This window comes from Micromonospora sp. NPDC049274 (assembly GCF_040678875.1).
GTDB lineage: Bacteria > Actinomycetota > Actinomycetes > Mycobacteriales > Micromonosporaceae > Micromonospora.
In genome coordinates, this window is record NZ_JBFAQS010000011.1 from 1 (window position 1) to 55504 (window position 55504).

Annotated in this window: 59 protein-coding genes, 1 tRNA gene and 1 riboswitch (1 of these 61 cut by a window edge); of the genes, 42 read left to right on the forward strand and 18 right to left on the reverse strand. The window is 71.9% G+C overall.

The features are described 5' to 3' along the window. Positions 1-643: 643 nt before the first annotated feature. A complete protein-coding gene (locus AB0K10_RS20840; RefSeq protein ID WP_363685765.1) occupies positions 644-2077 on the reverse strand; it encodes an MFS transporter in 1434 nt (477 codons plus the stop codon). A gap of 85 nt (positions 2078-2162) precedes the next feature. After that, the gene (locus tag AB0K10_RS20845; RefSeq protein WP_358143331.1) at positions 2163-2399 is read right to left on the reverse strand and encodes a hypothetical protein; all 237 of its coding nucleotides are present in this window, start codon (positions 2397-2399) and stop codon (positions 2163-2165) included. Between the two features lie 145 nt (positions 2400-2544). Between AB0K10_RS20845 and AB0K10_RS20850 the strand changes: the two genes are divergently transcribed. Together AB0K10_RS20850 and AB0K10_RS20855 are read left to right on the forward strand one after the other, a co-directional pair. Then, positions 2545-3699, forward strand: a complete 1155-nt coding sequence (locus AB0K10_RS20850) for a geranylgeranyl reductase family protein (RefSeq protein WP_363685767.1) — start codon at positions 2545-2547, stop codon at positions 3697-3699. Between the two features lie 272 nt (positions 3700-3971). Then, positions 3972-4145 carry a hypothetical protein gene (locus tag AB0K10_RS20855; RefSeq protein ID WP_358101717.1) on the forward strand — a complete coding sequence of 58 codons (174 nt, stop codon included), beginning with the start codon at positions 3972-3974 and terminating at the stop codon, positions 4143-4145. Between the two features lie 55 nt (positions 4146-4200). On the opposite strand, the gene AB0K10_RS20860 is transcribed toward AB0K10_RS20855, so the two are convergent. Continuing rightward, positions 4201-5991 (reverse strand): 5'-nucleotidase C-terminal domain-containing protein, encoded by a 1791-nt coding sequence (locus tag AB0K10_RS20860; RefSeq protein ID WP_363685769.1) that lies wholly within the window; start codon positions 5989-5991, stop codon positions 4201-4203. A gap of 166 nt (positions 5992-6157) precedes the next feature. Between AB0K10_RS20860 and AB0K10_RS20865 the strand changes: the two genes are divergently transcribed. Beyond that, positions 6158-7060, forward strand: coding sequence for an SDR family oxidoreductase (locus tag AB0K10_RS20865; protein WP_363685771.1), 903 nt, complete (start codon positions 6158-6160; stop codon positions 7058-7060). 63 nt (positions 7061-7123) lie between these two features. Here the strand turns inward: AB0K10_RS20865 and AB0K10_RS20870 are convergent, their stop codons facing one another. Then, positions 7124-7783, reverse strand: a complete 660-nt coding sequence (locus tag AB0K10_RS20870) for a nucleotidyl transferase AbiEii/AbiGii toxin family protein (RefSeq protein WP_363685773.1) — start codon at positions 7781-7783, stop codon at positions 7124-7126. Then, on the reverse strand, positions 7780-8121 hold the full coding sequence (locus tag AB0K10_RS20875) for a hypothetical protein (RefSeq protein ID WP_363685775.1): 342 nt from the start codon (positions 8119-8121) through the stop codon (positions 7780-7782). The genes AB0K10_RS20870 and AB0K10_RS20875 overlap by 4 nt, the downstream gene beginning before the upstream one ends. 130 nt (positions 8122-8251) lie before the next feature. Here AB0K10_RS20875 and AB0K10_RS20880 point away from each other — a divergent pair, with 130 nt between their 5' ends. The 12 genes from AB0K10_RS20880 (at position 8252) to AB0K10_RS20935 (ending at position 21347) form a co-directional block, all read left to right on the forward strand. Beyond that, the gene (locus tag AB0K10_RS20880) at positions 8252-9250 is read left to right on the forward strand and encodes an RNA polymerase subunit sigma-70 (RefSeq protein ID WP_363685777.1); all 999 of its coding nucleotides are present in this window, start codon (positions 8252-8254) and stop codon (positions 9248-9250) included. Further along, positions 9247-9669, forward strand: a complete 423-nt coding sequence (locus AB0K10_RS20885; protein WP_363685779.1) for a DUF6069 family protein — start codon at positions 9247-9249, stop codon at positions 9667-9669. The genes AB0K10_RS20880 and AB0K10_RS20885 overlap by 4 nt, the downstream gene beginning before the upstream one ends. Positions 9670-9759: 90 nt before the next feature. Beyond that, positions 9760-13032 carry a formate dehydrogenase gene (gene fdh / locus AB0K10_RS20890; protein WP_363685781.1) on the forward strand — a complete coding sequence of 1091 codons (3273 nt, stop codon included), beginning with the start codon at positions 9760-9762 and terminating at the stop codon, positions 13030-13032. Then, positions 13022-14218, forward strand: a complete 1197-nt coding sequence (locus AB0K10_RS20895; RefSeq protein ID WP_363685783.1) for a 4Fe-4S dicluster domain-containing protein — start codon at positions 13022-13024, stop codon at positions 14216-14218. Before fdh ends, AB0K10_RS20895 begins: the two co-directional genes overlap by 11 nt. Then, positions 14215-15441 carry an NrfD/PsrC family molybdoenzyme membrane anchor subunit gene (nrfD, locus tag AB0K10_RS20900; protein WP_363685785.1) on the forward strand — a complete coding sequence of 409 codons (1227 nt, stop codon included), beginning with the start codon at positions 14215-14217 and terminating at the stop codon, positions 15439-15441. Before AB0K10_RS20895 ends, nrfD begins: the two co-directional genes overlap by 4 nt. 34 nt (positions 15442-15475) lie before the next feature. Then, positions 15476-15571, forward strand: a tRNA-Sec gene (locus AB0K10_RS20905). 20 nt (positions 15572-15591) lie between these two features. Continuing rightward, positions 15592-16896 carry an L-seryl-tRNA(Sec) selenium transferase gene (selA, locus tag AB0K10_RS20910; protein WP_363685787.1) on the forward strand — a complete coding sequence of 435 codons (1305 nt, stop codon included), beginning with the start codon at positions 15592-15594 and terminating at the stop codon, positions 16894-16896. A 2-nt stretch (positions 16897-16898) separates the two neighbouring features. Continuing rightward, the gene (selB, locus tag AB0K10_RS20915; RefSeq protein WP_363685789.1) at positions 16899-18653 is read left to right on the forward strand and encodes a selenocysteine-specific translation elongation factor; all 1755 of its coding nucleotides are present in this window, start codon (positions 16899-16901) and stop codon (positions 18651-18653) included. Between the two features lie 78 nt (positions 18654-18731). Beyond that, positions 18732-19475, forward strand: a complete 744-nt coding sequence (locus tag AB0K10_RS20920; protein WP_363685791.1) for a hypothetical protein — start codon at positions 18732-18734, stop codon at positions 19473-19475. Between the two features lie 58 nt (positions 19476-19533). Then, complete coding sequence (locus AB0K10_RS20925) at positions 19534-19731, forward strand: hypothetical protein (protein WP_030327722.1); 198 nt, start codon at positions 19534-19536, stop codon at positions 19729-19731. 79 nt (positions 19732-19810) lie between these two features. After that, entirely contained in the window at positions 19811-21088 is a 1278-nt protein-coding gene (locus AB0K10_RS20930) for a hemolysin family protein (RefSeq protein WP_363685793.1), read from the forward strand. Positions 21089-21161: 73 nt separating this feature from the next. Continuing rightward, a complete protein-coding gene (locus AB0K10_RS20935; RefSeq protein WP_363686189.1) occupies positions 21162-21347 on the forward strand; it encodes a hypothetical protein in 186 nt (61 codons plus the stop codon). Between the two features lie 5 nt (positions 21348-21352). On the opposite strand, the gene AB0K10_RS20940 is transcribed toward AB0K10_RS20935, so the two are convergent. Then, a complete protein-coding gene (locus AB0K10_RS20940) occupies positions 21353-22003 on the reverse strand; it encodes a hypothetical protein (RefSeq protein WP_363685795.1) in 651 nt (216 codons plus the stop codon). A 133-nt stretch (positions 22004-22136) separates the two neighbouring features. Between AB0K10_RS20940 and AB0K10_RS20945 the strand changes: the two genes are divergently transcribed. After that, on the forward strand, positions 22137-22343 hold the full coding sequence (locus AB0K10_RS20945; protein WP_363685797.1) for a hypothetical protein: 207 nt from the start codon (positions 22137-22139) through the stop codon (positions 22341-22343). Here the strand turns inward: AB0K10_RS20945 and AB0K10_RS20950 are convergent. From AB0K10_RS20950 to AB0K10_RS20960, 3 genes are all read right to left on the reverse strand, one after another. Next, positions 22340-22816 (reverse strand): hypothetical protein, encoded by a 477-nt coding sequence (locus AB0K10_RS20950; RefSeq protein ID WP_363685799.1) that lies wholly within the window; start codon positions 22814-22816, stop codon positions 22340-22342. The genes AB0K10_RS20945 and AB0K10_RS20950 overlap by 4 nt on opposite strands. Beyond that, positions 22813-23025, reverse strand: a complete 213-nt coding sequence (locus AB0K10_RS20955; RefSeq protein WP_007460364.1) for a hypothetical protein — start codon at positions 23023-23025, stop codon at positions 22813-22815. Before AB0K10_RS20955 ends, AB0K10_RS20950 begins: the two co-directional genes overlap by 4 nt. Positions 23026-23095: 70 nt before the next feature. Continuing rightward, on the reverse strand, positions 23096-23977 hold the full coding sequence (locus tag AB0K10_RS20960; protein ID WP_363685801.1) for a universal stress protein: 882 nt from the start codon (positions 23975-23977) through the stop codon (positions 23096-23098). Positions 23978-24203: 226 nt separating this feature from the next. Between AB0K10_RS20960 and AB0K10_RS20965 the strand changes: the two genes are divergently transcribed. From AB0K10_RS20965 to AB0K10_RS21030, 14 genes are all read left to right on the forward strand, one after another. Continuing rightward, entirely contained in the window at positions 24204-25382 is a 1179-nt protein-coding gene (locus AB0K10_RS20965; protein WP_363685803.1) for a PP2C family protein-serine/threonine phosphatase, read from the forward strand. A gap of 56 nt (positions 25383-25438) precedes the next feature. Next, the gene (locus AB0K10_RS20970) at positions 25439-25903 is read left to right on the forward strand and encodes a MarR family transcriptional regulator (RefSeq protein WP_363686168.1); all 465 of its coding nucleotides are present in this window, start codon (positions 25439-25441) and stop codon (positions 25901-25903) included. Between the two features lie 291 nt (positions 25904-26194). Beyond that, positions 26195-26827, forward strand: coding sequence for a CDP-alcohol phosphatidyltransferase family protein (locus AB0K10_RS20975; RefSeq protein ID WP_363685805.1), 633 nt, complete (start codon positions 26195-26197; stop codon positions 26825-26827). Further along, a complete protein-coding gene (locus AB0K10_RS20980; protein WP_363685807.1) occupies positions 26824-27762 on the forward strand; it encodes a DUF881 domain-containing protein in 939 nt (312 codons plus the stop codon). Before AB0K10_RS20975 ends, AB0K10_RS20980 begins: the two co-directional genes overlap by 4 nt. After that, positions 27759-28091, forward strand: a complete 333-nt coding sequence (locus AB0K10_RS20985) for a small basic family protein (RefSeq protein ID WP_363685809.1) — start codon at positions 27759-27761, stop codon at positions 28089-28091. The genes AB0K10_RS20980 and AB0K10_RS20985 overlap by 4 nt, the downstream gene beginning before the upstream one ends. 11 nt (positions 28092-28102) lie before the next feature. After that, the gene (locus tag AB0K10_RS20990; protein WP_363685811.1) at positions 28103-29080 is read left to right on the forward strand and encodes a DUF881 domain-containing protein; all 978 of its coding nucleotides are present in this window, start codon (positions 28103-28105) and stop codon (positions 29078-29080) included. An 84-nt stretch (positions 29081-29164) separates the two neighbouring features. Further along, on the forward strand, positions 29165-29545 hold the full coding sequence (gcvH, locus tag AB0K10_RS20995; RefSeq protein ID WP_363686170.1) for a glycine cleavage system protein GcvH: 381 nt from the start codon (positions 29165-29167) through the stop codon (positions 29543-29545). 217 nt (positions 29546-29762) lie between these two features. Continuing rightward, the gene (locus AB0K10_RS21000; protein WP_007071101.1) at positions 29763-30215 is read left to right on the forward strand and encodes an FHA domain-containing protein; all 453 of its coding nucleotides are present in this window, start codon (positions 29763-29765) and stop codon (positions 30213-30215) included. A 50-nt stretch (positions 30216-30265) separates the two neighbouring features. Further along, entirely contained in the window at positions 30266-30967 is a 702-nt protein-coding gene (locus AB0K10_RS21005; protein ID WP_193376631.1) for a MerR family transcriptional regulator, read from the forward strand. Between the two features lie 185 nt (positions 30968-31152). Continuing rightward, positions 31153-31617, forward strand: a complete 465-nt coding sequence (locus tag AB0K10_RS21010) for a bifunctional nuclease family protein (protein ID WP_007460347.1) — start codon at positions 31153-31155, stop codon at positions 31615-31617. Positions 31618-31807: 190 nt separating this feature from the next. Beyond that, complete coding sequence (locus tag AB0K10_RS21015; protein WP_363685813.1) at positions 31808-32404, forward strand: MerR family transcriptional regulator; 597 nt, start codon at positions 31808-31810, stop codon at positions 32402-32404. Between the two features lie 364 nt (positions 32405-32768). Continuing rightward, a complete protein-coding gene (locus tag AB0K10_RS21020; RefSeq protein WP_363685815.1) occupies positions 32769-33167 on the forward strand; it encodes a group 1 truncated hemoglobin in 399 nt (132 codons plus the stop codon). A gap of 2 nt (positions 33168-33169) precedes the next feature. After that, positions 33170-34366, forward strand: a complete 1197-nt coding sequence (locus tag AB0K10_RS21025) for a globin domain-containing protein (RefSeq protein WP_363685817.1) — start codon at positions 33170-33172, stop codon at positions 34364-34366. Continuing rightward, a complete protein-coding gene (locus AB0K10_RS21030) occupies positions 34363-35058 on the forward strand; it encodes a DivIVA domain-containing protein (RefSeq protein ID WP_363685819.1) in 696 nt (231 codons plus the stop codon). Before AB0K10_RS21025 ends, AB0K10_RS21030 begins: the two co-directional genes overlap by 4 nt. 67 nt (positions 35059-35125) lie before the next feature. Here the strand turns inward: AB0K10_RS21030 and AB0K10_RS21035 are convergent, their stop codons facing one another. After that, positions 35126-35782 (reverse strand): NAD(P)H-binding protein, encoded by a 657-nt coding sequence (locus AB0K10_RS21035; RefSeq protein ID WP_363685821.1) that lies wholly within the window; start codon positions 35780-35782, stop codon positions 35126-35128. A gap of 101 nt (positions 35783-35883) precedes the next feature. On the opposite strand from AB0K10_RS21035, the gene AB0K10_RS21040 reads away from it, so the two are divergent. The 3 genes from AB0K10_RS21040 (at position 35884) to gcvP (ending at position 40932) form a co-directional block, all read left to right on the forward strand. Next, positions 35884-36951, forward strand: a complete 1068-nt coding sequence (locus tag AB0K10_RS21040) for a MerR family transcriptional regulator (protein WP_363685823.1) — start codon at positions 35884-35886, stop codon at positions 36949-36951. A gap of 67 nt (positions 36952-37018) precedes the next feature. Beyond that, complete coding sequence (locus AB0K10_RS21045; protein WP_363685825.1) at positions 37019-37879, forward strand: NAD-dependent protein deacetylase; 861 nt, start codon at positions 37019-37021, stop codon at positions 37877-37879. Between the two features lie 60 nt (positions 37880-37939). Then, a riboswitch (glycine riboswitch) is annotated at positions 37940-38038 on the forward strand. Positions 38039-38109: 71 nt separating this feature from the next. Continuing rightward, positions 38110-40932 carry an aminomethyl-transferring glycine dehydrogenase gene (gene gcvP, locus AB0K10_RS21050; protein ID WP_363685827.1) on the forward strand — a complete coding sequence of 941 codons (2823 nt, stop codon included), beginning with the start codon at positions 38110-38112 and terminating at the stop codon, positions 40930-40932. A gap of 123 nt (positions 40933-41055) precedes the next feature. On the opposite strand, the gene AB0K10_RS21055 is transcribed toward gcvP, so the two are convergent. Continuing rightward, the gene (locus AB0K10_RS21055; RefSeq protein WP_007460326.1) at positions 41056-41256 is read right to left on the reverse strand and encodes a DUF5999 family protein; all 201 of its coding nucleotides are present in this window, start codon (positions 41254-41256) and stop codon (positions 41056-41058) included. Positions 41257-41352: 96 nt separating this feature from the next. Here AB0K10_RS21055 and AB0K10_RS21060 point away from each other — a divergent pair, with 96 nt between their 5' ends. Both AB0K10_RS21060 and def read left to right on the forward strand, forming a co-directional pair. Beyond that, positions 41353-42573, forward strand: coding sequence for a chorismate-binding protein (locus AB0K10_RS21060; protein ID WP_363686172.1), 1221 nt, complete (start codon positions 41353-41355; stop codon positions 42571-42573). A 31-nt stretch (positions 42574-42604) separates the two neighbouring features. Next, positions 42605-43114 carry a peptide deformylase gene (gene def / locus AB0K10_RS21065; protein WP_363685829.1) on the forward strand — a complete coding sequence of 170 codons (510 nt, stop codon included), beginning with the start codon at positions 42605-42607 and terminating at the stop codon, positions 43112-43114. Positions 43115-43152: 38 nt separating this feature from the next. On the opposite strand, the gene AB0K10_RS21070 is transcribed toward def, so the two are convergent. Continuing rightward, positions 43153-43926 (reverse strand): TSUP family transporter, encoded by a 774-nt coding sequence (locus tag AB0K10_RS21070; protein WP_363685831.1) that lies wholly within the window; start codon positions 43924-43926, stop codon positions 43153-43155. Between the two features lie 181 nt (positions 43927-44107). Here AB0K10_RS21070 and AB0K10_RS21075 point away from each other — a divergent pair, with 181 nt between their 5' ends. Then, positions 44108-44887: an endonuclease/exonuclease/phosphatase family protein gene (locus tag AB0K10_RS21075; RefSeq protein WP_363685833.1), complete on the forward strand. Its 780-nt coding sequence runs from the start codon at positions 44108-44110 to the stop codon at positions 44885-44887. A 69-nt stretch (positions 44888-44956) separates the two neighbouring features. Here the strand turns inward: AB0K10_RS21075 and AB0K10_RS21080 are convergent, their stop codons facing one another. Next, complete coding sequence (locus AB0K10_RS21080; protein ID WP_363685835.1) at positions 44957-45892, reverse strand: zinc-binding dehydrogenase; 936 nt, start codon at positions 45890-45892, stop codon at positions 44957-44959. A 78-nt stretch (positions 45893-45970) separates the two neighbouring features. Between AB0K10_RS21080 and AB0K10_RS21085 the strand changes: the two genes are divergently transcribed. Next, complete coding sequence (locus AB0K10_RS21085; protein WP_363685837.1) at positions 45971-46423, forward strand: MarR family winged helix-turn-helix transcriptional regulator; 453 nt, start codon at positions 45971-45973, stop codon at positions 46421-46423. Positions 46424-46455: 32 nt separating this feature from the next. Here AB0K10_RS21085 and AB0K10_RS21090 read toward each other — a convergent pair whose 3' ends face one another. Then, entirely contained in the window at positions 46456-47451 is a 996-nt protein-coding gene (locus AB0K10_RS21090; protein ID WP_363685839.1) for a tyrosine-type recombinase/integrase, read from the reverse strand. 56 nt (positions 47452-47507) lie between these two features. Between AB0K10_RS21090 and AB0K10_RS21095 the strand changes: the two genes are divergently transcribed. Further along, positions 47508-48344 carry an AAA family ATPase gene (locus AB0K10_RS21095; RefSeq protein ID WP_363685841.1) on the forward strand — a complete coding sequence of 279 codons (837 nt, stop codon included), beginning with the start codon at positions 47508-47510 and terminating at the stop codon, positions 48342-48344. Here AB0K10_RS21095 and AB0K10_RS21100 read toward each other — a convergent pair. The 3 genes from AB0K10_RS21100 to AB0K10_RS21110 all read right to left on the reverse strand — a co-directional run bounded on the left by AB0K10_RS21100 (position 48278) and on the right by AB0K10_RS21110 (position 50831). Beyond that, positions 48278-49069, reverse strand: coding sequence for an endonuclease/exonuclease/phosphatase family protein (locus AB0K10_RS21100; protein WP_363685843.1), 792 nt, complete (start codon positions 49067-49069; stop codon positions 48278-48280). The genes AB0K10_RS21095 and AB0K10_RS21100 overlap by 67 nt on opposite strands. A 394-nt stretch (positions 49070-49463) precedes the next feature. After that, entirely contained in the window at positions 49464-50054 is a 591-nt protein-coding gene (locus tag AB0K10_RS21105; RefSeq protein ID WP_363685845.1) for a DinB family protein, read from the reverse strand. 54 nt (positions 50055-50108) lie between these two features. Next, positions 50109-50831 carry an alpha/beta hydrolase gene (locus tag AB0K10_RS21110; protein WP_363685847.1) on the reverse strand — a complete coding sequence of 241 codons (723 nt, stop codon included), beginning with the start codon at positions 50829-50831 and terminating at the stop codon, positions 50109-50111. Between the two features lie 339 nt (positions 50832-51170). On the opposite strand from AB0K10_RS21110, the gene zwf reads away from it, so the two are divergent. The 3 genes from zwf to AB0K10_RS21125 all read left to right on the forward strand — a co-directional run bounded on the left by zwf (position 51171) and on the right by AB0K10_RS21125 (position 54197). After that, positions 51171-52550, forward strand: coding sequence for a glucose-6-phosphate dehydrogenase (gene zwf / locus AB0K10_RS21115; protein ID WP_363685849.1), 1380 nt, complete (start codon positions 51171-51173; stop codon positions 52548-52550). Positions 52551-52662: 112 nt separating this feature from the next. After that, entirely contained in the window at positions 52663-54075 is a 1413-nt protein-coding gene (locus AB0K10_RS21120; protein WP_363685851.1) for an OFA family MFS transporter, read from the forward strand. Then, positions 54072-54197 carry a hypothetical protein gene (locus AB0K10_RS21125; RefSeq protein WP_363685853.1) on the forward strand — a complete coding sequence of 42 codons (126 nt, stop codon included), beginning with the start codon at positions 54072-54074 and terminating at the stop codon, positions 54195-54197. The genes AB0K10_RS21120 and AB0K10_RS21125 overlap by 4 nt, the downstream gene beginning before the upstream one ends. 33 nt (positions 54198-54230) lie before the next feature. Here AB0K10_RS21125 and AB0K10_RS21130 read toward each other — a convergent pair whose 3' ends face one another. Further along, complete coding sequence (locus tag AB0K10_RS21130) at positions 54231-54959, reverse strand: SDR family oxidoreductase (RefSeq protein WP_363685855.1); 729 nt, start codon at positions 54957-54959, stop codon at positions 54231-54233. Positions 54960-55037: 78 nt separating this feature from the next. Here AB0K10_RS21130 and AB0K10_RS21135 point away from each other — a divergent pair, with 78 nt between their 5' ends. After that, on the forward strand, positions 55038-55504 hold the 5' portion of the coding sequence (locus AB0K10_RS21135; protein ID WP_363685857.1) for a patatin-like phospholipase family protein. 367 nt of this gene lie beyond the right edge of the window; 467 of the gene's 834 nt are visible here — the first part of the coding sequence; the start codon lies at positions 55038-55040; its stop codon lies off the right edge, out of view.

Here is a 55504-nt window from a genome sequence, read left to right on the forward strand (position 1 = left end):
GCGTTCCTCAAGGGCCTCAAGCAGGTTGATGGTTGGCAGGACATGCCGCTGACCGAGGCCGCGCAGACCGTCCAGGTGTCGGCGTACCCGGACGCCTACGCCCAGTGGGAGCAGCAGGCCACCGACCTCGTCAGCCAGCACTGGAACAGCTGACCCACCGAACGATCCCGACCGACTGGCCGGCACCCGAACCCGGGGTGCCGGCCAGCGGCGCATCCAGCCCCGCCCGCCCCGGCCCGGCTTCGCCCCGGCCCGGCTTCGCCCCGGCCCGGCTTCGCCCCGGGCCTGGTTTCGTCCGGGCCTGACTCTCGCAGGTTGTCTGGCTTCAGATCTTGGAAAGTTTCCGTTCGGGCCGAACGGAAACTGTCCAATGATCTCGTGCCCGCGTGCCCGCGTGCCCGCGTGCCCGCGTGCCCGCGTGCCCGCGTGCCCGCGTGCCCGCGTGCCCGCGAGCACGCCGGCCTGCCGGGGGCGGCCGGGCCAATGGGCGCCGGCCGGTCAGTGGCGGCGCGGGTGTCGGGCCGTTGCGTACCGGCTGGTCGGTGGGCGGCCCGGGTGCCGCGCTGAGGGGGCCGGCGGTCCGTGACGGCGCGTCAGCCCTGGCGGTACGTCGGCACGGCGGTGCGCGTACACCCTGGGATTTTCAGTCGTGGTGACCGCGGAGGATGTCGATCAGGGCGGCGACCAGCGCGAGCGCGATGATCCCCGTCGCGAGCAGGAGCGACTTCTCGAAGGCCGACGTCCAGTTGCCGTGATTGTCGGCGAGCGAGGAGAAGAACATCGAGCCGACCGCGGCGATGCCCGCCGCCGTGCCGATCCGCTGACCGGTCTGGAGCATGCCGGCTCCGCTGCCCGCCTGGGCGACCGGCACCTGGGCGAGGGTGAGTGTCTGGTTGGGGGCGATGACCAGCCCGCTGCCGATGCCGGCGATGAGCAGTGGCGCGGCGGTGACCCAGGGCGCGGGGGCGTCCGGCGCGAGGCGTAGTGCGAGCACTGTCGCGGCCAGACCGATCACCACGCCGAGCAGGCCGATGGCGACCAGGGGACGGCCGAAGCGGTTGACGATGCGTCCACCCAGCGCGGAGGCAGCGGCGGATCCGAGGGCGAACGGGGTGATGGCGAGACCGGCGACGAGCGCGCTGTAGCCGAGGCCGTTCTGCAGGAACAGGGTGAAGATGAAGAAGATGGCGGTAAATCCGCCGAAGTAGATAAGCGCGATGAGCGATCCGAGTGTGTACGACTGGAAGGTGAACAGGCGCAGGTCGAACAGCGGTTCCTGGTGCCGCGCGTACCACCGCTCCCACAGCCCGAAGGCGACAAGCACCGCCAGGCCGGCCGGGATGAGCGCCCACTTCCACGGCGTACGCCATTGTTGTTCCTGTACGAGTGGCAGCAGGACCAGCACCACGCCGACGCCCAGCAGCAGCACACCGACCGGGTCGAGGCGACGGCGACCTGGTTGCCCTTCGGGTCGGCCGGGCAGCAGCCGCCACCCGAGGATCACCGCGACGATTCCGACCGGCACGTTGACGAAGAAGACCCACCGCCAGCCGTGCTCCTCGCCGCCGAGGGCGATGAGCAGCCCGCCGAGCAGCGGCCCGACGGCGGTGGAGATGCCGATGGTCGCGCCGAGCAACCCGAACGGGCGGGCTCGTTCCGGCCCCCGGAACAGCTGTTGGATCAACCCGATCACCTGCGGGTTGATGATGCCGGCGGCGGCGCCCTGAAGCAGTCGGGCGGCGACCAGCCAGGTGGGGGAGGTGGCCAGGCCGGCGAGCGCGCTGGTCAGGGTGAACAGCGCGATGCCGAAGACGAATGCGTTGCGCCGGCCGCGGAAGTCACCGAAGCGACCGGCGGGTACGAGCACCAGCCCGAAGGTGAGCGCGTACCCGGAGAGGACCCACTGCAGGTCGCTGGGGGAGGCGTGCAGCGCGCGGTCGATGGACGGCACCGCGACGTTGACGATGCTCACGTCGAGCAGCGTCATGAACGCGGCGACCAGCCCGACTCCGACGGCCTGCCAGCGCCGGCGGTTCTCGGCCGCGTCGACCTGCTGCGGCTCGTTCGCCGCGCTCATCGTGCCCCCCGTTGACCGTCGATCATGCATCCCTGACCGCTACCCCGGTCAGCGGGGGGCGAACCGTCGCGGGTGGTGCCGTGGGTCACGCCATCTGGCGGGCGCAGAACCGGGGGCCGAAGTCGAGGCCGGCCATCGGCGAGTCCTCGCGGTGCAGCAGGCCCTTCTCGGTGAGTTGGTGCAGTGGCGTGTGCACCTGCTCGTCGGTCAGGCCGGATTCCTCGGCGATCAGGTCCGGATAGGGCACCTGGCCACGTGCTTCGAGGGCGGTGACCGCCTGGTACACCCGCTGCTCGATCTCCGACAGCTGCACCTGCTGCATGATCTCCTCCTTTGCCCGTCCGCTCCGCGCGGACGGTCGCGCCGCGTCGGTTACCCCCTGTCTGACCGAAGATGCCCACTCGATCGGGCGGTTGGTGGCGCGGCGTGCTCGGGCCGCGCGGCGGGGGGTGCCCTAGGCTGCAACCGTGATCGTCTGGGATCTCGTCGTCGTCGGCGCCGGCCCCGCGGGGCTCTCCGCGGCACATGCCGCGGCCCGCGCCGGCGTTCGTACGCTGGTTGTCGAGCGGGCCGCGCACCCGCGGTACAAGACGTGCGGTGGTGGCCTCATCGGCACGTCGCTGGCGGCCGTGCGCGGCCGCATCGAGGTGCCCGCGCACGACCGGGTGGACCGGGTGACGTTCACCCGCGACGGCCGGCGGGAGTTCACCCGCCGTAACGGCAGTCCGGTGGTGACCATGGTGCGCCGCGAGGAGTTCGACGACCGGCTGCGCGCGGCGGCGGTCGCCGCCGGCGCGCAGATGCGCGAGCGGGTCGCGGTCCGCGCGATCGAGCAGGACCCCGAGGGGGTACGCCTGCGACTGGCCGACGGTACGACTATCGCGGCCCGCACGGTGATCGGCGCGGACGGCTCCTCGGGGGTGACCGCCCGACACGTGGGTGTGCGCTACCGGCAGGTGGATCTGGGGCTGGAGTTGGAGGTCCCGGTGCCGCCCGCCGAGCAGGAGCGCTGGCGCGGGCGACTGCTGCTGGACTGGGGTGCGATGCCCGGCTCGTACGCCTGGGTGTTCCCGAAGGGCGACCGGCTGACCGTGGGGGTGATCGCGGGTCGCGGCGCGGGGGAGGGGACGCGCGCCTATCTGCGGCAGTTCGTCGACCGGTTGGGCCTGACCGGGCTGCCGGCGGAGCACGACTCGGGTCACCTGACCCGTTGCCGCGAGGAGGACTCGCCGCTGCGGAACGGCCGCGTGCTGGTGGTGGGGGATGCCGCCGGGTTGCTGGAGCCGTGGAGCCGCGAGGGCATCAGCTTCGCGCTGCGCTCCGGGGAGATGGCCGGCGCGGCGGTCGCCGACGGTGATCTGGCCGGGTACGAGCGGGCCGTCAGCGCGCGCCTGACGCCGGAGATGCGAGCGGGGTACCGGCTGCTGGACCTGTTCACCCGCCGCCCGGAGGTGTTCCACGCGCTGCTGGCGACCCCGCCGGGCTGGCGGATGTTCGTCCGTTTCTGTCAGGGCCGGGCGAGCTTCGACGACATGCTGCGACGACGACCGGTCCGCGCGGCGCTCGCGGTGCTGGACCGCCTGCCCGCACCTCGTCGCCCGGCTACCAGCGTTCACCGCTGAGCAGGCGGCGGTCCGCTCGCCCGGCCGCCTCGCCCGCGCCCGCTCGCTCGCCGGGCCCGTGTGGCTTGCGCCCGATCCGGCCCGCCTGCTGGTCGGCACTCGTCCGCCCATGCCGACGGCGCATGCGCTTCTGGCCATACACCCAGGATCCTAGGATGTTCTACGCGGTGTGTGGCGGCCACCGCACCCGAAGGTCGAGGATGCTGTCAGCTGACAGAGCGGTGCTGGAGAGCGCCCGCCGACGGACAATGGCGGGGTAGGAGGGGGTGCCGATGGCCGAGCAACCGTTCACCGAGGACGAGTACGCGTTTCTGCGCCACATCCGGTTCGGGGAGTTGCCGCCCGCCGTTCGCCCGGACGAGCGCGTCGCGCTGACCGAGACCGATCCCGGGCGGGACCGGCCGGAGAAGGCCGAGGACCCGGTTCGCTGGAACGTGCAGGGCTGAGAGACGAGAAGGCGGGCCGGGGTGTCGCCACCCACGGCCCGCCGACGTGTCGCGATCAGAAGACCGGCACGCCCTCGCGTACGAGCCGCCAGTTGGGCTGGAAGAAGTCGGCCGGGTTGATCGTCCCCTTGGCCTGCGCCCAGTCGATGAGCAGCTGGCGGATCTCCTGCTGCTCGTTGTAGACCTGGGTCTTCACGATGCCGGGGAAGTTGCCGCCGCCGCTGCGCCGGTAGTTGTTCACCGCCACCACGAACTGCGCGTCGTCCGCGACGGGGGTGTCGGTGCCCGGCAGCACCAGTCGGGTGATCCGCTGGCCGACCGGCTTCGCGATGTCGATGTCGTAGTCCAGGCCGGCGATGACGTCGTAGTTGTAGTCCGGCACCGTCGAGTCGTTGATCTGCTCGGTGTCCACGGGGGCGCCCGGGGCGAGGGTCCGGAAGTACTTCGCCGAGTACTCCAGGTACGCGCGCACCTCGGCGCCACTGAGCACGACGGCTTCGAGGGTGTTGTCGTACACGTAGAGCCCGGCCACGTCGCGGATCTTGACGTCACCGGAGGGGAAGACCGCGGTGCGGCTGAACGGCGAGGCCTGCGAGAGCACCGGCAGTCCGGCGTACTGCGTGCCGGCCAGCGCCTTCGTGACGGTCTCGGCCTGGACGTGGTTGATGAAGTCCAGGATGGGGGTGTCCTTGTAGCGGGATTCCACGGCGGACATCTCCACCGTGGCCTGGGCCACCACCTGGTTGACGTACGCGATGGTCTTCTGGTGCTGCGCGCGCACGGCGGCGAGCACCTTCGGGTCCTCCACGACCGTGTTGGTGTTCAGCATGGTGGCGGCCTTCTTGGTGATGGTCCACCGGCCACGCGTGCGGGTGAGGGTGAAGTCCATCCGGGTCAGCCGCTGGCCCCACTTCGACGGCTCGGAGAGCAGCACCTGCGTCCCGGTCCGCGCGTTGGTGACGAACCGCTCGACCACCTCGTTGTGGGCGTGCCCGAAGAGGATCGCGTCGATCCCCGGCACCTGCTCGGCGATGAGCGCCACGGGGTTCTCGTTCGGCAGTTCCGGGCCGTAGCTGGAGGTGCCGCTGTCGCCGCCGTGCGCGGAGATCAGCACGAGGTCCGCGCCGCGGGCCCGCATGATCGGCACCCACTTGGCGGCGGTCGCCACCATGTCGTCGAAGCGGAGCTTGCCCTCGACGTTGCCCCTGTCCCAGATGGCCACGCCGGGGTTGGTCAGGCCGAGGATGCCGACCCGCAGGGTCGGCGCCGCGAAGCCGAGGGAGACCTTCTTGATGACGTACGGCAGGAAGGCGGGCTTGCCGGTCTTCGCGTTGATCGCGTTCGCGGCGAGGGCCGGGAAGCCGAGCTGACGGATCCAGAGGTCCAGCAGCGGCAGGCCGTAGTTGAACTCGTGGTTGCCAAGTGTCACGGCGTCGTAGTCGATGACGTTCATGGCCCGGGCCATCGGGTGCTTCTCGCCGGTGGCGGTGATCGGCTCCTGCTTGGCGTAGTACGTGGCGAGGGGGGTGCCCTGGATGGTGTCGCCGGCGTCGAGAACCAGCGTGGCCTTGCCGCGCCGCTCCCGGCGGATCTGGTTGATCAGGGTCGCCAGCTTCGCGACGCCGATGTCGTTGTGCTTGCTGTCGTCGTACTCGGCGTCGCGGTAGTAGTCCCAGTTGTAGACGTTGCCGTGGGTGTCCGACGTGCCGAGCAGCGTGAGGTCCCAGGTGCGCGACCGGGCCGGGCCCGCCGCCTGCGCGGGGGCGTCGGCGATCAGCGGGGCGGTCGCCGCCGCGGCGGCGGCGACGAGCACCTGGCGACGCGACGGACCGGATCCAGAGGTCATGACGTGCCTTTCCATGGGGGTGGACGCGCCTCGTGAGCGCCTCGCGCACCATAACGAGCAGGAGCCACTCCCGCCACGCCAGCCCCGGTTTCCGCAGCCTGGCGCCGGGTAGGGCGGTGGGAACGGTTGTTGCGGGAGCGAACCCGCGCGGTGCGAGGAGATGTCGGTGAGTGAGGACCAGCACACCCAGCAGGACCCGACCAGCCAGTACGGCCAGCAGTCCGGTTCGCCCGGTCAGCAGCAGGCGCCACCCGGCTCGACGGGGGAGATGACGCCGAAGCCGGACCACGGTGAGGAGTCGTACCGGGGCAGCGGGAAGCTCGACGGCAAGCGGGCGCTGATCACCGGCGGTGACTCGGGGATCGGTCGCGCCGTCGCGATCGCGTTCGCCCGGGAGGGCGCCGACGTGCTCATCTCCTACCTCAGCGAGGAGGAGGACGCCGACGCCCGGGAGACCGTCCGGCTCGTCGAGGACGCCGGGCGGCGGGGGATCGCGGTCCGCGGCGACATCACCGACGAGGCGCACTGCCAGGAGCTGGTCGACCGGGCGGTACGTGACCTCGGGGGCCTCGACATCCTGGTGAACAACGCGGCGTACCAGATGTCGCAGGACAAGGGCATCCTCGGGATCAGCACCGAGCAGTTCGACCGGGTGCTCAAGACCAACCTGTACGCCATGTTCTGGCTCTGCAAGGCGGCCATCCCGCACCTGGCGGAGGGGTCGGCGATCATCAACACGGCCTCGATCCAGGCGTTCGACCCGTCGCCGCAGTTGTTGGACTACGCCACCACCAAGGCGGGGATCGCCAACTTCACCAAGGCCCTCGCGGCCGATCTCGCGGAGCAGGGGATCCGGGTCAACGCGGTGGCCCCCGGCCCGGTCTGGACGCCGTTGATTCCGGCGACCATGCCGAAGGAGAAGGTGGAGCAGTTCGGCACCGACACCCCGGAGGGCCGGCCCGGTCAGCCGGCGGAGCTGGCCCCGGCGTACGTCTTCTTCGCCTCCCAGGAGTCCAGCTACGTCACGGGCGAGATCCTGGGGGTCACCGGCGGTCGACCGACCAAGTGATCGCAGCGCCGGGTGGTCGCCCGTGGGTGACCACCCGGCGGTACGGGTTCGCGGGCGGTGGGGTCAGCGGGGCCAGGTGGCGAAGCGGCGCCGCACCCGCGCGACGTCGTCGGCACCCAGGCCGTAGCGGCCGAAACGCGTGTCGGACAGCCGGTCCAGGTAGCGCCCGGCGGCTCGGACGTCGGCCGGATCCAGCGCGGGGTCGACCTGCCGGGCGAGCACCAGCAGCTGCGTCACGTCGTAGTGTTCCAGCGCCGCGGCCACGTCGATGAAGTCTCGGACCTCCCGCCGGTTGACCAACGCCGCGATCTTGTTGGCGACCAGGTCGCGTACGTCCATCACCGGGCCGAGGTCCATGACCACCGGGCTCTGCTGCCGGTCGAGGCGGGCCAGGCTGAGCCGGATCTGTCGTCCGTCGCGGCTCACCACGAAGTCCTTCATGTCCTGGCCGTAGCCGTCGAACAGGTCGGCGAGCTCGCTGTCGGGGTCGGCGTCGGTGACGGTGAACCCGGCCCGCTCGAGCGCGACGCGCACTCCGGCGGTGGCCGCCGCGGCAGCGCCCTCGACGTCGGCGAAGAGGTCCACGTCCTCGGTGGGCCGGGCGACCAGGCCGTGCGCGGCCCAGGCCACCCCACCGCCGAGCACGAACCGGTGGGGTCCGGCGGCGGTCAGCGCCACCCGGGCCACCTCCCGGTAGAACTCGTGCAGGTGGGGTGCGATCACGCCGCGCGCAGGCCGCGGTGCCGGCTCTCCCAGGCGAGGCGGACGCCCCGGGGCAGGTTGAGCAACCGCCAGACCCGGCGCAGTGTCCGCCCGTTGATCAGCTCGCGGAGGTCGTCGGCGCTGGCGGTTTCGCGCAGCACGTTCTCGTACATCCAGAGCAACTGGTCGGGGTCGCCGAGGTCGAAGGTGCGCTCGGCGTTCCACATCAACCGCACCGGCAGCTCCACGACGCCGCGGGTGGGGCCGGTCAGCTCGGTGAGGGTGCGCGCCACGACGGCCGGACGACCCGGGCGGGCCAGGAAGGCCACGCCGGTCGCGGTGGGCGAGACGGCCTGCATGCTGTCAGGGTAACCCCCGCCGGTCCCGGTGTCGCTCAGCTACGTTCCTCGGCCCGCGCGCCGGAGGTGATGAGTTCTCGCGCCCGTACCCGTCATATCTACGACGGGACACGACGAGAGGGAGCAGGACGTGACGAGTGCGCACACGCGGGAGCCTGTGGACGTGGGTGGTCTGGGTGGGGTCGACGAGTCGGCGTTCGCGGGGCTGACGGCTCGGCACCGGCGGGAGCTGCACGTGCACTGTTATCGGATGCTCGGGTCGTTCGAGGACGCTGAGGACGCCGTGCAGGAGACGTTGCTGCGGGCGTGGCGGCGGCGGGAGACCTTCGCGGGGCGGTCGTCGTTGCGGGCCTGGCTGTACCGGATCGCCACGAACGCCTGCCTGGACCTGCTCGCCAGGTGCCGCCCGGAGCCCGCGACGGGTGGCGAGGTGCGGTGGTTGCAGCCGTACCCGGACCGGCTGCTCGACGAGCTGCCGGCGGGCGACGCGGACGAGCCGGAAACCCTCGCGGTCGCGCGGGAGACGATCGAGCTGGCGTACCTGGTGGCGGTTCAGCACCTCGCGCCGCGCCCACGGGCCGTGCTGATCCTGCGGGACGTGCTGGGCTGGCCGGCGAGGGACGTCGCGGAACTGCTCGGGGACTCCGTGAACTCGGTGAACAGCGCGCTGCAACGGGCCCGCGCCGGCATGCGTGAGCATCTGCCCGCCGAGCGGCAGGACTGGACCGGCGGTGACGGGGACGCGCAGACGCGCGAGCTGGTGCGCCGTTTCACCGACGCGAGCGTGGCCAAGGACATCGACGGGCTGGCCGCGATGCTGCGCGACGATGTGCGCTGCTCGATGCCGCCCACGCCCGGCGTCCACGTCGGCCGCGACGCGGTGGTGCGCGACTGGGTCGAGGACGGCTTCGCCGACCTGGGGCGTCTGCGCGCCGTACCGACGGCGGTGAACCGGCAGCCCGCCGTCGCCTTCTACCTGTGGCGGGAGTCCGAGGGCGCGTACCTGCCGCTGACCATCGACGTCCTGCGGATCACCGGCGGGGCGGTCGCCGAGATGGTCATCTTCCACGACGACCAGTTCCCGCTGCTCGGGCTGCCGCAGCGCCTGCCGGCGGACGGTGCACAGTGACCGTCGCGGGCCGGGCCGGCCGCGTCGGCCGACTGCGCGGGCTCGCCGGCACCGGCGTCCTCGCCACGCTCGCGGCGATGGTGGTCACCACCGTCGCGGCCGCGCTCGCCCGGGCCGCTGGTGTCGACTTCGAGGTCCCCGACGGTGGGGAGGCGATCCCGCTGCCCGGGTTCGCCGTGGTGACCGGATTCTTCTCGGTCGTGGGCGTCGTCATCGCCGTCGCTCTGCGGCGCTGGAGCGCGCGTCCCGCCGAGCGGTTCGTGTGGACGGCGGTGTCGCTGACCGCGATCTCGCTGGTTCCGCCGCTGGTCAGCGGAGCGAACGCCGCCACCGCCGCCGCCCTCGTCGGGCTGCACCTCGTCGCCGCGGCGGTGCTGGTCCCGGCCGTGGCGTGGGGCCTGCGCGCCCGCGTCGACTGACCATTCGCAACCTGGCACCCCCTCGATTCGCGAAGACTCCTCGCCTGACCTATGTTCGTGGGGTCGCTCGCGTGGGAGGGGGTGTCGGGGATGGGTCTGCGGACGTTCATCGAGGGTTGGCCGGTGTATCGGCAGCTCACCGGCACGGACCCGTTGGGCCGGGGCGCGGCCGCCAAGTCGGCGCGCTCGGCCGGTCTGACCGCTCGCACCGAGGCCGCCGAGAGCGTGGCCCGGTCCGTCTGCCCGTACTGCGCCGTGGGGTGTGGTCAGCGGGTGTACGTCGCCGACGGGCAGGTCACGCAGATCGAGGGTGACCCGGACAGTCCGATCTCGCGGGGTCGGTTGTGTCCGAAGGGCGCGGCGAGCAAGAGCCTGGTGACCAGTCCGTTGCGGCAGACGACTGTCCGCTACCGGCGGCCGTACTCGACGCAGTGGGAGGACCTGGAGCTCGACACCGCGCTCGACATGATCGCCGACCGGATGCTCGCCGCCCGCGAGCAGACCTGGGAGGACGCCGACGAGCAGGGCCGGCCGCTCAACCGGACGCTGGGTTTCGCCAGTCTGGGTGGGGCGACGCTGGACAACGAGGAGAACTACCTCATCAAGAAGTTGTTCACCGCGATGGGGGCTCTGCAGATCGAGAACCAGGCGCGTATTTGACACTCCGCCACCGTCCCCGGTCTGGGGGCCAGCTTCGGTCGTGGCGGTGCGACGGATTTCCAGCAGGACATCGCCAACGCTGACGTCATCGTCATTCAGGGTTCGAACATGGCGGAAGCGCATCCGGTGGGTTTCCAGTGGGTGATGGAGGCCAAGCGCCGTGGGGCGAAGGTGTTCCACGTCGATCCGCGGTTCACGCGCACGAGCGCGGTGGCGGACGCGTACCTGCCGATCCGGGCGGGCACAGACATCGCCCTGCTCGGTGGCGTGGTGCGCTACATCCTGGACAACGCGCTGGACTTCCGCGAGTACGTGCTGGCCTACACCAACGCGGCGACGATCGTCAGCGAGCAGTTCAGCGACACCGAGGACGGTGACGGCTTCTTCTCCGGCTTCGACCCGGAGACCGGCGCCTATGTGCAGGACAGCTGGCAGTACGAGGGTCACGAGGGCTCGTCCGGCAGCGGGCACACCGCGCAGGAGCGTGACAGCGCCGCGGGGCTGACGCACGAGTCGCACGGCGCGGCGGTGGGCGGCCAGACCCAGCGCGACGAGACGTTGCAGCACCCGCGTTGCGTCTACCAGATCCTCAAGCGGCACTTCTCCCGCTACACGCCGGAGATGGTGGAGCGGGTCTGCGGCATCCCGCAGGACAAGTTCCTGGAACTGGCCCAGGCGTGGACGGCCAACTCGGGCCGGGACCGCACCGGCATGCTGATCTACTCGGTGGGCTGGACGCAGCACAGCGTGGGCGTGCAGTACATCCGTACCGGGGCGATCATCCAGTTGCTGCTGGGCAACATGGGCCGCCCGGGTGGCGGGGTCATGGCGCTGCGCGGTCACGCGAGCATCCAGGGCTCCACGGACATCCCGACCCTGTTCAACCTCCTGCCCGGCTACCTGCCCATGCCGCACCACGCCGAGCACCCCAGCTTCGACGAGTGGGTCGACAGCATCCGGCACCCCGGGCAGAAGGGGTTCTGGGGCAACGCCCGGTCGTTCGCGGCCAGCCTGCTCAAGGCGTACTGGGGTGACGCGGCGACACCGGAGAACGACTACTGCTACGGCTATCTGCCTCGACTGACCGGCGACCACGGCACCTACCAGCAGGTGCTCAACATGATCGACGGGAAGATCAAGGGATACTTCCTGCTCGGGCAGAACCCGGCGGTCGGCTCGGCGCACGGCCGCGCCCAGCGCCTCGGGATGGCCAACCTGGACTGGCTGGTCGTCCGGGACCTGTTCATGATCGAGAGCGCGACCTTCTGGCAGAACGGTCCCGAGGTGGCCACCGGCGAGATCGTGCCCGAGGAATGCCGGACCGAGGTGTTCTTCCTGCCCGCCGCCTCCCACGTGGAGAAGGAGGGCACGTTCACCCAGACGCAGCGGCTGCTGCAGTGGCGCGAGAAGGCCGTCGAGCCGCCGGGCGATGCCCGCTCCGAGCTGTGGTTCTTCTACCACCTCGGACGCAGGCTGCGCGAGAAGCTGGCCGCCTCGCCGCTACCGCGCGACCGGGCGCTGCTCGACCTCACCTGGGACTACCCCACGCACGGCCCGCACGCGGAGCCGAGCGCCGAGTCGGTCCTTCGCGAGATCAACGGGTACGACGTGACGACCGGACGTCCGCTGTCCAGTTTCGCCGAAGCCCGCGCGGACGGCTCCACCGCGATCGGCTGCTGGATCTACACGGGCGTGTACGCCGACGGCGTCAACCAGGCCGCCCGGCGCAAGTCCCGCCACGAGCAGGACTGGGTGGCAGCCGAGTGGGGCTGGGCGTGGCCGGCGAACCGCCGCATCCTCTACAACCGTGCCTCGGCCGACCCGGACGGCAACCCGTGGAGCGAGCGCAAACGCTACGTGTGGTGGGACGCGGAGAAGGCCGAGTGGACCGGCTACGACGTGCCGGACTTCGAGAAGACGAAACCGCCGTCGTACCGGCCGCCGGATGGCGCGTCCGGGCCGGAGGGCATCGCCGGTGACGATCCGTTCGTCATGCAGGGCGACGGCAAGGGCTGGCTGTACGCGCCCAGCGGGGTGCTGGACGGGCCGCTGCCGACGCACTACGAGCCGGTGGAGTCGCCGGTGCGCAACCCGCTCTACCGCCAGCAGGCCAACCCGACCCGCAAGTCGTACGCGCACCCGGTGAACTCGGTCAACCCGAGCCCTCCGCAGGAGCACAGCCAGGTCTTCCCGTACGTGTTCACGGTCAGCCGGCTCACCGAGCACCACACCGCCGGTGGGATGAGCCGTACGGTGCGCCCGTTGGCCGAGCTGCAGCCGGAGATGTTCGTCGAGGTGTCGCCGGAGTTGGCCGCCGAGGTCGGGTTGGCGCATCTGGGGTGGGCGCACCTGATCAGCGGACGCGCGGTCATCGAGGCGAAGGTGCTGGTGACCGACCGGCTCACTCCGCTGCGGGTGGACGGTCGGATCATCCACCAGGTCTGGTTGCCGTACCACTTCGGCTTCGAGGGTCTGGTGACCGGTGACTCGGCCAACGACCTGTTCGGCATCACCCTCGACCCCAACGTCCTCATCCAGGAGAGCAAGATCGGTACCTGTGACGTCCGGTCGGGCCGCCGGCCCACCGGGAAGGCGTTGCTCGACCTGGTCGCCGACTACCAGCGGCGCGCCGGGATCACTCCGGGCGGACACGCGCCGGCCGTCACCACCGACCAGGACGTGGAGGGGCGCGATGGTTCCTGACCCGAACAGCCTCTACGGGCCGCTCGATCCGGCGTCGGACGCCGGCTATGGGGACGCGCCGCCGCGGATGGGGTTCTTCACCGACACCAGCGTGTGTATCGGCTGCAAGGCGTGTGAGGTGGCCTGCAAGGAGTGGAACGGCGTTCCGGGAAGTGGTCTGGATCTGCTGGGCATGTCGTACGACAACACGGGGGCGTTGACGGCGAACTCGTGGCGGCACGTCGCGTTCATCGAGCAGCCGCGTCCGGCGGGGCACGGCGGCGCGGCGTTCGCGGGCACACCGACAGGCGCATCGGTCAGCGCGGCGTCGGCGGCGGTCGCCGCCAGCACCGCCGGCCCGACCGGCACCGACCCGGGCCTGCCGCCCGGGTCCCCGGCGGCCGCCGCGCGCATGACCAACGGCACCCGGCCCGACGGCACCCCGCCCGTCACCGGCCACGATGGCCGGCTCGACGTGCTCGGCGACCCGGTCGGCGCGCATGACCTCGGCGCACACCCCGTCACGGGCCACGGCCCCACCGCTGCGGCCGGGACCACCGGCGGCGCGGGTCCACAGTTCCTGGGGATGCCGGGTGGGCAGCCGCCGGGGCGGGGTACGGGTGTGGAGCAGCGGTCGGATTTTCGGTGGTTGATGATGTCGGATGTGTGCAAGCACTGCACGCATGCGGCCTGTCTGGATGTGTGCCCGACGGGGTCGTTGTTCCGGACGGAGTTCGGGACGGTGGTGGTGCAGGAGGACATCTGCAACGGCTGCGGTTACTGCATTTCCGCGTGCCCGTACGGGGTCATCGATCAGCGTAAGGATGATGGTCGGGCGTGGAAGTGCACGTTGTGTTACGACCGGTTGGGTGCGGGGATGACGCCGGCGTGTGCGCAGGCGTGTCCGACGGAGTCGATTCAGTACGGGCCTTTGGACGAGTTGCGGGAGCGGGCGGCGGCGCGGGTCGAGACGTTGCATGAGCGGGGTGTGCCGGAGGCGCGTCTGTACGGGCACGACCCGAATGATGGTGTGGGTGGTGACGGGGCGTTCTTCCTGCTGTTGGACGAGCCGGAGGTGTACGGGTTGCCACCGGACCCGGTGGTGACGACGCGGGATCTGCCGGCGATGTGGAAACGCGCCGGCCTCGCCGCGCTGGCCATGACGGCGGCGGCCGTCGCCGCGTTCGTCGTCGGAGGATCCTCGTGAGCCCACGCCGTCCCGAGGTGGGCGACCGGTTCCGCCGGTTCCGCGACCGGTTGCCCGCACACGGTCCACTGCTGCCGACGCCGAGCGGCAGCGACGCCACGACGAGCGGTGGCCCGGTGGACGCCACGACGAGCGGTGGCCCGGTCGACGCCGCGACCGGCCTGGCACCGCACAACGGCAACGGCAACGGCCGCCAGGCCGGGACCGTCGGACCGGACAGCCGGCCGTCTCGTCGTCGGGGCGGCCGCCGTGGTGGCGGCGAGGAGCTTCGGGTGCCGGAGGCCGAGTTCACCTCGTACTACGGCCGGCCGGTCCTCAAGGCGCCGGTCTGGAAGTGGGACATCGCCGCGTACCTGTTCACCGGTGGGCTGGCCGCCGGCTCGTCCCTGCTCGGCGCGGGAGGGCAGCTCACCGGCCGGCCGGTGCTGCGCCGGGCCGGCCGGGTCACCGCGCTGGGGGCCGTCAGCGCCAGCGCCGTCTTCCTGATCCGGGACCTGGGCCGCCCGGAGCGGTTCCACCACATGCTGCGGGTGGCCAAGCCGACCTCGCCCATGTCGGTGGGCACCTGGATCCTCACCGCGTTCGGGCCGGCCGCAGGGGTGGCGGCGGTCGCCGAGGCCGCCGGCTGGCTGCCCCGGCGCGGTCTGCTCGGATGGGTCGGCCGGGCACTGCCGCCGGCCGGGCACGCCGCCGGGCTCGTCGCCGCCGCCACCGCGCCGGCGCTGGCCACGTACACCGGGGTGCTGCTCGCCGACACGGCGGTGCCGTCGTGGCATGAGGCGTACCCCGAGTTGCCTGTCATCTTCGCGGGCAGCGCGCTGGCCAGCGGCGCCGCCGTGGGGCTGCTCGCCGCGCCGCCGGCGCAGGCCGGGCCGGCCCGCCGGATGGCGGTGGCCGGGGCGGCCCTGGAACTGTTCGGCGCGCACCGCGTGGAGACGCGCCTGGGGTTGCTCAGCGAGCCCTACCGGTCGGGGCGACCCGGTCGGCTGCTGCGCGCCGGTCGGCTGCTGACCGTCGCCGGTGTGGTCGGGGCGCTGCTCGGGCGGCGCAGTCGGGCGGCGGGCGCGTTGTCGGGGGCGGCGTTGCTGGGCGCGTCGGTGGCCACCCGGTTCGGCATCTTCTACGGCGGCGTCGCGTCGGCGCGGGATCCGCGCTACACGGTGGTGCCGCAACGCGAGCGGGTGAACGCGCGGCGGACCGGGGTGGATCCGGCGGCTGACTGAGCGGCGGCTCCGGCGTTGTGATCGAATGTCCGACGGAGGCGTTCAGGCGGCTGGTGCCCCTCCCGGTCTTCAAAACCGGTGTGGTCCGGGACCCGGGCCAGGCGGGTTCGATTCCCGTCCGTCTCCGCCAACGGCGGCAGGAGTGACGTGATGGGCGACGGCAGCGTGGACCCGCGACGTCGGGTGCCCCGCACCGACACGCTGCTCGCCGACCCGCGGCTGGCCGCGGCCGTCGCGACCCTCGGCCGGGACCGGGTCAAGGCCGCCGTCGTCCAGGCGCAGGAGCGGGCCCGCCGCACTGAGATCGAGCCCGACGAGGTCCGCGACGCCGCACTCGCCGGACTGCCCGCGCCGGGTCCACGCACGGTCCTCAACGCCACGGGCGTCGTGCTGCACACCAATCTGGGCCGGGCGCCGCTGTCACCTACCGCCGTGGCCGCGGTCGTGGCGGCCACCGGGCACACCGACGTCGAGCTGGACCTGCGCACGGGCCGGCGCGCGAGTCGTGGCCGGGACGCGCTCGACGCGCTGGCCGCCGCCGTACCGGCCGCCGCCGCCGTGCACGTGGTCAACAACGGCGCCGCCGCGCTGGTGCTGGCCGCCACCGCGCTCGCCGCCGGCCGGGAGATCGTGGTCAGCCGCGGCGAACTGGTCGAGATCGGCGACGGTTTCCGCCTGCCGGACCTGCTGGAGAGCACGGGCGCCCGCCTGCGCGAGGTGGGCACCACCAACCGCACCACGCTCGACGACTACGCCGCGGCCCTCGGCCCGCAGACCGGGTTCGTGCTCAAGGTGCACCCGTCGAACTTCCGAATCACCGGCTTCACCTCGGCCACACCGGTCCGCCAACTGGCCACGCTCGACGTGCCGGTGGTCGCCGACATCGGCTCCGGGCTGCTCGCGCCGGACCCGCTGCTGCCCGACGAGCCGGACGCCGCCGGCGCCCTGCGCGCCGGCGCGGCCCTGGTCACCGCGAGCGGCGACAAACTGCTCGGCGGCCCCCAGGCCGGTCTGCTGCTCGGCGACGCCACGCTCGTCGAACGGCTGCGCCGCCACCCGCTGGCCCGGGCGCTGCGCGTGGACAAGCTGACCCTGGCCGCGCTGGCCGCCACCCTGCACCGCCCGGACACCCCGACGCGGGCCGCGCTGCACGCCGACCCGGCCGCCCTGCGCCGTCGGGTGGAGCTGCTGCGGGACCGGCTCGGCGCGGACGGCCGCAAGGCGGAGGTCGTCCCGGCGGTCGCCGTGGTCGGCGGCGGCGGCGGTCCCGGCGTCGAGCTGGACTCGTGGGCGCTGAGCCTGCCCGAGCGGTACGCCGTGCCGCTGCGCACCGGGGACCAGCCGGTGCTCGGCCGGGTGGTGCGGGGTCGGCTCCTGCTCGACCTGCGCTGTGTTCCCGTCGACGCCGACGAGGCGGTCCTGGCGGCCGTGCTGCGCGTTCCCGGGGACGACTGAACATGTTCGTCGTCGCCACCGCCGGGCACGTCGACCACGGCAAGTCGACACTGGTCCGGGCGTTGACCGGGATGGAACCCGACCGGTGGGCCGAGGAACGCCGCCGGGGCATGACCATCGACCTGGGTTTCGCCTGGACGACGCTGCCGTCCGGCGCCACCATCGCCTTCGTCGACGTGCCCGGGCACGAACGGTTCGTGCCGAACATGCTCGCGGGGGTCGGCCCGGTGCCGGCCGCGTTGCTGGTGGTCGCCGCGGACGAGGGGTGGATGCCGCAGTCCGCCGAGCATCTGGCCGCGCTCGACGCGCTCGGCGTCGGGCACGGACTGCTGGTGGTGACCCGCGCGGACCTCGCCGACCCCGCGCCGGCGGCGGAGCGCGCCCGCGCCGAGATCGCGGCGAGCAGCCTCGGCGCGGTGGAGACGGTGGCCGTCAGTGGACTGACCGGCGCCGGCCTGCCGGAGCTGCGGACCGCGCTGGACCGGCTCGCCGCCCGGCTGCCCGCCCCCACCGTGGACGCCCCGGTGCGTCTCTGGGTGGACCGCAGTTTCACCGTGCGGGGCAGCGGCACCGTCGTCACCGGCACCCTGGGCGCCGGCCGGGTGCGCGTCGGCGACGTGTTGGAGCTGGCCGGGGCCGAGGAGACGGTGCGGGTTCGTGGCCTGCACAGTATGGGCGAGGCCCGTCCCGAGGTGGCAGCCGTGGCCCGGGTCGCGGTCAACCTGCGCGGTACGCCCCGGGACCGGCTCGGCCGAGGCGACGCGCTGCTCACCCCGGGCCGGTTCCACCGCACCGACGTCATCGACGTACGGCTCACCGGCGACCCGGCCGCCGACCTGCCCGCCACCCTCACCCTGCACGTGGGGTCGGCGGCGGTGCCGGTCCGCGTGCGACCGCTCGGCGCGGACACCGTCCGGCTGCGGCTGGCCCGCCCGTTGCCGCTGCTGGTCGGCGACCGGGCGCTGCTGCGTGATCCCGGCCGACACCACGTGGCCGGCGGCGTACGGGTCCTCGACGTGGCGCCGCCGCCGTTGTCACGTCGAGGTGCGGCCGCCGCCCGCGCGACGGTCCTGGCTGGCCTCGACGGTAGCCCTGACCTGGCTGGTGAGCTGCGCCGCCGTCGACTGGTCCGGGTCGGCGCGCTGCGCCGGATGGGTGTGCCGGTGCAGGCCACGCCGGTGGCCGGTGACTGGCTGGCCGACCCGGCGCACTGGCAGCGGCTCGGCGTGCAGCTCACCGAGGAGGTCGGCCGCTACGCCCGGGAACACCCGCTGGAGCCGGGCATGCCCGTGGACGCGCTGCGACAACGCCTCGCCCTGCCCGACCGGGCGCTTGTCGAGGCGCTGATCCGCCCGCCGCTGCGGGTCCACGGTGGGCGGATCGGAACGGCCGCCGTCGACACCCTGCCGGCGCCGGTGGCACGGGCGGTGCAGCGGCTGCGCGCCGAGTACACCGACCGGCCCTTTCGCGCCCCCGAGGCGGACCGCCTCGCCGACCTGGGCCTGGGTCCTCGGGAGATCGGTGCGGCGGTACGCGCCGGCGCGCTGCTGCGGCTGGCCGACAGCGTGGTGTTGCTGCCCGACGCGCTCGACGCGGCGGTGACCGTGCTGGCCGGGCTGCCCCAGCCGTTCACCCTGTCGGCGGCCCGGCAGGCGTTGGACACCACCCGCCGGGTGGCGGTGCCGCTGCTGGAGTTGCTGGACCGGCGTGGCGTCACCCGCCGCCTGCCCGACGACGCCCGGGTCGTCGTCACCTGAGCCCCGCGACGCGCGGCCCTGTCGTGTTCGACGCTCTCGGGGGCTGACGGGAGTGTGACCGGCTGCCATGGTGGGGGGATGGTCGAGCTGTCCCCAGCCCCGTCTCTGCCGTCCGGTGGCCGGTGGCGGGGCCTCGTCCCGGTCGCGTTGCGGTGGGCGTTGCCGGTGCTGTGGGTGCTGTGGGCCTCGCTGGCCTGGTGGGTGGCGCCGCGCGAGGCGACGGCGGCGCAGCTTGACCGGGATCTGGCGGCCGGCCGGGTGGTGACCTTCCAACGGGCGTCGGGCTGGGTCGACGACGACGCGTACTGGGGCAGCCGGCCGCAGCCGCGGTACGACACGCAGGGCGGGATGCTCGCCTGGAGCGTGCCGAGCGGCCGGATCCGGTACGCCTTCGTCGAGTCACCCGAGGCGCAGGTGGACCCCGGCGGGCCGGAATCGACGGAGCAGCCCGAGGGGTCGGACGCGCGACTCGCCGCGGTGGCGGACCCGTGGCAGAGCGCCGGCGCCGCAGCGCATCGGATCGTCGACGCGGCCGCGCTGCTCGCCGGCACGGTGACCCTGCTGTGGCTGGTCCGACTGGTCGGGGGCGCCCCACCGTTGGTCGGCACCCGCTGGTTCTGGTTCTGGATCGGGCTCCTCCCGTTCGGAGTGGGTGTGCTGGCCTGGTCGTACCGCGAGTTGTGGAGACCACCCTCGCGGCCGCCACCCGATCGCGGCTCGGGGTGGCGCGGTGTCGGTTGGTTGCTGCTCGCCGGGCTCGGCATCGCCGCGCTGGTGTCCGCCGCGCGTGCGCTGTTCGGCGTGGCGGTCGTGCCGGGCTGATCCCCCGGTGCCGGGCTAACCGGCCCCCCGACCGTCGGTGGTCGCCTACGGTGACGCCATGGACCCTTCGGCGGTCTGGCGGGACCGGCAGCACCGATGGCGGATCGAGGCGTACCGGGCGCCGGACCTGCGGTTCGCCATCTACGCGACAAACGGTCCCACCGAGTCGGTGCCGCTCTGGCTGTTCGGCATGTCGGCGCTGGCCCGCTGGTTGATGACCCACGCGATCTCGCTGGACGACCTGGAGGTCGACTGAGGTTCCGGACGGCCGGAAACCGGACCGGAGCCGGGCGTGCTGCGGTTAGGTGACCTGAGGTGGTCAACGGGGGTGCGTGGTGGGCGGTCAGCTGGGGCAGGTGGCGCTGGTGGCCGTGCTGGTGCTGGTCAACGCCGCGCTGTCCGGCAGCGAGATGGCGCTGGTGACGTTGCGGGAGGGGCAGCTGCGGCGGTTGGGTCGGCGCACCCGCGCCGGTGAGCGGCTGGTCCGGCTCTCCCGGGACCCGAACCGCTACCTGGGCACCATCCAGCTCGGCATCACCCTGGCCGGGTTCCTCGCCTCGGCGGCCGCGGCGGTGTCGCTGGCGCAGCCGCTTGTCGCTCCGTTGGGCTTCCTCGGCGCGGCGGCCCGCCCGGCCGCGGTGCTGCTGGTGACTGTGGCGCTGACCTTCGTCACGCTGGTGCTGGGCGAGTTGGCGCCCAAGCGGCTGGCCATGCAGCGCGCCGAGCGGTGGGCGCTGCTCAGCGCCGGGCCGCTGGACCTGCTCGCCCGGGTGTCGCGCCCGGCGGTGTGGCTGCTCAGTTGGGCGACCGACAGGGTGGTCCGGCTGGCCGGCGGGGACCCCCAGGCCAGCCGGGAGGAGATGACCGAGGAGGAGCTGCGGGAGATGCTTGTCAGTCAGCGGGGCCTGTCGGCGCAGCAGCGGGAGATCCTGACCGGCGCGTTCGACATCGCCGGTCGAACACTGCGGGAGATCCTGGTGGCCCGCCGGGAGGTGACGACGCTGCCGACCGACCTGCCCGCCGACGAGGGGGTACGCCGGCTGGCCGGCGCCGGCCGGTCCCGTGCCCCGGTGACCGGGCCGGGCGGCTTGGACGAGGTGCTCGGCGTGGTGCACATCCGCGACCTGGTGCGGGCAGGTGCCGGGACGGTGGGGGAGCGGGTCCGGTCGCCGTTGCTGCTGCCGGTCACCCTGCCGGTGGCCGACGCGCTGCGCCGGCTACGCCAGGAACACCAGCAACTGGCCCTCGTCGTCGACGAGCACGGCGGCATCGACGGCATCGTCACGCTGGAGGACCTGCTGGCCGAGGTCGTCGGCGAGCTGTACGACGAGACCGACCGCGACGTTCGCGGCGTGACCCGGGAACCGGACGGGTCGCTGCTGGTGCCCGGCGACTTCCCCCTGCACGACCTGCCCGATCTGGGGGTGCGACTGAGCTTCCCGCTGTCGCGGGAGTACACGACGGTGGCCGGGCTGGTGCTGGCACGGTTGGGTCACCTGCCGGGTGAGCCGGGCGAGACGGTGCGGTTGCCCGGCCTGACCATGGAGGTGGTGGAGGTCGCCGACCGGGCCGTGCGGCGGGTGCGGCTGCGCGGGTTCGTTCCGGACCACTGATCGTGTCGCCCGGACGGGGGACAGGACGCCCGAAAAGACCCGCCGTGGTTGCCCGCTGCCTACCGTGCGGTACGTGAAGGACCGAGGGTTGCGTACGTTCGTCACCGTGCTCGCCGGCCTCGCGGTGATCTACTTCGGCAGCGCCGGCCGCAGCCCCGAGGAGGGCCGTGGCATCTCCGGCGGGGTGATCATCCTGGCGCTGCTCGCCGCGCTCGGCGTGTGGCACCTGACCCGACCGGGTGACAAGACCGTCAAGTGAGCGCCTCACCCCGCGGCGACGCGGGTGACCTCGCCCGCGGACTCCTCGCCGAGCGCCACCCGCACCAGCGCCGAGGCGAGCCGACCGAAGTCCGGTTCGTCGACCAACCCGGCCAGCCGGTCCGGTGAGCCCGGCAGGCCCAGCCGCTTCGCGCCGGCGAGGGCGCGACGGTCGGCGTACGGGCGGAGGTCGGACCACACCGTCTGTGCCTCGCGCAGGTAGATGTCCGCGCCGGTGGGCCCGATGCCGGGGAATTCGGTGAGTCGTCGACGAAGCCCCGCCGGGTCGCCCTGGGCGTCGCGGTGCAGCCGCCGAAGGTCGCCGTGCCAGCGGTCCAGACACAGGCGGGCGCCGGTGCCGAGCATGGTGGCGGTGCGCTCGTCGTAGCGGCGGTAGTGACCGCGGCCCAGCGCGTCGACCCGCTGCTGCCAGCTCGCCGCCTCCATCGCCTGCGGTGTGCGGTAGCCGGCCGCGAACAGCTCCCGCGCGGCGTCGATCGCCACGCACGCCCGGATCCGGGTGCTCAGCAGGGTGGCCAGCACCAGCAGCTGGTACAGCGGACCGGGGCGGTCGGACAGCCGGATGCCGGCCTCCTCCGCGTACGTGTGGCGGCGCCGGTCCAGCAGGACCCGCACCACCGCTCGATCGTCACCCACACCGCACGGGTACCCACCCCGGGCCCGGCTAGCCCTTGCGGGGCGCGCCGGGACCGGAATGCCGCCGGTTCGGACGGGTATGCCGCCGCTGGAGGCGGTCGATGCCGCCTGCCGTACCGGGAGGGAGACGCTCGTGGTCAACCCGCAGCAGGAGGAGTTCCGGCGTAACGCCAAGGGAGCGACGAGTCAGGACAGCAAGGGGCCCCAGCCGAGCGGGCATCCGCGCAACCGTGGCACGTCGCGCGGCGACGCCGGCCGGCCGGTGCCCAGGGGGCAGGTGTCGCCGTACGGCCCGGCGGGTGAGCCGGTCGCCGAGGACGACAGCGACACCCGCGCCTAACGACAGCGATCTGACGGCCGCCGCAACCTGTTCCAGGTGGCGGCGGCCGTCAGTCCGTACGCCAGGTGCGGGATGATGTCGGAGATCCAGTCGGAGCGCCGCCAGGTGCGCGGGTCGCTGATCCCGAGCACGGTGATGGACCCGTCGGTCATCGCCATCACGCCGGCGCCGAGCAGGCCGGTGGCCAGCGGCAGGGGCTGACGCCGACCTCCGGCGTAGGCCGCGAACGCCACGCCGGCGGCGATGCCCAGCCCGTAGCCGATGAGGGGGCCGAGCCCCGAGCGGCGGTTCGCCGCCCGGGGCCCCGACCCCAGGTCCAGGTGCGCGATGCCGGCAAGCCTGTCGACGGTCTGCTCCGGTGTGCTGCTCGCCGGTCGTGCCCGCAGGGCGATGTCCAGGAAGCCGACCACGTTGAGCGCGGTGCTGCCGACGGCGCCCGCGATGGCGCCGTCGGCCAGGTCGACCCCCCTCACTTCGGGTCGCCCGGTTCGCGTTCACTCTTGGGGCCGTAGGTGCGCTCGCCGCGGACGACGCCCCGTTGGCCGCGATCCTCCTGCAGGATCCGGTTCGCGACCTGGTTGGCCTTGCCGTCGGGTACCCGGCGTCCGGAATCGTCGATCGCGTTGCGCATCCGCGCGCGCTGCTTGTCGTACGCGTTGCTGCCCGGCCGTGGTCCTGGCATCTGCTGCCTCCTTCGTCGCCGTTGGCGTACCGCGGCCGTCTACCCGTCTGGCGGCGGTACAACCCCGGGGTCAGCGGGGCCAGCGGACCACGGCGACCGGGCAGCGGGAGTGGTGCAGCACCGACTGGCTCACCGACCCCAGCAGCAACCCGGTCACCTCGCCGCGCCCCTGCCCCCCGACGACCATCAGTTGGGCGGTGCTCGACGCCTCCGCGAGGACCGCGCCGGCGCGGCCGTGCGTCGCCCGCCAGGTCAGCCGCAGCCCCGGGTGGCGGTCGGTCAGCCCGTCCAGCCAGCCGGTGAGCATCCGTTCCTGCTCGCCGTGCAGCTGCGCCTCGTCGTACACCAGGGGTTGCATGTCACCGGGACCGCTGCTGCCGGGGTGGCGGTAGGCGTGCACGGCGCGCAGCGGCACGCCGCGCGTCAGCGCGGTCTCCGCGGCGAACTCGGCGGCCAGCCGGGACGCCGCCGAGCCGTCCATCGCCACCACCACCGGTTCGTCGGGTCGCTGGTCGCCGCGGGCGACGAGCACCGGGCAGTCGGCGTACGCGCAGACCTGCACCGCCACCGAGCCGACGACGAGCGTGGAGAAGCCGCCCAGCCCGCGGTCGCCGAGCACGACGAGCGCGGCGGTGGGGGACTCGCCCACCAGCACCGCGGACGCCTCGCCGTCGATGATCTCGCCGGAGACCGTCAGGCCGGGTGCGGTCGCCTCGGCCTCGGCCACCGCGGCGCGGACCAGTTCCTGGGCCCGCTGGCGCAGTCCGGCGCCGGGAGGGGCGTCGGGCGCGGGGGAGACGGGCACGTGCAGCAGCGCCCAGGCGAACCCGTGTACCACCCGCAGCGGCCGGTGCCGGCGCACGGCCTCGGCGGCGGCCAGGCGCACCGCGCGCAGGGACGGCTCCGAGCCGTCCACGCCGACCACCACCGCCGCGCTGTCCGCCGAGTTCACCGTCCACCTCCCGCCGGGCCAGTATCGCGGGCGTGGCGGCGCGGCGAAGCGATACCGCCGGTCGGGATCGTCGCGGTTTCCCGGTGGCGGCTCGCCCGCCGACGTGCCGGACGCCTTCCACGGCGTCCTCGCGGCACGGGGCGCCGGCTGACCCGCGGCGACGGGTTGTCCGGCGGCGTCCGTATGATGCTTGCCCTGTAGCAAGTTTCTGGAGGGACGACCAACAATGGTGGACGCGCCGGACGGGGTGTCGCGCGCGCTGCGCGAGGCCGCGCCCGACCAGTTGGCGGAGGCGGCGGACCGGGCGATCCGGGCGGCGTTGGGCGCGCTGCGCACCGACGTGTTCGTCGCCGACTACCGGATCAGCGGGCTCTGGCCGGTGCTCGATCCGGACCTGCCGGCGGCCGGAGCCCTGGCCCGGCACACCGTGGCGCAGCGCTGCTTCTCCAGCCAGCAACCGGTGCGCGACGGGCTCGAGGACGGCGCTTGCCGCCTCTACCTGCCGCTGACGGTGTGGGGAGAACGGCTGGGTGTGCTGCTCATCGAGCTGCCGACCGTGCCGGGCCCGGCGGTCACCGGCCGCGCCACCGACATCGCCGGCGACCTGGCGGTGGCGATGCGGGCGGCGGACCGGGAGACCGACCGCTATCGGCGGGCCCGTCGCCGGGAGCGACTCAGCATGGCCGCCGAGATGCAGTGGGACCTGCTGCCCGGCCGCAGCGTGGCGCACCGCGCCTTCCACCTGGCCGGGCAGCTGGAACCGGCGTACACCGTGGGTGGCGACCATTTCGACTGGTCGTTGGATGGGGACCGGCTCACCCTGACGGTGCTCAACGGTGAGGGCAGTGGCCTGGCCGCGTCGCTGCTGACGGCGGTCACCGTGAACGCGATGCGCAACGCCCGCCGCTCCGGCGGTGGCCTCGTGGAGCAGGCGGAGCTGGCCTCGGACACCGTCTACTACCAGCACCGGGGCCGTCGGCACGTGGCCACGCTGCTGCTGGAGCTGGACATCCACACCGGGCGGGTGCGGGCGGTCGACGCAGGCTCGCCGCACCTGCTGCGGATGCGGGGCGCGACTGTCGAGCCGATGAAGCTGGAGCAGCAGCTGCCGCTGGGCATGTTCGCCGAGACCCGCTACGAGGTGCAGGAGTTCCCGCTCGCCCCGGGTGACCGCCTGTTCGTCGTCAGCGACGGGGTGTGGGCGGCCGAGCCGGCGGGGCGGGAGCCGTACGGGCAGCGGATGATGGCCCGTTCCCTGCGGGCCACGCGCTTGCAGCCGGCGACCGAAGCGGTTGGTACGGTGATGCGCGAACTGCACGCCTACCACGCGGATTCCGATTTGCGCGACGACGCCGTCGTCGTCTGCCTGGACTGGCATGGTCCGCGTGAGCGGGACGGCGGATGAGGGTCGCCGGGGTCCTGCCGGGCGGGCACCAGCGCGACGACGGCAGGGGACATCGGGTGGAGCGACAGGCGGATCTCGCCTCGGCGATCGACGCGGCCGCCGAGACGCTGATCGCCGTTCTCGACTCGGCGGCGTCGCGGCATCAGGTGCCACCGACCCAGCTGCGGGTGCTGATGCTCATCAACGGCCGGCGGGAAACCAACGTCAACGGCCTGGCGGAGCTGCTGGACGTGGTGCCCTCCTCGGCGAGTCGGCTCTGCGACCGGCTGGAGGCGACCGGTCTGTTGCGCCGAGTGGCGGACCCGCGCGACCGGCGGGAGGTGCGGTTGGTGCTGACGGCCGCCGCCCTGACCCTGCTGGGGGAGTTGGCGGAGCGGCGGCAGCGCGCGGTGCAGGCCGTGCTGGACAGAATGCCGCCACGGATGCAGCACGACCTGCTGCTGTCGTTGCTCGCCTTCGGTCGGGCGGCGACGCAGACGGTGCCGGAACAGCAGGCGGACCAGGCGGTGCAGACGGCCTGATCCGCCATCCCCTCGACTAGCATCCTAGGACGGCTTACGCGTGGTGATCCACACCACAAAGCGACAGCAGCGCACCAACAGGACGCGGCGGCGACCAGGGTGCACGGGGGTGGCCCGATATAGTGGCAGCGCACTCACCCGGCCCGCGATCACGACGATCGCGGGCCGCATCAGAGCAGAGGTCCCGTCCCGGGGCCGCAGGGGCGCCGGCGGTTGCCGGCACGACAGCGCGTACGACCTGAACCGCGCCCGAGCACGGACTGGCGTCGGGGCGTGCGTGGAGGAGGTTCGGTGTCGCGTCGGCCGGCTCGGGCAGAGCATCCGCGGGACACCGGTGACCAGGCTCCCGGAGACCAGGTCCTCACCCTGCCCAACCTGATCAGCTTCGGGCGCCTGCTGGGCGTACCCCTGTTCCTCTATCTGTTCCTGGTGGTGCGCGCGGACGTGGCGGCGGTGGTGGTGTTGGCCATCGGCGGCACCACCGACTGGGTCGACGGCTGGATCGCCCGCCGGCTGCGTCAGGTGAGCCGGCTCGGGGAACTGCTCGACCCCCTCGCCGACCGGCTGTACATCCTCGCCACGCTGCTCGCCTTCACCGCCCGGGAGGTGGTGCCGTGGCAGTTCACGGCGGCACTGCTGGCCCGTGAGGTGCTGCTGCTCGGCTCGCTGACGGTGTTGCGCCGCTACGGGTACGGGCCGCCGCCGGTGCACTACATGGGCAAGACCGCCACCTTCCTGCTGCTCGCGGCGTTCCCGGTGCTGCTGTTGGCCACCGAGTGGAGCGCGGCGGCGACGGCGACGGCCGCGATCGGCTGGGGCTTGGCCTGGTGGGGGCTGGTGCTCTACTGGGTGGCCGGCGCGATGTACGTGGTGCAGGCGTCCCGGCTGGTGCGCGCGGCGCGTAGCCGGGGAGCGGCCGCGTGAGCGCGAGGCCGCCGGAGCGTCCCCGCCCGGATCGGGTGTACGCGCCTGACTTCCTCACCGAGCTGTTCCGTAACCCCCTGGACCCGGGGTACGCCGACGCGGCGGCCGCGCGCCGGCGGGTGGCGTCGTCGCCGGACGAGTCCCGGGGTTGGCCGGCTCGGGCGGTCGGCCTGGTCGTGGTGGTGGTGCTGGGTTTCCTGTTCGCGGTGGCGTATCGCCAGACGATGGCGGACGAGCCGGGGCGTGCCCAGGCGCGCTCCGGCTTGGTGACGCAGATCAAGGAGCGGGAGAGTCAGACCGACCGGTTGTCGACGCGCGCGGACCAGCTGCGGGAGGAGGTCAGCCGGCAGCGGGACGCGGCGTTGAGCGGGCCGACCGCGGCGCGCCTGCGGGACCTGGAGGCGGTCACCGGGCTGGGTCGGGTGCGCGGTGACGGTGTGGTGGTGCGCCTGGCGGACGGCCCGGGCAACGCGGACGCGGTGACCGGTAAGGGCGCGGGGCCGTCGCAGGTGCTGTACAGCGATCTGCAGGGCGTGGCGAACGCGTTGTGGAGCGCCGGTGCGGAGGCGATCTCGATCAACGGTCAGCGGTTGACGTCGACGTCGACGATCCGTACGGCGGGTGAGGCGATCCTGGTGGATTTCCGGCCGGTGACGGGGCCGTACGAGGTGTCGGCGATCGGGCCGGGGTCGATGCGGCGCAAGTTCGAGGACAGCCGGAGCGCGGCGGTGATGCGGGAGGTCGCGCAGAAGACCGGCCTGTCGTTCGGTGTGCGTAAGGCGGAGGACCTCGCCCTGCCGGCGGCTCCGGAGCCGCAGCTACGCTACGCCAAGCCGTCGGTCAGTCCGAGTCCTTCCGGGTCGGGTGTCCGGTCCGGCAGTCCTGGGTCGTCGGGTTCGCCGGGGACCGCTAGCCCTTCCGGAGGTGGCGGATGATCGCGGTGCTGGCGTTGCTCGCCGGTGTGGTGCTGGGCGTGTGGCTTGATCCCACGGTGCCGGCGGCGTTGCAGCCGTACCTGCCGATCGCGGTGGTCGCCGCGTTGGACGCGGTGTTCGGTGGGGTCCGGGCGAAGTTGGACCGTATCTTCGACGACAAGCAGTTCGTGGTGTCGTTCATTTCGAACGTGCTGGTGGCTGGTGTGATCGTGTACCTGGGTGACCAGTTGGGGGTGGGCGGGCAGTTGTCCACGGGTGTGGTCGTCGTGCTGGGTGTGCGGATCTTCGGAAATGTGGCGGCGATCCGTCGGCACCTGTTCCGGGCGTAGGTTTGACAGCGATGAGCGACGAGCAGGCGGAGACGGGGACGGGTTGGCCGCAGCCGGCGGGGCCGGGTCGGCCGGGTGGGCCGGCGGGTGAGCCGGATCCGCGGCCGGACGCGCCGGATCCGGACGAGTTGAGTCCGTTGGCGCCGAGCGGTCCCGCCGAGGAGCCGGAGTCACCGGGTGCGGAGCCCGAGGTGGCGCCGGCCGATGACGGTGCGACGGTGGACCTGAGTGCGGTGTCGCGGGCGGGTGCGCCGGTGGACGAGCCGGTGGTGGAGCCGGTGGTGGAGTCGGCGGCGCCGGTGGCTGCGGGTCGGTCGCGGTTCAGCGCGGCGGGTGTGATGATCGCGGCGTTGTTGGCGTTGCTGGGGTTCACCCTGGTGGTGCAGTTGCGGACGACGTCGGCGGATCCGACGTTGGGGGCGACGCGCCAGGAGGACCTGGTGCGGATCCTGTCGGATCTGGATGCGCGTGAGAATCGTCTTCAGCAGGACATTCGGGCGCTGGAGGACAGTCAGCGGCAGTTGACCTCGGGTGCGCAGGGTCGGCAGGCGGCGTTGGACGAGGCGACCCGTCGGGCGGACGAGCTGGGGATTCTGGCGGGTACGTTGCCGGCGGTGGGGCCGGGGTTGACGGTGCAGTTCACCAGCAACGGGGTCAAGCCGATCACGGCGGACCGGGTGTTGGACGCCGTGCAGGAGTTGCGGGGCGCGGGCGCGGAGGCGATGCAGATCGCCGGTGGTGACCGGGCGACGGTGCGGGTGATCGCATCGACGTACTTCCTCGATGGGGACAACGGGTCGTTGGTGGTGGAGGGGCGTCGGTTGACGGGGCCGTTCACGATCACGGTGATCGGTGATCCGGCGACGATGCGTACGGCGTTGAACATTCCTGGTGGGGTGGTCGCGACGGTCCGGGGTGACGGCGGTAACGTGACGTTTGGGGAGCGTGAGGTTGCCGAGGTTTCGGCGCTGCACGTGCCGACCAAGTAGGAAACACGCCCGTCCGGTCTCCTGGCCGGCGCGGCCGCGCCGGGCCCGGGTGGTCCGGTGCACCGATGGATGAGGACGCGTCTGGTGATACCCGAGGATCTGCGATACACCGCCGAGCATGAGTGGGTGGCGGGTGACGGTACCGGTTCGATCCGGGTCGGCATTACGCACTTCGCGCAGGACGCGTTGGGTGACATCGTGTATGTGCAGTTGCCGGAGGCGGGTGCGGTCGTCGCTGCCGGTGACTCGTTGGGCGAGATCGAGTCGACCAAGAGTGTGTCGGAGATCTACGCGCCGGTCGCGGGTACGGTGGCGGCGCGTAACGACGCGTTGGGTGACACTCCTGAGCTGATCAACACGGATCCGTACGGTGCGGGTTGGTTGGTGGAGATCACTCCGAACGATCCGACGGCGACGGACGGGTTGCTGACGGCGGGCGCGTACCAGAAGATCACCGAAGGCTGAGTGTGCTTGATCCGGTGTGCGGGATGTCTGCGCGCGTCCGGTTGCCCTGCATTTCGGCGCTGGCTAGGCTCGCCCAGTCGACCGAGAAGAACCCATTAGTTGAGCGTTGCGGAATTGCCTTCCCGGGCACGGGGAGCCAGCCGCCGGGTGAACGATCGCCCGGCGGCCAGACCCGCCATTACCCGACGCCGACCGAACAGATCCGTGAGGTGGTCCCATGACGCGCCCAGACGACGAGTTCCCCCCGCTCGACGTCACCTCGACGCTCAATCTCGGCTCGCTCGACGAAGTGCTGGAAGGGCCGGACACCGATGTGGTGCCGAGCCGGATGTCCGGTTCGTTGCCGCCGGGTATGGCGCTGCTGGTGGTTCGTCGCGGCCCGAACGCGGGTGCCCGGTTCCTGTTGGACCACGATGTGACGACCAGTGGCCGGCACCCGGACAGTGACATCTTCCTTGACGATGTGACGGTGTCGCGTCGGCACGCGGAGTTCCACCGTGATGGTGGGACGTTCACGGTGCGGGACGTGGGTAGCCTGAATGGCACGTACGTCAATCGTGAGCGGGTTGAGGCGGCCACGTTGAGCAATGGTGACGAGGTTCAGATCGGTAAGTTCCGGGTGGTGTTCATCGCCGGTCCGCGCCCGGAGGAGGAGGCCGGCCGGGGGTGAACGAGCCTGCGGCCTCCACGCCACCCGGGGCGGCCCGGTCCCAGCCGCTGATGAGCATCGGTGAGGTGCTGGGTCAGTTGCGGGTGGATTTCCCGGACACGACCATTTCGAAGCTGCGGTTCCTTGAGGCCGAGGGGCTGGTGGAGCCGCAGCGGACGGCGGCGGGTTACCGGAAGTACAGCTGGGATGATGTGGCGCGGTTGCGGTTCGTGTTGACCGCGCAGCGGGACCGGTATCTGCCGTTGCGGGTGATCCGTGAGCAGTTGGCGCAGTGGGATTCGTCCGGTGAGCAGCCGGAGCGGTCGCGGCCGGCGTTGGTCGCGGTGGGGCCCGATGGTGCGGTGCCGGGTCGGGAGTCGGCGGAGCCGGCCGAGTCGTCGCAGGTGCGGCTCGGCCGGGCGGAGTTGGTGGCCCGTAGTGGGATCGACGAGTCGACTCTGGTGGAGTTGGAGCGGCTCGGTGTGCTGGTGTCGGATCCGCCGGGGTGGTACGACGCGGATGCGTTGATCATCGCGTCGGCGGTGGCGGGTTTGGCGGCGTACGGGTTGGAGCCGCGGCATCTGCGGGGTTACCGGAGTGCGGCCGATCGTGAGGTCGGGTTGTTCGCGCAGTTGGTGGCGCCGTTGGCGCGGCAGAGTGATCCGGCGGCGCGGGCGCGGGCGGCGGAGACGGCGCGGGAGTTGGTGGCGTTGTCGGAGCAGTTGCACGCGGCGTTGGTGCGGGTGGGGCTGCGGTCGACGTTGGGTCGGTGAGGGTGCCCGGCAGGTGGTGGTGGAGCGGAAAGATCTCTTCTGCGAAGCGTGCCGTAGGCTTGCCGGGGTAACCCCTTTCTGGCGCGGGCGTGGTGCTGTAGCGCATACGACGGCCGTGTTGCGGTCCGTGTACCGTGCAGGGAAGGGCGCGGTGCGGCGTAGGTGACAACGACACGGAGGCGGCGGTGCGCGAGCTGAGCGTGGTCGGAGTTCGGGTGGAGCTGCCCAGCAACCAGCCGATCGTCCTGCTCAGGGAGGTCGAGGGCGACCGCTATCTGCCGATCTGGATCGGCGCGGTCGAGGCCACGGCTATCGCTTATGAGCAGCAGGGGGTCAAGCCGGCCCGTCCGTTGACGCATGATCTGTTGCGGGATGTGTTGGCGGCGTTGCAGGCGCCGTTGCAGGCGGTGGAGATCACCGAGCTCAAGGAGAACGTCTTCTACGCGGATCTGTTGATCGGCGATGGGGTGCGGGTGTCGGCGCGGCCGAGCGATTCGATCGCGTTGGCGTTGCGCGTCGGTGCGCCGATTCGTTGTGCGGAGCAGGTCCTCAGCGAGGCGGGGATCGTCATCCCCGATGAGCAGGAGGACGAGGTGGAGAAGTTCCGCGAGTTCCTGGAGCAGGTGCGTCCGGAGGATTTCGCGGGCTGAGTGGCTCGGTTCGGTGCTGGTGTCACGGTGGGTGACGTCGGTGCCGGTTGGTGATCTTTCTCGGTGGCTGCGCGGCGTGTCGCGTCGGTTCCTCCGTGGTAACTCCTGACGGTGGCGTTAGGGTTGCCGTGTCGAGGGGTGCGCGTCGGAGGAAACGACGCGTTGCCGCACTGACGGGGAGGTTGTCCGGATGCACGAGCCGCAGGATTCCGATCCGGGTACACAGGTGGGCGAGTCGGGTGTGGCGTCGTCGGGTGCGGCGACTGAGAGTGACGGCTCGGTGGGTTACCGCGGTGTGACGGCGTGCCACGCGGTGGGCATCAGTTATCGACAGTTGGATTACTGGGCGCGGACGACGCTTGTGGTGCCGAGTGTGCGGGACGCGTCGGGTTCGGGGACGTCTCGGTTGTACTCGTTCCGCGATCTGGTGGTGTTGAAGGTCGTGAAGCGGTTGTTGGACGCGGGGGTGTCCCTGCAGAACATCCGTAAGGCGATCGAGGCGTTGCGGTCGCGGGGTGTGGAGGATCTGGCCGGGATCACGTTGATCTCCGACGGGACGACGGTGTACGAGTGTCGGTCTCCGGAGGAGGTGGTCGACCTGTTGCAGGGTGGGCAGGGCGTCTTCGGGATCGCGATCGGTGGGGCGTTCAAGGAGATTCAGGGGTCGTTGTCGCATCTGCCGGCGGAGCCGGCGGCGAGCGGCCCGGCGGAGCCGGTGGTGGGGTCCGCGTCGGATCCGGTGGGTGACGAGTTGGCGGCGCGGCGGGCGCGGCGGCGCGCGGGCTGAGTGGCGCGGCGCGACTGTCGGTGCCCGGCCCATCGACACCCGTGACAATTTTGGCTGCGGCCGTGCGATGACTGTGGGTCAGGTTGTTGGGGCGCGGGTTCCGGTTGCACGGGTCGTCTGTTCCACTGTGGACACTGTGGGTTGTCTCCTGGTTGCGGTGGGTGGATCATCGGGTTGCCTGTGGTGACGGTGCGTGTGCGGCAACTGTCGGGAAACCGATAGGGGGGCCCTGACCGGAGGTCGTGGGCACGCTATGGTCCGTCACGGTCCCCGGTGTGCCGCCGTGGCTTGACGGTGTGACGTCGGTGGCCGTTGCCCCTGCGCGTCACCGCGCGCGCGACCTGTCACCCCGGAAGGAACGACCGTGACGGTTACGGAAGAGACCGCTCCCGCCTCGAATTACGACCGCATCGGCGGTGCCAGTTCGGTGAAGGCGGCCGTGGAGCTGTTCTACGACAAGGTGCTCGCCGATGCGGAGTTGGCGGGTTATTTCGCCACTGTGGACATGGCGGGTCAGCGTCGGCACCTGGCGTTGATGTTGACGGTGGTGTTGGGCGGCCCGAACGAGTACACGGGTCGCGGGTTGGCCGAGGCGCACCAGCCGTTGGGCATTCCGGTGGCGCACTACGCCAAGGTGGGTGAGTACCTGATCGCGACGCTGTCCGAGTTGGGCGTTCCGGCCGATGTGCAGGATGACGTGCGGGCGGTGCTGGCGCAGGTGCAGGACCAGGTGGTGGCCGCCGGAGAGCGTCCGGGCGTCTGAGCGTGGACGAGGCCCGACTCAAGCAGAGTTGGTCCCTCGTCGCCGGGCACGGCGACGAGGTGCCGCTCTACTTCTATTCGACGTTGTTTCTGGCGCATCCCGAGACGCGGCAGATGTTCCCCACGAACATGGCGGGGCAGCGAGACCGCCTGGTCACCGCGTTGGGGCACATCGTGTCCCATGTGGACCAGGTGGATCGGCTGGTGGGTTTCCTGCAGGACCTGGGTGCGGATCACCGGAAGTTCGCGGTCCGCGCGGAGCACTACCCGGCGGTCGGTGAGGCGCTGTTGGCGACGTTGCAACATTTCCTCGCCGAGCAGTGGACCGATGAGCTGGCTCAGGACTGGGCGGCGGCGTATGGGCTGATCGCGCAGGTGATGATGGAGTCGGCGCAGGCCGCGGAGGCGGTGAATCCGCCGTGGTGGGTGGCGGAGATCGTGGCCCATGAGCGGCGGGCGTTCGACGTGGCGGTGTTGACGGTGCGCCCGCAGTACCTGTTGCCGTTCACGCCGGGTCAGTCGATCGGGGTGTCGCATCCGTCGGTGCGGTCGTGGCGGTACTACTCGCCGGCGAACGCGCCACGTGCGGACGGCACGCTGGAGTTGCATGTGCGGGCCGCTCCGGGGGGCGCGGTGTCGTCGCGGCTGGTGTACGGGTCGGCGGTGGGGGACCGTGTGCATCTGGCCGCGCCGGTGGGGGAGCGCCTGGGGTTGTGGTCGGCGGGTTCCAGTGATCTGTTGCTGCTGGCGTCGGGCACCGGCTGGGCGCCGGTGAAGGCGTTGGTGGAGCAGGTCGCCGCGGAGGGTTCCCGTCGCCGGGTGGACCTGTATGTGGGTGCGCGGTCGCCCAGCGAGTTCTACGACAGCGACGCGATCGACAAGTTGGCGTCGTCGTTTCCGTGGTTGACGGTGACGTACGTCGTGGGCGCGGATGTGCATCGGCCGGGTGAGTTCGTGCAGGCGGTGGACCGGGCGTTGGCCGATGGTGACTGGCGTTCGCGGCACGTGTACGTGTGCGGGTCGGACGAGATGGTGTCGCACACGGTGCAGACGTTGGCCCGTGCGGGCTACCACGAGGGTCAGGTGCACCACGAGGGTCTGGGCACGCAGTGGTACGGCCCGGCGTGGCGTACGGCGGTTCAGCAGTCGAGTGAGGGGCTCGCGGGCCCCGCTGTGGCGAACGAGAGGCGTGAGCGGTGAGCGCGACCCCGATCAGCCGGTACGACGGGATGCAGGTGTCCGGCGGTGTGCAGGTGCGGATGACCTCCGACCGGGTTCGGCGGTGGGAGTTCGGGACTGCGCCGTTCGCGCGGCGTGGTTACGACAACGCGGATGTGGACCGGTTCCGGGTGCAGGTCGCCGACGAGTTGGATCTGTTGGCGACGCAGATCGCGAACCTGCGGGCGGAGAACGAGCGGCTCACCGACCGGGTGGAGTTGCACCGGCACGGGGTGATCCCGAGTACTCCGGCGGCGGCGAAGGTGCCGGCGGCCAAGGAGGTCAATCTGCTGTCGGCGGCGCAGCGGGAGGCCGAGCAGATCATCGCGCAGGCGCACGACTACGCGCGGCGGGTCGCCGAGTACGCCCGGGTGCAGTACGAGAGTTACATGCGGGCGGCGGCGGAGGAGGCGAAGCAGGAGGCTGAGCGGGCGGTGGCGGAGTACCGCAGTTCGGCCGGGTCGAGCTTCGACGACACGGTGGCGACCCGGGAGGCGTTGCGGATCTTCGGGGAGATGATGGTGTCGCACATGCAGGCGGCGGCGCGGCATCTCGACGACGGCAGTGAGCAGTTGGCGCGCACGATGGACCGGATCGCGGCGGAGACGCCGGGGGCGTCCTTCGTGGGGGGCGCGGCGGGTCAGGCGGCGTTGCCGCGTCATCACCAGCGGTGACGGGCCTCGGGTGGGGTCGGCGCGGTGCGCGACCCCACCCGGCCGCCGCCTCGGAGGGCGGTACGGCTCAGAGGGCGGCGGCGCGGACCGCCTCGGCGATGGGTGTCGGTCCGCCCACGAGTTCGAGTGTCGTGCCGGCGGTGCGGGGTTCGTCGAGCAGGGCCGCGAGGACCGCTGCGACGTCGGCGCGGCTGATGGCGCCGCGGCCGGCGTGTGGGGTGAGGGTGACCTGCCCGGTGGGTTCGTCGTCGGTGAGCCGGCCGGGTCGCAGCACCGTCCAGGTCAGCTCGCGGGCGCGTAGGTCGTCCTCGGCGGCGCGTTTGGCGCGCAGGTAGGCGGCCCACACGTCGTCGGTGCCGGCGGCCGGTGGGTTGTCCACTCCCATGGAGGAGACCAGCAGGTAGCGGTCGACGCCGGCCTGGGTGGCGGCGTCGGCGAGCAGCGCGGCGGCGGCCCGGTCGACGGTGTCCTTGCGGGCGGCGCCGCTGCCGGGGCCGGCCCCGGCAGCGAAGATCACCGCGTCGGCGTCGCGCAGGTGCGCAGCGACCTCGTCGACGTCGACGTGTTCCAGGTCGCAGACGACGGGTGTGGCGCCGGCGGCGCGCAGGGCGTCGGCCTGGTCGGGGTTGCGGATCAGGCCGACGGCGGTGTCGCCGCGGTCGGCGAGGTGCCGCTCCAGCAGCAGGGCGATCTTGCCGTGGCCTCCGGCGATGACGACGCGCATACGCCCAACCTACCTTCAGCGGCGGCCTTGACCTTGACCGTGGGGCAACCCCCAGCCTGGTGCGTGCCGGTCGGGGTGACCGGCGCGAGGAGGATGCCGACGTGGAGCTGTTGACCATCGGGGCGTTCGCGCACGCGGCGAGGCTGACGCCGAAGGCGTTGCGCCTGTACGACGAGGTGGGGCTCCTGCTGCCGGCGGCGGTCGATCCCGAGTCCGGCTACCGGCTCTACGACCCGGCGCAGGTGCCGCTGGCCCGGTTGGTGGCCCACCTGCGTCGCATCGGCATGCCCCTGGCGACGATCCGCGTCGTGTGCGCCCTGGAGCCCGCGGCGGCGGCCGAGGCGGTCGCCGCGTACTGGCGGCGGGTCACCGACGACACGTCGGCGCGGGCGCGGCTCGCCGCCATCCTCGTGGATTACCTGTCCGAAGGGGGCACCACCATGTCGCAGACCAATCCCACAGTTGCCGTCCGCTGTGCCGCCGCCTGTGAGACGGGGGCCGTGCGCGACAGCAACGAGGACGTCGCGTACGCCAGCGAGCGGTTGTTCGCCGTCGCCGACGGCATGCGGGGGCCGGGTGGCGCTGCCGCCAGCGCCGCCGCCATCGAGGCTCTGCGGCCGTTGGAGCTCACCGCCGTGCCGGCCGTCGAACTGGTGACGATGCTGGCGGGGGCGGTGACCGACGCCGACAAGATCGTGCGGGGGTTGGCGACCGGCGAGCACCGGCCGGCGACGACGCTGACCGCGCTGCTGCGCAGCGGCACCCAACTGGCGTTGGTGCACGTCGGTGACACCCGGGCGTACCTGCTGCGCGACGGTGAGCTGTCCCTGCTCACGCAGGACCACACCTGGGTGCAGGCCCAGGTGGACCAGGGCCGCCTCGACCGTGACGAGGCGGGCGCGCACCCGCAGCGGGCGCTGCTGGTGCGCGCGCTCGGCGGCGGGCAGCAGGTCGAGGCCGACCTGGCGTTGCGCACGGCGCTGCCCGGTGACCGGTACCTGCTGTGCTCCGACGGACTGTGGGCTGTCGTCGACCGGGTCGCCCTGGCCGCGACGCTGAGCGCGGCGGCCGATCCGCAGGACGCGGTCCGGGACCTTGTCGCCGCGGCGCGGGCCGCGGGCGCGCCGGACAACATCGCGTGTGTCGTCGCCGACGTCGTCGCGGTGTGAACGGCGACGGGTGGCCGCTGCCGGCGGGTGTTCGGCGTCGGCGGGTGCGCTGAGGCAGCATGGAGGGGTGACGAACAGCCTGGAGGCGTTGACCTCGCTGGTGGCCGGTGGTGGCGTGGTGGTGCTCAGCGGAGCGGGCCTGTCCACCGAATCGGGTATCCCGGATTATCGGGGGCCCAGCGGGGTGGCCCGCCGGCACACGCCGATGACCTTCCAGGCGTTCACCCGTGATCCTGTGGCGCGGCGGCGGTACTGGGCGCGCAGCCACCTGGGGTGGCGGTTGATCGCGCGGGCGGCGCCGAACGACGGGCACCGGGCGGTGGCGCGGCTGCAACGCGCCGGCCTGGTCGACGCGGTGATCACGCAGAACGTCGACGGGTTGCACGGCGCCGCCGGCAGCGACCCGGTGGTCGAGTTGCACGGCCGCCTCGACGAGGTGGTGTGCCTGGACTGCGGCAACCTGACCTCCCGGGAGGAGGTGGACCGGCGGCTGCGCGAGGCCAACCCGGACTTCGCGGCCCGCGCCGCCGCGGTCAACCCCGACGGTGATGTGGATCTCCCTGACGAGCAGGTGGCCGGGTTCCGGCCGGTGGACTGCGGGATCTGCGGGACGGGGATGCTGAAACCGGACGTGGTGTTCTTCGGCGAGACGGTGCCGCCGCAGCGGGTGGCGCGGTGTTTCGCGCTGGTGGAGCAGGCACGCGCGGTGGTGGTGCTCGGGTCGTCGTTGACTGTCATGTCGGGGCGCCGGTTCGTGATCCGGGCGGCGAAACGGGGTATTGCGGTGGCGATCGTCAACCAGGGGCCGACCCGGGGTGACGGGTACGCCACGGTGTGCGTCGACGCGCCGCTCGGGGCGGTGCTGCCGGTGCTTGCCGACCGCGTCGCCGGTGGGGCCGCGCCGCTGGCCGCGCCGGCCGGCGTGTGACGTCACAGGGGTAGGACATCTGCCGGAAACACCGGCGCTGGTAGCGTTGACCATGCCGGTACCACCCACGTGGGAGAGACCGCCCGACAGCAGCAGGGGCGGCGCCGAAGGGGCAAATCCTCCCCGGAACCTCTCAGGCAAAAGGACCTCGTGGGCAGGCACTGTGGAGCGCTGTGCGGGCGCGACAGAGGGGGAGGCCGATCCGTCGACCTCGCCCGGGAGCGCCCCTGATGTCCGTAGAGCAGTTCGCCACCCGTCACATCGGTCCCGCAGCGGACGACGAGCGCCGCATGCTGGAGGCCGTCGGGCACGACTCGATCGACGAGCTGATGGACGCCGCGATCCCCGAGGTGATCCGCTGGCACGGCACCCTCGACCTGCCCGATCCGGCCACCGAGGCCGAGGCGATCGCCGAGCTGCGGGCCCTCGCGGCGCGTAACACCGTCGCCGTGTCGATGATCGGTCTGGGCTACCACGGCACGCACACCCCGGCGGTGATCCGCCGCAACGTCCTCGAGGACCCGGCCTGGTACACGGCGTACACCCCGTACCAGCCGGAGATCAGCCAGGGCCGCCTGGAGGCGTTGCTGAACTTCCAGACGATGGTCACGGACCTGACCGGCCTGGCCACCGCGAACGCGTCGATGCTCGACGAGGGCACCGCCGCCGCGGAGGCCATGACCCTCGCCCGTCGCGCGTCCAAGAGCAAGAGCCGGGTGTACGTCGTCGACGCCGACGCCCTCCCGCAGACCATCGCGGTGATCGCCAGCCGGGCCGAGCCGCTCGGTATCGAGGTGCGGGTCGTCGACGTGCGGCGCGACGAGTTGCCGGCGGAGTTCTTCGGCCTGCACCTGCAGTACCCGGGGGCGTCCGGGGCGGTGCGTGACCACGCGGGCCTGGTCGAGGCGGCGCACGCCGTCGGTGCCCTGGTCACCGTCGCGGCGGACCTGCTGGCGTTGACGCTGCTGCGCGCACCGGGGGAGATCGGCGCGGACATCGCCGCCGGCACCACGCAGCGTTTCGGCGTACCCATGGGCTTCGGTGGGCCGCACGCCGGCTACCTGGCGGTCCGCTCGGGCCTGGAGCGGATGCTGCCCGGCCGCCTCGTCGGGGTGTCGCGCGACGCCGACGGCAACCCGGCGTACCGGCTGGCGTTGCAGACCCGCGAGCAGCACATCCGCCGGGAGAAGGCGACAAGCAACATCTGCACCGCGCAGGTGCTCCTCGCCGTGATGGCCGGCATGTACGCCGTCTACCACGGCCCGGACGGGCTGCGGGAGATCGCGACGCGTACCCACGCCATGGCGGCGCGGCTCGCGGCCGGCCTGCGCGCCGGTGGCGTGGACGTCGCGGACGTCGCGTTCTTCGACACCGTGACCGTCAGCGTGCCGGGCCGGGCCGCGCAGGTCGTCGCGGCCGCCGCCGAACGTGGCGTGAACCTGCGGCTGGTCGACGCCGACCAGGTGGGAATGTCCTGCGACGAGACCACCACCGACGCGCACCTGCGCGCGGTGTGGGAGGCGTTCGGTGTGCCCGCCCTCGACGCCGACGTGGACGCGGCCCTGCCGGTCGACCTGGCCCGCACCAGTGACTTCCTCACCCACCCGGTGTTCCGCAGCCACCACTCGGAGACGGCGATGCTGCGCTACCTGCGGCGGCTGTCGGACTTCGACTACGCCCTGGACCGGGGCATGATCCCGCTCGGGTCGTGCACGATGAAGCTCAACGCCACCACCGAGATGGAGCCGGTCAGCTGGGCGGAGTTCGCGAACATCCACCCGTTCGCGCCGGACACGCAGACCGCCGGGTACCGGGAGATGATCGGGCAGCTGGAGTCGTGGCTGGCCGAGGTGACCGGCTACGACGCGGTGAGCGTGCAACCCAACGCCGGGTCGCAGGGGGAGCTGGCCGGGTTGCTGGCCATCCGCTCGTACCACGCGTCGCGGGGTGAGACGCACCGCGACGTGTGCCTCATCCCGTCGTCGGCGCACGGCACGAACGCCGCGTCGGCGGTGATGGCAGGCATGCGGGTCGTCGTGGTGGCCTGCGACGACAACGGCAACGTCGACCTCGTCGACCTGGACGCGAAGATCGACAAGCACCGCGACGCGCTCGCCGGGATCATGGTGACGTACCCGTCGACGCACGGCGTGTACGAGACGGGCATCGCGTCGCTGTGCGCGAAGGTCCACGACGCCGGCGGGCAGGTGTACGTCGACGGCGCGAACCTCAACGCCCTCGTCGGCTACGCCAAGCCCGGCAAGTTCGGCGCGGACGTGTCACACCTGAACCTGCACAAGACGTTCTGCATCCCGCACGGCGGCGGCGGCCCCGGCGTCGGCCCGGTGGCGGTGCGCGCGCACCTCGCCCCGTTCCTGCCCGGTGACCCGCTGGGCGCGCACGCCGACGCGACGCCGGCGATCTCGGCGGCGAAGTACGGGTCGGCGGGGATCCTGCCGATCCCGTGGGCGTACCTGCGGATGATGGGCGCCGAGGGCCTGACCCGGGCCACCGGCGTGGCAGTCCTCGCCGCGAACTACGTGGCGGCGCGGCTGCGCGGGCACTACCCGGTGCTGTACACCGGCAACAAGGGCCTGGTCGCGCACGAGTGCATCCTGGACCTGCGGCCGTTGACGAAGACGACAGGGGTGAGCGTCGACGACGTGGCGAAGCGGCTCATCGACTACGGCTTCCACGCGCCCACGATGTCGTTCCCCGTCGCCGGGACGCTGATGGTGGAACCGACCGAGAGCGAGGACCTGGCCGAGCTGGACCGGTTCTGCGACGCCATGATCGCGATCCGGGCGGAGATCGAACAGGTCGCGTCGGGGCAGTGGCCGGCGGGGGACAACCCCCTGGCCAACGCGCCGCACACCGCGGCGATGGTCAGCGGCGACGAGTGGCCGCACCCGTACCCGCGGTCGGCGGGCGCGTACCCGACCGGCGTGGACCGGGCCGGAAAGTACTGGCCGCCGGTACGGCGCATCGACGGCGCGTACGGCGACCGGAACCTGGTCTGCTCGTGCCCGTCGCCCGAGGCGTTCGAGGACTGACAACGGCGAGCCGGGGCGGGCGGTATGGCCGCCCCGGCAGCCGCTGCGACCTGGGCTGCGACGTCCCGTACCGGGGGACTAGCCTGGGTCGACGGCGGCTAAGCGGTAACGCTGGGTGGTCGTTCAGGCCACGAGAGCGTGGCGGGCGGGGCCGCGGTGCGGTGCGATGCTGCTGCCGTCGGGGAGCAACTCGCCGGTGTCCTCGAAGACGATGACACCGTTGCAGAGCAGGCTCCAGCCCTGCTCACGGAAGCAGGCGAGGACCCGCGCGGCTTCCCGGTCGGTGGCTTCAGCGGAGGGGCAGGTCGGTTGGTGCTGGCACATCGGGTTCTCCGGACTGTGGGGGCACTGTGTCATGGTTCACATGACCAGTGACGCACAGTACCAAGCGAAAGTGTCCAGCATCGAGCAGGTGGCGGCCTGCCGCACGGGAAATCCACTGAACGGATGAGGAAGGTCGAACCATACGTCGTGGAAACGCTCCCACAGGTGCTGGTCAATGTGCCCGCCGCACCCCCCGCCTGCCGCGACACACTCGTCGAACGCACCCGCCTGCACTGGCACCGCACCGACGGCGGCGACCCCGCCGCACTCGCCGAGGACTTCCTCGCCGCGCACGGCCTGAACCTGCGCGACCTCACCCGCCCCACCACCGGCCACCACGACACCGGGCCCTGCGGCGCCGCCCTCTACCTCTCCGCCGCCGCCGGAGCGCTGCTCGCCGGCGCCCCCACCGGGGCACCCGAACCCGCCCCGACCCTGCCCGACCTCGCCGTCGTCATCTACGACCACGCCCCCACCCACAGCACACCACCGCCCCCACCCACACCCTGGTGGCTCGGCGAGTGGACCGAGAGCTGGACACCGCAGCAGCACGCCGCCGCCGTCGACGCCATCCACGCCGCCATCGCCCGCGGCGACATCTACCAGGCCAACCTCGTCGGCCACGCCAGCGCCCCCTACACCGGGGACCCGCTACCCGCCCTGCGCCGCCTCGGCGCGCTACCCGGCGCCCGCTACGGCGGCGTCCTCACCGGCGACACCTGGGCCATCGGCTGCGCCTCCCCGGAAACCCTCATCGAGCTCACCGACGGACACCTCATCACCCGACCCATCAAGGGCACCCGCCCCGCCACCCCCACCGGCCGCACCGAACTCCTCAGCAGCGCCAAAGAACGCGCCGAACACATCATGATCGTCGACCTGGAACGCAACGACCTCGCCCGCATCGCCCGCACCGGCACCGTCACCGTCGACGACCTGTTCACCGTCCGCCGCTGGTGCGACCTCTGGCAGGCCGAATCCACCGTCCGCGCCACCCCCGCCGACGGCCTCGGCCTCGCCGACCTGCTGCGCGCCACCTGCCCCGGCGGCTCCGTCACCGGCGCACCGAAACTCGCCGCCCTGACCCACATCGCCGCCGCAGAACCCGTCGGCCGCGGCGCCAGCATGGGCGCCCTCGGCTGGGTCACCCACGGCCACATCGACCTCGGCCTCACCATCCGCACCGCCGCCGCCGACGGCGAGCACCTGCACACCTGGGCCGGCGGCGGCATCACCTGGGACAGCGACCCCTACGCCGAAGTCGCCGAAGCCGCCGCGAAGACCACACCCATCCGCACCACCCTGGCCGGACACTGACCCCGCCGCCAACGGCGATACGCTGACCCCCATGACCATGCGGCCCATCCGGATCATCGGCGACCCCGTCCTGCGCACCGAATGCGACAAGGTCACCACCTTCGACGCCGACCTGCGCGCCCTGGTCACCGACCTGATGGACACCCTGCTCGGCGAACCCGGCCGCGCCGGCGTCGCCGCACCCCAGATCGGCGTCAGCGCCCAGGTGTTCGTCTACGACGCCGACGGCCACCGCGGCCACCTCATCAACCCCACCCTGGAACTCTCCGACGAAACCCAGGACGACGAGGAAGGCTGCCTGTCCATCCCCGGGCTGTACTTCCCGACCGTACGGGCCCTGCACGCCACCGCCCACGGCGTCGACCAGCACGGCGAACCCCTCACCATCACCGGCACCGGATTCCTCGCCCGCGCCCTGCAACACGAAACCGACCACCTGCGCGGCACCCTCTACGTCGACACCCTGCGCGGCGACACCCGCCGCCGCGCCCTACGCGAAATCCGCGCCGGCCGCTTCGACTCACCCAGCCGCCGAAGCTAGTCACCCCCACGTCACCTGCCGGCCCGGGCCCGCCTCCGTCAGCGGGCCACCCACTGGTCGTGACCCAACTTCGCGACCAACGCCAGCACCACCACCAGCAGCACCACCCGCACGAACCCCGAACCACGACGCAACGCCATCCGCGCACCCAACACCGCGCCCGCGATGTTGCACACCGCCATCCCCGCGCCCAGCAACCACCACACGTGCCCGGTCACCCCGAACACCACCAACGCACCCAGGTTCGTCCCCGCGTTGACCACCTTCGCCATCGCCGACCCGCGCACGAAATCCGCACCCACCAGCGCCGTGAACGCCAACACCAGGAACGTCCCCGTACCCGGGCCGATCAACCCGTCGTACAGCGCGATGCCCACCCCAGCCACGCCGACCGCCACCGCCACCCGCACCGGCGTACGCCGCCCCGGCACCGCCACCACCCCCAGGCGCGGCCGCAGCAGCACGAACACCGCCACCGACACCAACACCACCAACACCACCGGCCGGTACGCCGACGCCGGCACCGCCCCGGCCAACGCCGCACCCACCCCCGCGCTGACCACCGCCAACCCCGCCGCCGGCCCCACCACCCGCCAGTCGACAGTCGTCCGCCGCGCATACGTCACCGCCGCCGTCGACGTACCGAAGATCGCCGCCAACTTGTTCGTCCCCAACGCCGTAGCCACCGGCAACCCCGGCGCGGCCACCAACAACGCCGGCAACAACAGCAACCCACCACCGCCGACCACGGCGTCCACCCACCCCGCCGCAGCGGCGGCGACCAGCAACGTACTCAACGAAACGGCGTCCACGGGCGGCAATTCTCCCCACCGATTCACGGCCGACCCGCCCTCAAGTGGCCAGCCTCACCTCAACGACCCCGCGAACGCCGCAACCACACCCCCAACCCGCCCACCGCCACGAACACCAGCATCGAACACAGCAGCACCTTCACCACCCGGCAACCCTGCCACGGGGACGTAGGGTGCAGGAGTGCGCCTGGCCACCTTCAACCTGCTGCACGGCCGATCCCTCACCGACGGACTCGTCAACCCCGACCGACTCGCCGCCGCCATAGCCGCCCTCGACGCCGACGTCCTCGCCCTGCAGGAAGTCGACCGCGACCAACACCGCAGCGGCAACCACGACCTCACCGCCATCGCCGCCCACGCCCTCGACGCGCCACACCACCGCTTCGCAGCCGCCGTCGTCGGCACCCCCGGCGAACAGTTCCGCCCCCTCCGCCACGACGACGACGGCCACGGCGAACCCTGCTACGGCATCGGCCTCATAAGCCGCCACCCCGTCCGCAGCTGGCACATCACCCGCCTCACACCCGCACCCGTCCGCTCACCGATCTACGTCCCCGGCCCCGGCGGCGGCCTCATCCTGCTGCACGACGAACCCCGCGTCGTCCTCGCCGCCGTCCTCGACACCCCACACGGCCCCCTCACCGCCGCCGCGACCCACCTGTCGTTCGTCCCCGGCTGGAACGCCCGCCAACTCCGCCAGACCGTGCGCGCCCTCCGCGCGCTACCCGGCCCCCGCGTCCTGCTCGGCGACCTCAACCTGCCCGCCGGCCCGGCCCGCCTCATCTCCCGCTGGCGACCCCTGGGCCGACGCCCCACCTACCCCTCCGGGCAGCCCCGCGTCCAACTCGACCACATCCTCGCCGACCGGCACGCCCTCGCCCAGCTCCCACCCGTACGAGCCGTCACCGCCCCACCGTCCACCATCTCCGACCACCGCCCCCTGCTCGTCGACCTCGGCTGACCCGATACCGCCTCGCCGCGGCGCTGGAAACCCTGACCCGCTGAGCGGCGCGGGCGCTCGCTGCCGCGCTCAGGGGCGCAGAATCACCTTTCCGTGATTGACCCGCGCCTCGATGATCCGGTGAGCGGTCGCCGCATCCGACAGGGAGATCTCGGCGTGGATGGCGGCCCGAAGCTGCCCGGTGCGGTGCAGCTCCCACAGCCGCTCGTGGTGGCGGTCGTAGAGGCCCCGCCGGGTGCTGGCGAACCGCGCCATCGTGAGACCGGTGATGGTCTTCGACCCGGCGAGCAGGTCGAACGCCGGCACCGTACCGCCACCGGAGTTGAAGAAGATGAGCCGCCCACCCGGACGCAACGCGGCGACCGCGCGCGGGAGGAGGTCACCACCGACGGCGTCGAGGACGACATCGACCGGGTCGGCCCAGGGCTCATCGTGGTAGACGACGACCTCGTCGGCCCCGAGACCACGCACGAAGTCCGCCTTCTCCACAGTGCCGACGGCCGCCACGACGCGCGTGATTCCCTGGATCTTCGCCAACTGGACGGCGAGATGCCCCACGCCGCTGGCGGCGCCGGTGATCAGGACCGACTCGGCGGCGGTGATCTCCGCGCTGGCCAGCACCGCCAGCGCGACGTGTCCGCTTCGGACCAGCGCGGCGGCCTGCACACAGTCCGCGTGCTCGGGGATGCGGCTCGCGGTGAACGTCGGCACGACGACCACGTCGGCGTAGGCGTCCGCGAAGGCGAGAGCGGTCACCCGGTCGCCGATCGCGAAGCCACCGACCTGCGGGCCCACGGCGATCACCACACCGGCCACCTCCCCGCCCAGGGTCGCCGGCAGCGGACCGCGGTCGCCTTCTCCGCGAACCTTTCGTACGCCGGGGAGCGTGACACCGATGGCTTCGACGCGGATCAGCAGCTCTCCGGGGCCGGGACGAGGCTGGGGAACCTCCTCCACCCGCAGGACCTCCGGTCCTCCGTAGCGGTGATAGCGAATACTGCGCACAGGCACCTCCTATCGTTGGGGGTACCCAACGATAGGCGCTACTGTCGGGTGGACCCAACGATTAAGTAGTGTCCTGACATGGCCGACACCCCGTACGCCCCGGCACGCATCCGCGTGCTGCCAAGTTGGCTACTGGGCCGAGCCGCCGCCCGCGGCCACCGACTCGTCGCCGAGGCACTCACTCATGAGGGCATCCGCATGATGCACCACGCGGTGCTGGCCACTGTGGCCGAACTCGGACCGGTCTCGCAGGCCCAACTCAGCAGAACACTCGGCGTCGACCCCAAAGACATGGTTCCCATAGTCCACGACCTCGACACCCACGACCTGATCACTCGAGTCCCCGACCCCGCCGACCGGCGCAAGAACGCCATCTCCATCACACCCACCGGCACCCTCCTGCTGCGCCGCACCGAGAGGCTCGGCGAGCAGGCCAACGCCGAACTGACCGCCGCACTCACCCCCGACGAGCGTCAACAACTCGTACGACTCCTGACCCTCATCGTCTCGTCCAACCACCCGCCGGCATGACCCGCCGACACGCCCACCGTGTCGCCGCGCGCTCAGTCCTGGTTCACCAGCGACGCCAACACCCGATTGGTGCGATTGGCCCGCACCGCCTCACGCTGCTGCCCGGCCGTCACCTCGATGTACGTCTGCGACGACGCCAACGACGCGTGCCCCAACAACCGCATGATCTCCGCCGCGCTCGCCCCGTCCTCGGCCAACCGCGTCGCGAACGTGTGCCGCAACGCGTGCAACCGCGCCCCACGCGGCACCCGGTCACCGATCCCCGCCCGCCGATAACACGACTCCACCAGATACTGCAGACCACCACGGCGTAGCGGCTCGCCCTGCCGGTCCACCAGCAACGCCGAGTCGGGGCGCACCGACCGCGACCCGAAACGCCGACGGCGACTGTCCAGGTAGTCCGCCACCACCCGGTCCAGATCAGCCTCGATCGGCACCACCCGCGGACGCCCGCCCTTGCCCGCCACCTCGATGCGCCGCTCACCCGGCCGACCCGCCAGCGAACCGACCCGCAGCGCCAACAACTCCGACAGACGCAGCCCCGCGCACAGCGCCACCGCCACCACCGCCACGTCCCGCTCCGGCCACGGATCACGCTGCCGGCCGTCGTCACGGGCAACCGACGCGAGCAGCACCTCGGGGGTGTCCGCACCGCGCAGCGGCTTCGGCTGGGGGAGCAGCGCCCGGGGCCGACCGACCGCCGGCATCGGATTGCCCGCCACCACCTGATCGGCCACCAGGAACGTGAAGAAACTGTTCCAGGTGGACCAGGCGCGGTGCACCGACGCGGGCGCCCGAGGCGCGGCGAACCGGGCGAAGGCCGCCCGCAGCACGCGGGGGGAGAGGTCGGTGATCGACAGCGCGTCGAGGGGGAGGGGAGTGGCGTCATCGTCGGCCACCAGCGCGGCCACCGCGTGCAGATCCCGCCGGTAGGCCGCCAGGGTGTGCGGGGAGGGCTTGCGGGTCGCCCGGGCGGTCAGGAACTCCTCGATCAGCACCACGAGCGATTCGTCCTTTTTGTCATGCATAAGGGATATTATGCAGCATTTTCGCGTTGCCCGGAAGGGGTGCAAGGGGGGAGAGGATGCCCGAACTCCGGCGGTACGTCCTGACCGGAGCACCAGGCGCCGGCAAGACCACGCTCATCGAGGCGCTGCGCCGCCAGGGTCACGTCACCGTGCGGGAGGCCGCCACCGACATCATCGCGGCGCGCCAGGCGCAGGGGTGCGCCGAGCCGTGGCGCGAGCCCGGGTTCGTCGACGCGGTGGCCGCCCTGCAGCGCCGCAGGCAGTTCGACGCCGATCAGCGCATCGACTCCCACGCCGAGCGGACGAGATCTTGGACAGTTTCCGTCATCGCTGAACGGAAACTGTCCAAGATTGGCTTCCGGCGAGACGCTCCTGGGCGGGGGTGCGTGCAACTCCATGACCGGTCGCCGTTGTGCACGCTGGCGTTGGCCCGGTATCTGGGCAGGCCGGTCGGTCCGGTGCTCGCCGCCGAGGTGGACCGCGTCGCACGGCAGCGGACCTACCAACGCTCGGTGTTCGTGATCGGCCCGCTGGGCTTCATCCGGCCCACGGCCGCGCGCCAGATCGGCTACGCCGAATCGCTGGCCTTCGCCCGAGTGCACGAGCAGGTGTACGAGGCGTACGGGTACCGCCTGGTCCACGTGCCGGCCGGACCGGTGCCGGAGCGGACCGCCCTGATCGAGAGGTGCCTGTCCACGCTCGACGGGAGGCCCCGATCTCGCCTAACTTTACATAATGTGCATTATCGAATCGGGTCCGGCGTCGGCCCGGCCGCAACTATGCTCGGCTGGCCGACGCCGGACCCGCGGCGCCGTGGTGGCAGCGATCAGGTCACGCTGCACACCGGACGTGGGCCCTCGGCCAACGTGACGTCGCTGATGACGATCCGGTGATCCCGGGTCGGTGTGTACAGCAGGCACTGCCGTGAATTGATCCCGCGGTGAAGGATGTAGTCGAACTTGGCGTCGCGCGTCTCGGGAAGTGTCCTGTTGCAGCGGGCATCCCTGGTCGACCGACAGTACGGGTCGACGTCGGAGAACCCGGCCCGCCAGATCGGGGTCATGACGGACGTGATCCACGGCCGAGTGTTGAAATCACCAAGAACCAGCGCGCGACGGTACGGCCGTGTGGCGACCGACAGCTCCCGCGCCTGCAGCCGGCGCAGATCTTCGTAACCGGGCGCGCTGAGATGGGTGTTGAACACCCGGACCCACTGCCCGTCGATTTTCGTGCTGAACGACTGGATGCCGCGCGCCTCGAGCCAGCCTTCGTCCTCGCTGTAGCCCTTGCGGTTGTGCGCTCTGACAACGGTGCCCTTGGCGTAGAGGATCGCGGTGCCCAGACGACTCGCGCAGCCAGGGTTCAGTGCGGACAGGCCGCTGCGGTAGCTGTACTCCAGGCCAATCTGCCGGAGTTGTCGTACGGCCTCGCTCACCTCGTCCAGGCAGGACTCCTGCAACGCCACCACCTGCGGCCGGAAACGACGCACCTGTTCCACGAGCGACTCCGGGGTGCCGAGCCCCTGTCCGTTGGTGTTCCACGTCATGAACCTGTTGGGGATCGCCGCCAGTGAACTCGGCGGGGCGGCGGCGAGCGCGGGGGCAGCCAGGCCGGCCACCGTCAGCAGGCCGACCAGGCCGGCTGTTATCGCACGCCGTGTGATGCCATTGATTGTTGCCATTGACTCCCCTGCCCTGATCAGATCTGGGCCGGCTGCGTCACCGCGTCCTCGTCGAGGGTCTGACAGGCGGGCGATCGTGCCGGACGGACATCCCCGGCCGCGGTGGTCGTGCGGCGTCGCACGTACTGTGCGCTGTCGGGTGCCTCCCACTGTGTTGGTGTGCCGCGTCGTACGACAAGAGGCGGTGCCTGTTCCGAACAGGACGGGATGGTCTGGGCTGGTCACCGGCGTGTTCGAACGTGTTCGGAACGGTCACCGCGTATCCGTTGGCCCTCTCCCCTGCATTCACTGGGTTCCGCGCAGCCAGTCCTGGGTGAGGGGCCGCAGGTGGTCATTCGAAGTGGTCGGCCAGCTTTCGCAGCTTGCTGACGTACGTCGGCCAGTCGTACCCGTCGGGGATGCTGGCGCTCCCCCGCTGCCAACCGATCGCGCCGTCGTGCTGCTCGCGCATGATGTCGGCGTGACCGGCGTGCCGGGCGATGTCGCAGGTCACGTGCGCGATGACCCGGTGCAGCGTCACGTCCTGGTGGCCGGGCCGCCACCAGGGCACCTGCCCGGGCGCGTCGAGCGGCAACTGATCGATCGTCTCGTCCGCGAACACCGCGACGCGGCGGTACAGGTCGATCAGGCCGTCCTTCGTCTCGTCCTCGCGGGCGTACCAGTCGACCTGCGGGTCGTCGTCGAACGCCTCCAGGGCGACCAGTTCCTCGGGCGCCGAGAAGTGCCGTCCGAAGGTGAGCCCGAAGTAGGCGGCTTCGACGTTGAGGCAGTGTTTGACGACTCCGAGCAGGTTGTTGCCGGTGGCGGTGCGGGGCGTTCTGGCCTCGCGTTCGCTGAGCCCGTCGAGCTTCCAGAGGAGGTCGTCGCGGTTCCTGCGCAGGTAGTAGTGCAGCGCGGCCTTCATATCGTCGAGGTCAGCCATGCCCGCCATTGTGGCGTACGGACTGGGCCGGGGTGTGCCGTGGTGAGGGTGGGGTCAGCGCGCCCGGCGCAGCCAGTTCTGGGTGAGCGCGCGCAGCAGCGCCGGTTGTTCGTAGGGCAGGTAGTGCCCGGCCTCGTCGATGACGGTGTAGGTGCCGTGGGGGTAGCGGCGCATGGCGTGGAACTGGTCGGTGTAGCCGACGATGTGGTCCTGTCGGCCGGTGAGCACGCTGACGGGGCCGTCGTACGGGGTGTCGGTGGTTTCGTCGGGGAGCGCGTATTCGGGGCTTGTGCGCAGGGTTTGTTGGAAGGTGTCGTCGCCGGGGCCGCCGGAGCGCAGGGCGGCGAGGACGGTGGCGACGACGGTTGGGGTGCGGTGGCCGAGCGCGGTGTCGAGGTGGGTGCGCAGGTGGGTGGGGGCGTCGTCGAGCCAGCCGGTGGGTCCCGGGGGTGGGCGGTGGTCGGGCAGGGTGCGGCTGGCCGGTGCGATGGTGACGCCGGGGCAGACGAGCAGGAGGCCGCGGACCAGGTCGGGTCGTTGGCGGGCGATGCCGGCGGCGAGGTAGGCGCCGTAGGACGCGCCGGCGAGGAGGACGGGTGCGTCGGTGTGGTGGTCGAGCCAGGCGCAGACGGTGTCCAGCAGGGCCTGGGAGGTGGGTGGGCAGGTGGCGGGGGTGTCGCCGTGGCCGGGTAGGTCCAGGTATGTCTCGCGCAGGTTGGCGTCGGCGAGGGCGGGGCGGAAGGCGGCAGCCGTGGCGGCGCGGGTCGTGGCGAACATCGGTAGGCACACCACGTCGGGGCCTGTTGCGGTGCTTCGGTCGACTGCGAGGTCCATTGCGGGGTCCTCCCCTGGTGCGCGGAGCGTCGCTGCGCGTCTTCTGGTGTGGCGGATACGCGGGACGGGGTGGAGCGTCGGGGTTTGCGGGCTTTAGGATGATCGAGATTGTTCGATCAGGTTGGAGCGTTGCCCGCGTCACGCCTGGTCGGTGAGCCTTTTCAGGGTGTGCGCCGTCGCTGTCGCCGACCTCACGTGCGTCGTTGCCGGGGAATTCTTCCAGTGGGGCGTGCGGTTGTCCGTTCGGAAGATCAGGTTTCCACATGATCGGATGGAAGTGCCATGCCCGTGCGCTCAGACGCGGTAGTGCTGTTCGGCGTGACAGGTGATCTCGTCTCGAAGAAGCTTTTTCCGGCGCTGTACGAGTTGACCCGACGTGGCCGTCTCGATGTTCCGGTGATCGGGGTGGCCCGCTCCCCCTGGGATGATCAGCAGTTGGTCGCGACGGCCCGTAAGTCGGTGGCCGAGGCGAGTGACGAGGTGGATGACGAGGCGTTCGACGTCTTGGCGGGCAATCTGTCGATGATCTCGGGAGACTACGCGGACCCGGTGACGTATCAGCGGCTGGCGGAGCGTCTGGGCGACGCCGAGCGGCCGGTGTTCTATCTGGCGATTCCGCCGATGGTGTTCGGTTCGGTGGTGCAGGGGTTGGCGGCGGTCGGGCTGGCCGATCGTGGTCGGGTGATCGTGGAGAAGCCGTTCGGGCGGGACCTGGCGTCGTCTGCGGAGTTGGATCGGACGTTGCGGGGGGCCTTCGATCCGACGCGGGTGTTCCGGATCGATCACTACTTGGGCAAGGAGGCGGTGGAGGGTCTGTACGCGTTCCGGTTCGCGAATCGGTTGTTCGAGCCGTTGTGGAACAGCGAGCACATCGACAACGTGCAGGTCACTCTCGCCGAGGGGTTCGGCACGCAGGGCCGGGCCGGGTTCTACGACACGGTGGGCGCGACTCGTGACGTGTTGCAGAACCACATTCTCCAGGTGGTCGCGTTGATCGCGATGGACGCGCCGGAGAGTGACGACACGGACGCGTTCCGGGAGGCGGAGGCGGCGGTGTTGCGGCAGATCGCGCCGTTGTCGCCGGAGTTCACGGTGCGGGGGCAGTACGCGGGCTACCGCGACGAGCCGGGTGTCGCGCCGGATTCGAACACGGAGACGTTCGTGGCGACGCGGTTGACTGTCGATTCTCCCCGGTGGGCGGGTGTGCCGTTCTATTTGCGGACGGGTAAGTCGTTGCCGGGGACGGCGACGGAGGTGGTGGTCGAGTTCAAGAAGCCGCCGCGTTCGTTGATCCCCGCCGCGGGTGGGGTGGCGGCGCCGGCGAATCTGCTGCGGTTCCGGTTGGGTCGTGGGGACGGCATCACGATGTCGATTCAGGCGAAGAGCCCGGGTGCGGAGGTGGCGAGCCGTCCGGTTGACCTGTCGGTGGACTTCGGGGCGGCGTTGGGTCGTCGTCAGGAGGCGTACGAGCGGTTGCTCGACGATGCGATGGACGGGCAGCATCTGCGTTTCGCCCGGGCGGAGACGATTCGGCAGGAGTGGCGGATCGTTGAGCCGATCCTGGATCTGTCGACGCCGGTGCGGGCGTACGACAGGGGTAGTTGGGGTCCGGCGGAGGCCGAAGCGTTGGCGGGTGGCTGGCACACCCCGAACCTGGGCTGAGTGACCGCTCAGCTCACCGGAGGGACCGTCCGGCGACGGTGAGGTTTGCCGCCAAGGCGCGGTGTGGGCATGTGGAGGGTGTCTCACGTCCTCGTCGGAGAGGAAGCAGCGCATGCTTTCCGCACTCGATCGTCGGCACACCGTGGCGCCGCCCGGCTACAGCCGGTGGCTCATTCCCCCGGCGGCGTTGGCCATCCATCTCTGCATCGGCCAGGTGTACGCCACAAGCGTCTACAAGAACTCGTTGATCGCGCACTTCGACACCGGTCAGACGGCGATCGGGGTGATCTTCAGTATCGCGATCGTGATGCTGGGGTTGTCCGCCGCGGTGGCGGGGACGTGGGTGGAGGCGAACGGGCCGCGTAAGGCCATGTTCGTGTCGGCCTGTTTCTGGGCGGCGGGTTTCCTGGTGGGGTCGCTGGGCATCGCCACGAAGCAGCTGTGGCTGCTGTATCTGGGCTATGGCCTGCTCGGCGGCATCGGTCTGGGCATCGGGTACATCTCCCCCGTCTCGACGCTGATCAAGTGGTTCCCGGATCGGCCGGGTCTGGCCACCGGTTTGGCGATCATGGGGTTCGGTGGTGGTGCGATGGTGGCCTCTCCCCTGTCGCGGCAGCTGCTGTCGTTCTACGACCCCGCCTACGACCCGTCGAATGCGGGGTCGACGGCGTCGGGCAGCGCGTTGGTGTGGCTGTTCGTGACGCTCGGCCTGGGCTACTTCGTGATCATGATGTTCGGGGTGGCGAACGTGCGGGTGCCGGCCGACGATTGGCGTCCGGCGGGCTTCGATCCGGCGGCGGTGGCGGCGAAGCCGCTTGTCACCACGGCGAACGTGTCGGCGGCCAACGCGGTGAAGACCCGTTCGTTCTGGCTGCTGTGGGTGGTGCTGTTCTGCAACGTGACGGCCGGTATCGGCATCCTGGAGCAGGCCAGTCCGATGATTCAGGACTTCTTCCGGGACAACGGCACGTCGGCGGTGTCGGTGGCGGCGGCCGGCGGGTTCGTGGGTCTGCTGTCGCTGTTCAACATGGCGGGCCGGTTCGTGTGGTCGTCGACGTCGGACGTCATCGGCCGCAAGCCGATCTACCTGGTGTACCTGGGTGTGGGCATGGTGTTGTACGCGCTGCTGGCCCTGTTCGGGCAGACGGCGACGGCGCTGTTCGTGTTGTTCGCCTGCGTGATCCTGTCGTTCTACGGCGGCGGGTTCGCCACGGTGCCGGCGTATCTACGGGATCTGTTCGGCACGTATCAGGTGGGTGCGATCCACGGGCGGCTGCTGACCGCGTGGTCGGCGGCGGGGATCGCCGGGCCGCTGATCGTGAACGGGTTCCTCGACGCGCAGGGCAAGCCGGGCACGTTGACAGCGGCGGCGTACCGGCCGGCGCTGTTCACGATGGTGGGCGTTCTCGCGGTGGGTTTCGTGGCGAACCTGCTGGTGCGGCCGGTGCCCGAGCGTTACCACGAGCCGGCGGCGCAGCAGGGTGTGGACGAGGACGAGGCGGCGCTGAGGAGTGGTACGCGATGAGTGACGACGGTCGGCAGGGGCAGCAGGCCCGGTTGTGGATTTCCTGGCTGGTGGTGGCGGTGCTGCTCGGCTACGGGGTCGTGCAGACGGTGATCACGGCGGCGAAGCTGTTCACGCACTGAGGGTGTGAGCCGGGGCGTCGTGCGCGCCCCGGCTCACAGGCCGCCGGAGACGCGCAGGACGGTGCCGGTGGCGTAGGAGGCGTCCGGGCTGAGCAGCCAGGCGATGGCGGCGGCGATCTCGTCGGGTTCGCCGGCGCGGCCCAGCGGGATGCGGCCGGCGGCGCTGTCGGCGCGGTCGGGTACGCCGGAGTCGGCGTGGATGTCGGTGCGGATGAGGCCGGGGGCGACGGCGTTGACGCGGATGCCGCGCGGGGCGAGTTCCTTGGCCAGGCCGACGGTGAGGGTGTCGGTGGCGGCCTTGACGGCGGCGTAGTGGACGTACTCCCCCGGGCTGCCGAGGGTCGCGGCGGCCGAGGACACGTTGACGATGGCGCCGCCGTCGGTGAGGCGGCGGGCGGCCTGCTGGGCGCAGAGGACGTACCCGATGAGGTTGACGTCGACGACGCGGCGCAGGTCGTCGACGCGCAGGTCGGTGAATGGGCCGATGGGGCTGGTGACGCCGGCGTTGTTGACAAGTCCGGTGAGTGGGCCGAGCTGCGCGGCGGCGTCGAACAGGGCGGCGACCTGGTCGGGGTCGGTGGTGTTGGCGCGGACCGCGATGGCCTGCGTGCCGGCCGCGTGCAGGTCGGCCAGGACCGCTGCGGCGGCGGTGTCGTCGCGGCGGTAGCACAGGGCGAGGTGGTGCCCGGCGGTGGCGAGTCGGCGGGCGGTGGCCGCGCCGATGCCGCGGCCGCCTCCGGTGATGACGGTGACGGGTGCCACGAATGCCTCCGGGCTGCCGGGTGGGTGGGGCCGACGTTACCGTGACCGGCGCGGGTCGGTCGTCGAGAGGAGGGTCACATGCGGCGGGCGTTGGTGCTCGGCGGTGGCGGGGTGACCGGGGTGGCATGGGAGTTGGGACTGCTGGCCGCGTTGGCCGAGCGGGGTGTGGCGGTCGCCGAGGCCGATCTGGTGGTGGGCACGTCGGCGGGTTCGGTGGTCGGCGCGCAGGTGCGCTCGGGGGTGCCGCTGCGGGGGTTGTACGAGGAGCAGTTGGCGCCGCCGACGGGTGAGACGGCGGCGCGGTTGGGGTTGTGGGTGGTGGCGCGACTGCTGTGGGCCGGTGGCCGTACGCGTGACGCGGTGCGGTCGAGGGCGCGTATCGGGGCGATGGCGGTGGCGGCGCGTACGCCGTCGGAGGCGTCGCAGCGGGCGGTGATCGAGGCCCGGTTGCCGGTCCGGGAGTGGCCGCGGCGGCGGCTGCTGGTGACGGCTGTCGACGCGGCGTCGGGTGAGTTCGTGGTGTTCGAAGGCACCGACGGGGTGTC

Excerpts from the sequence above, each read along its gene's own strand:
- AB0K10_RS20840 (WP_363685765.1), bottom strand. The coding sequence starts at position 2,077 with ATGAGCGCGGCGAACGAGCCGCAGCAGGTCGACGCGGCCGAGAACCGC.
- AB0K10_RS20845 (WP_358143331.1), bottom strand. The coding sequence starts at position 2,399 with ATGCAGCAGGTGCAGCTGTCGGAGATCGAGCAGCGGGTGTACCAGGCG.
- AB0K10_RS20855 (WP_358101717.1), top strand. The coding sequence starts at position 3,972 with ATGGCCGAGCAACCGTTCACCGAGGACGAGTACGCGTTTCTGCGCCAC.
- AB0K10_RS20860 (WP_363685769.1), bottom strand. The coding sequence starts at position 5,991 with ATGACCTCTGGATCCGGTCCGTCGCGTCGCCAGGTGCTCGTCGCCGCC.
- AB0K10_RS20875 (WP_363685775.1), bottom strand. The coding sequence starts at position 8,121 with ATGCAGGCCGTCTCGCCCACCGCGACCGGCGTGGCCTTCCTGGCCCGC.
- AB0K10_RS20895 (WP_363685783.1), top strand. The coding sequence starts at position 13,022 with ATGGTTCCTGACCCGAACAGCCTCTACGGGCCGCTCGATCCGGCGTCG.
- selA (WP_363685787.1), top strand. The coding sequence starts at position 15,592 with ATGGGCGACGGCAGCGTGGACCCGCGACGTCGGGTGCCCCGCACCGAC.
- selB (WP_363685789.1), top strand. The coding sequence starts at position 16,899 with ATGTTCGTCGTCGCCACCGCCGGGCACGTCGACCACGGCAAGTCGACA.
- AB0K10_RS20920 (WP_363685791.1), top strand. The coding sequence starts at position 18,732 with ATGGTCGAGCTGTCCCCAGCCCCGTCTCTGCCGTCCGGTGGCCGGTGG.
- AB0K10_RS20925 (WP_030327722.1), top strand. The coding sequence starts at position 19,534 with ATGGACCCTTCGGCGGTCTGGCGGGACCGGCAGCACCGATGGCGGATC.
- AB0K10_RS20955 (WP_007460364.1), bottom strand. The coding sequence starts at position 23,025 with ATGCCAGGACCACGGCCGGGCAGCAACGCGTACGACAAGCAGCGCGCG.
- AB0K10_RS20965 (WP_363685803.1), top strand. The coding sequence starts at position 24,204 with ATGGTGGACGCGCCGGACGGGGTGTCGCGCGCGCTGCGCGAGGCCGCG.
- AB0K10_RS20985 (WP_363685809.1), top strand. The coding sequence starts at position 27,759 with ATGATCGCGGTGCTGGCGTTGCTCGCCGGTGTGGTGCTGGGCGTGTGG.
- AB0K10_RS20990 (WP_363685811.1), top strand. The coding sequence starts at position 28,103 with ATGAGCGACGAGCAGGCGGAGACGGGGACGGGTTGGCCGCAGCCGGCG.
- AB0K10_RS21000 (WP_007071101.1), top strand. The coding sequence starts at position 29,763 with ATGACGCGCCCAGACGACGAGTTCCCCCCGCTCGACGTCACCTCGACG.
- AB0K10_RS21005 (WP_193376631.1), top strand. The coding sequence starts at position 30,266 with ATGAGCATCGGTGAGGTGCTGGGTCAGTTGCGGGTGGATTTCCCGGAC.
- AB0K10_RS21015 (WP_363685813.1), top strand. The coding sequence starts at position 31,808 with ATGCACGAGCCGCAGGATTCCGATCCGGGTACACAGGTGGGCGAGTCG.
- AB0K10_RS21035 (WP_363685821.1), bottom strand. The coding sequence starts at position 35,782 with ATGCGCGTCGTCATCGCCGGAGGCCACGGCAAGATCGCCCTGCTGCTG.
- gcvP (WP_363685827.1), top strand. The coding sequence starts at position 38,110 with ATGTCCGTAGAGCAGTTCGCCACCCGTCACATCGGTCCCGCAGCGGAC.
- AB0K10_RS21055 (WP_007460326.1), bottom strand. The coding sequence starts at position 41,256 with ATGTGCCAGCACCAACCGACCTGCCCCTCCGCTGAAGCCACCGACCGG.
- def (WP_363685829.1), top strand. The coding sequence starts at position 42,605 with ATGACCATGCGGCCCATCCGGATCATCGGCGACCCCGTCCTGCGCACC.
- AB0K10_RS21085 (WP_363685837.1), top strand. The coding sequence starts at position 45,971 with ATGGCCGACACCCCGTACGCCCCGGCACGCATCCGCGTGCTGCCAAGT.
- AB0K10_RS21090 (WP_363685839.1), bottom strand. The coding sequence starts at position 47,451 with ATGCATGACAAAAAGGACGAATCGCTCGTGGTGCTGATCGAGGAGTTC.
- AB0K10_RS21095 (WP_363685841.1), top strand. The coding sequence starts at position 47,508 with ATGCCCGAACTCCGGCGGTACGTCCTGACCGGAGCACCAGGCGCCGGC.
- AB0K10_RS21105 (WP_363685845.1), bottom strand. The coding sequence starts at position 50,054 with ATGGCTGACCTCGACGATATGAAGGCCGCGCTGCACTACTACCTGCGC.
- AB0K10_RS21110 (WP_363685847.1), bottom strand. The coding sequence starts at position 50,831 with ATGTTCGCCACGACCCGCGCCGCCACGGCTGCCGCCTTCCGCCCCGCC.
- zwf (WP_363685849.1), top strand. The coding sequence starts at position 51,171 with ATGCCCGTGCGCTCAGACGCGGTAGTGCTGTTCGGCGTGACAGGTGAT.
- AB0K10_RS21120 (WP_363685851.1), top strand. The coding sequence starts at position 52,663 with ATGCTTTCCGCACTCGATCGTCGGCACACCGTGGCGCCGCCCGGCTAC.
- AB0K10_RS21125 (WP_363685853.1), top strand. The coding sequence starts at position 54,072 with ATGAGTGACGACGGTCGGCAGGGGCAGCAGGCCCGGTTGTGGATTTCC.